Genomic DNA, 57,671 nt, shown 5'->3' on the forward strand with positions numbered 1-57,671 from the left:
ATTAAGAACTTTGGTAAAGAGGAAACTTCCCAAAAAGGAAAATTAGTTTTCAGTAAAACCACATTCAAATCTAATACATACTAAGAATGCTCAATAAAGGTTTAAGAGACGAAGAGAAAATCAGAATCGACAATGTTTTAAAAACATTGCGAACTCTTGTTTATGTTCCTTATCCGCTAAGTCATTTACAAAAATCAGATATTGAGAATCAATTAAAAGAGTTTGGACTAGATATTCAAACACTAATTGATTATTCTCTTGAAGAATTAATCAACTTATTAATCCGTCTTCATTTTGACTGGGATCAATTAGAGCAATTTGGAGATATTTTAATCGAATTCTCTAAAGAAGAAAATTATAATTTTACTGATAAAGCTTTGGCTGTTTACCAATATATACAACAAGAAAGCAAAGTTTTTTCTTTTGGAATCAACACTAAAATTGCTTCTCTTAAAAATAAATAAAGATGGATTTTACAGACTGGAAAACCGATCGAATTGAACACATTCTTCCCAATGAGTTTTATGAACTAATTGATAAGAATAGAGATCACATTGGACATACTTTTCCAGTAACTCTTGCAAATTCTGATTCACCCGAAAATGCAGAAAATTTTATCTCAGTCAGCAAAGACAGAGAAAAAAACAGTGAAGGTTATTATTTTTATGCACGAGATATTAAAACCAATAAATTGATTGGTTATTTATGTGTAAAAACAATAGATTATCGCATTTCTAAATGTGAATTAGGATATTTTATTGATAAAGATTACCAAGGAAAAGGAATTACATCAAAAATGGTTTCTGATGCACTTGAATTCTGCTTTAAAGAATTGATGATGAACAAGGTTTTCATTTGTACATCAGAAGGTAATTTGGCAAGTCAGCGAATTGCATTGAAACATAATTTTAAACAAGAAGGAATATTAAGAGACGAATTTAGAAACGGTCATGGTCAATTGCAAAATACCGTTTATTTCGGACTTCTTAAATCAGAATATATTAAATCATGAAAGATAAATTTTACGCATACATACAAAATTTACAAGACCAAATCTGTGCAGGATTAGAAACTGCTGACGGAACTGCAAAATTCCGTGAAGACTTATGGAAACGTCCTGAAGGCGGAGGCGGAAGAACACGCGTTATTGAAAATGGAGCTGTTTTTGAAAAAGGCGGTGTAAACATTTCTGCTGTTCATGGAAAACTTCCTGAAACAATGCAGAAAATGTTTGGTGTTGGCGAAGCCGATTTCTTTGCCTGCGGATTAAGTCTGGTGATTCACCCAAAAAACCCAATGGTTCCTACTGTCCACGCCAATTGGCGATATTTTGAAATGTACGACGAATCTGGAAAAGTAATCGAACAATGGTTCGGCGGCGGACAGGATTTAACGCCTTATTATTTGTTTGAAGAAGATGGCAAACATTTTCATCAAACCTGTAAAACTGCTTGCGACAAACATAACCCAGAATTTTATCCAAAATATAAAAAACAATGCGACTCGTATTTCTGGAACGCACACCGAAATGAAGCCCGCGGACTTGGCGGTTTATTCTTTGATTATTGCAAGGCAAATGAACAAATGTCAATGGAAAACTGGTACAATTTTGTAACCGAAGTGGGAAACAGTTTCCTTGAAGCTTATGTGCCAATTGTAGAAAAGAGAAAAAACTTAGAGTATACATCAGAAAACAGGAACTGGCAGGAAATCCGCCGTGGCCGTTATGTTGAGTTTAATCTGGTTCATGATAAAGGAACGTTATTCGGCTTAAAAACCAACGGAAGAATCGAAAGTATTTTAATGAGTCTGCCTCCACATGTGCAATGGGTTTACGATCATCATCCAGAAGCAGGAAGTGACGAAGAAAAATTGCTTAATATATTGCAGAACCCGATTGACTGGATTTAATTTTAATACCTAAAAATTTATTTAACACATAGAAACATAGATTTAAAGACCTATCTTAGAGGTAATTTTAGAAAATAGAATTTTTCCACATTAACACTATGGGAAATATTTTTGAGTGAAACGTCTTTTTAAATTATCTAAAAACTATGTTTCTATGTGTTTAAAACTCATTTACACCACATTCTTTATCAGCATTTTTGGATGTTTCGCCCAAAACGATTCTGTGCAGAATCCCTATTTCAAATCTTATAGTGATAAAATTACGGGCAGTATTTATTATTTAGACACTTCAAACAGTTTTCAAATTGCTTCTGGAAGTCAGGATTCAAAAATATTTGTAAATCTTATTCCAAACCGAAGAGAACAGATTGGCTTTAACTTAAACTATAAAATTATTGATGTTGGTTTTGGCTTTGCACCCAAATTTCTGAGTCAGAACAAAGGCGATTCGCATTCCAAGCATTTTAATTTCAATACCCGTTTTTATTTAAAAAAATGGATGCAGTCTTTTACTTATATCAATCAAAAAGGATTTTATATTAGTGATGACAATATTACGGCACAACTGCCCGATATGCGGACTATGAAAATTGGCGGATCGACGGCTTACGTTTTCAATGATAAATTTTCTTTCAAGACACTCGTTAGCCAAAACGAATGGCAGACCAAAAGTTCCGGAAGTTTTATTCCAACTTTCTCTTTTTATTACACCAATTTAGATTTAAATACACCCGATTCATCGCCTGGAGACATGTATGTTTTTACGCTGGCACCTTCCTATTTCTACAACTTTGTTATTAGCGATCGGGTTTTGATTGGTGCCGGAATTGCTTTGGGAGCCGGACTAAATGTTGTTGATAAAGATACCTCAGCTTTATATCAAGCTGATTTCAATTTAAAATTAGCTTACAATAATGACCGTTTTTTTGCCTTTGCTACTTTAAACACTATAAGCTTTGCCCAAGATGAAAAAGTCGATCCAAGATTGAATGATAATATCGCGACTTTAAAACTTTCTGCAGGTTACAGATTTGATCCTCCCAAAAAAGTAAAGGAAGTTTATGATAAGGTAAATGAGAAAATCGGCCTTTAAAAAACCTGCCGTCTCATAATCAATAAGTTGTGAAAATTGCTTAAATTACATGGATTTATAAAAACTAAAATTCATTATTATGGCAAATGTGAACCAGGAACAATTAAATCGTATGCATTCTGGCAAAGGATTTATCGCTGCATTAGATCAAAGCGGCGGCAGCACACCAAAAGCATTATCGCAATATGGCGTTCAAGAAAACAGCTATTCTAACGACGAAGAAATGTACACTCTTGTACACGAAATGAGAACCAGAATTATTAAAACTCCAGCTTTTGACAGCGAATATATTCTAGGTGCTATTTTGTTTGAAAATACTATGGACCGTAAAATTGATGGTCTGTGGACTGCCGATTATTTATGGGAAAAGAAAAATATAGTTCCGTTTCTAAAAGTAGATAAAGGCCTGGCTGATGTTGCCAGCGGTGTTCAATTGATGAAACCCATTCCAAATCTGGATGAACTGCTTACCAGAGCCGTAGAGCGAAATGTTTTTGGAACAAAAATGCGTTCGGTTATTAAAGAAGCAAATCCAGATGGAATCCGCGATGTTGTAGAACAACAGTTTAGGGTTGGTTTGCAGATCTTCGAAAAAGGGTTGATTCCAATTATTGAACCTGAAGTTGATATTTACAGTGCTGACAAAGAAAAATCAGAAGAAATTCTAAAAAAAGAAATTCAGAAACAGCTTAACGCCTTAGATAAAGATGTAAAAGTAATGCTGAAACTTTCTATCCCAACTGTTAATGATTTCTACAGCAGTTTAATCTCTGATCCGCATGTAGTTCGTGTTGTGGCATTGTCCGGCGGATATTCGCGAGAAGAAGCAAACGACAAACTGGCTCATAACCACGGATTAATTGCCAGTTTCTCCAGAGCTTTGTCTGAAGGGCTAAGCGCAGGTCAATCTGATTCTGATTTTAATTCCACACTTAGCGAAACTATAAAAGCTATTTACAAAGCTTCAGTTACTTAAAGATTCATTTTTCTAAATAAAAAAATCCCCGAAATCTAACATTTCGGGGATTTTTTATTTACACTTATTTTGAAGTCATCATTTCATCTGCCAGATCTAATGTCTGCAAAATGATGTTTTTATTTGTTTGCAGCGAATTCAATTTAAGCACAAACTTAAATTTATTGTCAATTAGTTTTTTAGGCGATTCCATTGTAAAATCTGAAAACTGTGATGCAATTCTATTCAGTTTGTTTAAATCGTCTTCTTTTGCATTTTGTCCAAAAGCTGTAACCGTGTGCGAAATATTAAGTTTCCCAAAGATAACATTCTTGCCCAGGTCTTTCTTTGTTTCTTTAACAAAAGCACCGCTTCCTTTACTAAAATAATCCAATGTATTACTTACCGCAACAACGTCTTTATCTTTTAGAATATAAATATCTCCATATTCTTTAGTTCCTGAAATTTGGTAATAATTTCCGTTTTGAGTCAGCACTTTTTTGCGAACGCCTAACTGCAGCAATTTATCTCCAAAAGTGGGATGAGTTGATGTAAAAACTACCGAAAACAGCGGAATTGTCTTTTTCACCTTTTCCTCTGTAATTTTTTCCTCGTAATTTTCATCATAACTATATTTTTTAGTCATTACCTCAACTTCTTTCACATTGTATAAAAAAGCACTTAAATCACCATCGAAAAGCTTTGCTGTGGCTTCTTCATCGACAATTGTAGATATTAAATCCGTGATGATTGCAATATCCTCTTTTGCAAATTTTGGATTCTGAAACATATCACTCATTAACGACGGAAACTTTTCAAGTGCTGCTTTGGTATTAATGTGATATGACATATATCCCAATGGTTTTTCAGACGGGAAATAATTAAAGATATTTTTATTGATTTTTCTATCTCCAATTTTGCTGACAGCATCTGCAATTTCTTTAGAATACTCTACAATTTCTTCGATTCTTGCATTGTCATTATCAAAATAGAAATCAAAGTTTATTCCTTTTACAAAATCCCCAAAGTTTTTCTGCATCGGCAAGTATTTATCATAACCTCCAAACAATGCCATTGGAAGACTATATGCAGAATAAAAAGTAGAAATCATACCGCCGTAATCAACCCAGGTCGAAATATCTGCGCCAATATTAATCTTAGCTGAATTTGGTGCCGTAAAACCATTTTCGAATAAATGCTTTATAATTTCACTTTGGTTTTCTGCCAGTTTTCTATCAAATTCTGCTTGCTCAGCAGTATATTCTTCGTATGGATTTCCATCATACTGATACTCTTCCTGCACAGAATCTGTAAAAACTACAGGGTCATTTTTAGATACTGAAGGCTCTGCAATTTTTGGCGGACTTGGAACTGGAATTGCCGGATCACCATATGCGGGTGCTTCAACAATAGTATCATTTTCATAATAATCTACTGCGGCAACAGAATCAATTACAGCAGTTGAAGTTGTTTCTTCATAATATTTCTTTGGAAGTCTTTTTGTTAATTCAAATATTACCAGAAATTCATCATTCCATGCCAGTGTTTTTTTAACTCCTTTTGGTGTAAAAACAGAATATTTACCCAAATCCAGAATAGCATTGTTCTCAGTTCCTGCACCTAATTTTTCACTTAAATACTGCTTTACAGCTTCTTTTCCTTTTATGGGAATCGTAAATTGGTAATACGGAACGCTGTCTAAGAAACTTCCGTGAATTGTAATTTTCTGATCTAATTTGATAATTGAAGTATATTTTCTCAAATCAAAATCAGGTTTCTTACTGATGTATTTTGTAATAATTGGATGATTGAGTACTTGATTGATATCGACTTTTTTAGAAAGCTGATTTCCGTTAAACTGTACAAAATAATCGTATTTCTCCTGATTAATCTGAGCAAAAGAAAATTGTATGGCGAATATTAGAAATAAAGAATAAAATTGTTTCATAAATTAAGGCGTTAATTGGATCGTATTATTCATTAAAGTCGATTTTTTTAATACACTGTACATACTTTGTTTTAAAAAAACGGTCTTTTTGTTTTTTGAGATTTTGCTGTTTGCATTGTTTACCGAAAGAATATCTTTATCGAAAGTATAGATTGCAATAATGCTGGCTTCTTCGAGATCTTTCTTTTTTTTAGGATCGTTCACGACTTTTTCAGGAATTGGATAAGATGCAATTCTTTCAAAGGTTTTGGCATTACTGCTAAAGTGAATTTGTTCGCGCTGATTGTTAATCGAATTTACCACTGTATTTAATGCTTTTAGATTAGCATAATTGAGTTTGATGATAAATACATAATTGTCAAAATCTGCTTTTGTGGATACATTCGAAATGCCTTCAATCTTAGAAGCTTTGATTTTAAAATCATCCAGTTTTTGGGAGATTTCCTGTTCGTTTGGGATTTTTACGCCATCGACTTCTTCAAGCCAAATAGCCGATTTGGTCTTAAACCAAGATTTTGAAAAGTCAATCATTAGTGTGTATTCACCACTTTGATCGTCGTGATGTTTGATTCTTTCTGTAATCTCAAAACAACTTGTTAAGAGCAGACAGCAGCAGAAAGCGAGAAATTTCTTCATTTTGCAAATTTAGATGGAATATTCTGAAAAACCATCATATGTCTAAATTCTTGGTTTGACAATGCAGATTATTTAATAGACCAATAATGTATAATCAGAAAAATTAATTTGTCTTCCATCAAAATCTTCTTTTACCTCGCCTATTAAACCACATGGAATATTTCCTTGAGAATAGACTTCTAAAAGATATTTGAAAAATATAGGGATTCTTTTATTTATCAAAATATAATGATCTTCCATTGCTGCTCCGAGAACATTCCACAAGACGTCATCAATAATACTTTTGTCAAGGTTATTTTTTTCTACAAATTTTTTTGCTGTAGTTTCTATATATTTCAAATTACTTTTGTTAAAGTCTGTAATTCTATTCCAATTCTGATAATCATTACGATTATTTTTATGTAGAAAGACCGTTAATCTGTTTCTTGCTTCCAATGTCAAATCTTCCCAATCTTGAGAAGATATATTTTTCTGCAATTCATCAAGTGATTTCAAGAATTGGATTTTAATTGGGAAATCTGAAATAATAAACTCTTTTCCACAATTAGAAAACCATTCAATATTATTTACTTTTTCAAAAAATGGATCATTCATCTCTTATACCTGTTGTTTTTTAAATAAGGTTTTTCTTGGTTTTTCAAATCTAATCCAAATATTACAAATCAGTCAAATTTTTAGATAATATTAACTCATTCTACAATAAGCTAAACGCCTTATTCTGTTCCTTTTTCTTTAACTTTGCGCCACTCATTAAAAATTGAGATAAACTTCAAAAAAAAAATAAAAACAACTGCAGTTTTAGAATAAGGATTTATCAATCTGTTTTCATAATTCAGGTTAAAATCTGAAATCTAAAATCTAAAATCTAAAATTATATGTTCCCATTACAAAGAGGCAGAAGATTAAGAGTAAACGAATCTATTCGTTCTTTAGTACGCGAAACCAGTTTAAGTCCATCGGATTTTATGTTTCCAATGTTTATTGCTGAAGGAGAAAATGTAAAAGTCGAAATTCCGTCAATGCCGGGAATTTTCAGAAGATCAATAGATTTAACAGTTGAAGAAGTAAAAGAACTTTATGATTTAGGAATCCGCGCCGTAAATATTTATGTAAAAGTCAGCGAAAACCTAAAAGACAATACTGGAAAAGAAGCCTGGAATTCTAACGGATTAATGCAGCAAGCTATTCGTGCCATAAAAGCCGCTTGTCCGGAAATGATCGTTATGCCAGATGTGGCATTAGACCCATACTCTATTTATGGTCATGACGGAATTATAACAAATGGTGATGTAGAAAACGACAGTACAGTTGATGCTTTAGTAAAAATGGCTGTTTCACACGCAGAAGCTGGCGCCGATTTTGTTGCACCAAGTGATATGATGGACGGACGTGTTTTACGCCTGCGCGAAGGTTTAGATGCTGCCGGTTTCCAAAATGTGGGAATCATGAGTTATTCTGCTAAATATGCTTCAGCTTTTTATGGTCCTTTTAGAGATGCTCTAGATTCGGCTCCAAAAGAAGCAGATGTTGTGGTTCCAAAAGACAAAAAAACATATCAAATGGATTATGCTAATCGTATTGAAGCGATTAAAGAAGCTTTGTCAGACGTAGAAGAAGGTGCAGATATGGTTATGGTAAAACCCGGAATTGCTTATTTGGATATTGTTCGCGAAATAAAAAACACGGTACATGTTCCTGTAACCGTTTATCAGGTTTCTGGAGAATATGCCATGATTAAAGCCGCATCTGAAAGAGGCTGGCTTGATCACGATAAAATTATGATGGAACAATTAATGTGCATTAAACGTTCTGGCGCTAATCTTATTTCAACATACTTCGCAAAAGAAGCTGCAATTTTATTGAATAAATAACATGAAAAAAATAGTATTCTTATCTGCCGTTTTAGCTTTTGCGTCTTGCAAAAAAGAAGTTTCAGAAAATACCGATTCCAAAACAGAAACCTATTCTGAAGGCGAATCGGCAAAAGCCAAAACTCCTGAAGATTTAGGAAAAGAACTTTTTGAAGGAAGAGGAAATTGTACAGCATGCCATTTACCAGATCAAAAAGTTATTGGACCTAGTATTAAAGAGATTGCCAAAATCTACAAAGACAAAAATGCTGATATTGTAACTTTCTTAAAAGGAAATGCAGATCCAATTGTCGATCCAAGTCAGTTCTCAGTTATGCAGACTAATTTTGGAATAACAAAAGCAATGTCTGATGAAGAACTAAAAGCTATTGAAACTTACATTTATAGTCATTTGAAATAATCAAATTATATTGTAAAGCTTCGGAGAAGCGATATATTTATAGCAACATAGATGTTTTACAACAGTAAGCTTCGGAGAAGCGGTATATTTATAGAAGACATATTTATAGCAAACGATAAATATCCACAACATAGAGCTCCAGCGGAGCGACATATATTAAAACGGTAGAAAAAAGATATCGCTCCGCTGGAGCTTTATGATACTGCAAATTGAATTTTGTACAAATATTTTACTCCCCTGGAGCAATTAAAAAACCGAGGATGACTCAAATTGAGACAACCTCGGTTTTTATTTTGTAACAGAATAAATTGATTACCAGATTTTAACTCGTTTTTCTGGGCTTATATACATTTTGTCTCCACTTTTAATTCCAAAAGCCTGATAAAAAGCATCAACGTTTTGGATTGGCACAACTGCTCTGTACATTCCCGGCGAGTGCGGATCTGTTTTTACCTGACTCTTAATTGCTTCATCTCTTGATTTTGTTCTCCAAACTGTTGCCCAGGAAATAAAGAATCTCTGTTCTGGAGTAAATCCATCGATTAAACCCGGATTTCCATTTTCTTTCAGGTACAACTGCAATCCATCATAAGCTGCATTGATACCGCCTAAATCTCCAATGTTTTCTCCTAATGTAAATTTACCATCTACAAAAATTCCCGGAAGCGGTTCCAGAGCACTGTATTGTGCTGCCAGTTCGCCGCCAAGAGCCGTAAATTGTTTTAAATCATCAGCAGTCCACCAGTCTACTAAATTTCCATCGGCATTGTATCTTGCTCCGGAATCATCAAAACCATGTGAAATTTCATGTCCGATAACCGCACCAATACCTCCATAATTTACAGCTTCGTCTGCCTGATAATTATAGAAAGGCGGCTGCAGAATTGCAGCAGGGAATACAATTTCGTTATAAGATGGGTTAAAATAAGCATTTACGGTTTGCGGAGACATTCCCCACTCTGTTTTATCAACCGGCTTTCCTAATTTTGCCAAACTTTGAGCATAAGACCATTTTGATACATTTTTCATATTATCAAAATAAGTTCCTCCTTCGTTTACATTTTTAAGTTCCAGAGCAGAGTAATCTTTCCATTTATCAGGATACCCAATTTTAACGGTCAGTTTTTTTAATTTTTCAATTGCTTTAGATTTTGTTTCTGCAGACATCCATGGCAGTGCATTGATTCTGTTTTCATAAGCCAGCATTACATTAGCAATCATTTTCTTTGCTTTTTCTTTTGCTTCGGCTGGAAATAATTTCTCAACATACAGCTTTCCTAAAGCTTCACCAGTTGCTCCGTTGATAACCTGAAGTGCTACTTCTTCACGCGGACGTTGTTTCAAAGCTCCTGTTAATGTTTTTCCGTAGAAATCAAAATTGGCATTTTCTATATCTGTACTTAAAGTTGATGCTGTACGGTTTAGTAAAGACCATTTCAAATACTCTTTCCAGGCTTCAACTTTTTTCTCTGTAAACGTTTTTTCCAAAGCAGTCATATAACGTGGCTGCGCAACATTTACCGTGTCCAGTTTTGTTATTCCAATTCCTGCAAAATATTTTTCCCACTGAATTGAAGGAGTATTCTTTTTTAAATCTGCAATTGCTGTTGGATTGTATTGTTTTCTGCGGTCTCTTCTTTCAACTCGATCAAGTCTTGGAGCAGACATTTCGATTTCTAAAGCTACAATCTGTTTAGCGCTTTCTTTGGCTTTTGCCGGCGATTCGCCAATATACTGTAACATTCTGGCAACGTGAACTTCGTATTTTTCACGTTTTTCTTTAGAATCTTTATCATCAGAATTGTAATAATCTTTATCAGACAATCCTAAAGTTCCCGGACTTAATGTTACCGAATTTTTATTACTGTTTTTAGCATCGGCACCAACATACACACCAAAAAAACCAAGACTGCTGCCCTGAGCCTGCATTTCGGTAAGGAAGTTTTGTAAATCGGCTGCGTTTTTAATCGCATCAATCTTTTTTAAAGTTGGCTGCAGCGGTTTTACACCCTGCTTGTTTCTTCCAATAGTATCTAAGATCGTATTAAACAAAGCAATCGCTTTTCCCTGATCTGTATTTGATTTGTATTTTGGATTTTTTGAAGCTTCTTTTAAAATCGCCAATGCATTATCATCTGTTTTTTGACGCAATTCATTAAAACTTCCCCAAGAGGTTCTGTCGCTTGGAATCTCTGTTTGATCCAGCCAGGTTCCGTTTACATATTTAAAAAAATCCTCGCTCGGACTAATTTTTGTATTCATGTACGAGACATTAATACCGGGTTCTTTTACTTCTTTAGTTTGTGCATGCATTGCTGTAAATGAAACCATTACAGAAAAAGCACAAAATAAGGGTCTGCTTAATTGTTTTTTCATTAATACATAGTTTTTGAGTGTAAACACAAACATATTGTTAATATTTGAAAGTCTATGTTAAAATTTTTGCAATAATCGCAGCGGTGATTTTAATCTCGTAAAGACGCAGAGGCGCAAAGTTTTTATTTAAGATTAATCTTTACAGACTTAAACAGACAAAACTTATAAAACTTGAACCTGGCACCTCTGCGTCTTTACGAGATTACAACACATCTAGTCTGTTAAAAAATGTTAGAACCGCAGCTTTTAAAATGCTCTTTTCGTATTTTTGCGCCAAATTATTTTTATGAAATCGCTTCTTTATAAATACCGCAAATTCTTTATTGTATTAATTGTATTTTCTGCAGTCACTATATCTTTATTTTATTCGGCATTAAAACCGCAAAAAACACTTCCAATTTACAATCCGTCTGATGTAAATCCTGAATTGGTAGACAGTACGATTCAGTATAAAAGTAAATACCATACAATTGCTGATTTTAAATTTGTAAACCAAAACGGCGATACGATTACCCAAAAAGATTATGAAGGCAAGATTTATGTTGCTGATTTCTTTTTTACAACCTGCGGTTCTATCTGCCCAAAAATGTCAACCAACCTGGCCGATGTTCAAAAGGCGGTTTTAAACAACCCAAAAGTAAAATTGCTTTCTCATACGGTTTTCCCGGAAGTAGACAGTGTTTCGGTTTTAAAAGCATATGCGATAAAATATGGCGTTGTTGACAGCAAATGGAATTTGGTTACCGGCGATAAAAAGGAAATTTACACTATGGCCAGAAAATCGTATCTGGCGGTAAAGCTGGGAAGACCAGATCAGCTTTATGATATGGTACATACAGAGAATTTTGTTTTGGTAGATCAAAAAAGACGAGTGCGCGGTTTTTATGATGGAACCAAAAAAGAAGAAATCCAGCGTTTGTTAGAAGACATAGATTTCTTATCAAAAGAGTAAAATCCCTTATTTTTAGAAAGTTTTAGCATTTTCAAAAGCGATTATTGCCTTGAGATAAATAATTATTGCCTATTTTTGCAATCTAAATTCAATCTAAATAAGCTTTGCAGAATACAATCCATACCCTGAAAAAAGGCGATAAAGCCATTATCAAAGATTTTGATATCGATTTGATTCCTTTAAAATTATTAGAAATGGGTTGTCTGCCTGGCAGCTTAGTCGAACTGCTTCAAATTGCTCCTTTTGGAGATCCTCTATATCTAGACATTAACGGTTCGCATGTTGCTATTCGTGTTGAAACTGCTCGTGAAATTGAAGTTGAACTTATCCAAAACAATTTATAATGAGCATTCAGAATATCAATGTTGCCCTTATTGGAAACCCAAATACAGGAAAAACTTCAGTATTTAATCAGTTAACAGGTTTAAATCAACAGGTTGGGAATTATCCCGGAATTACGGTCGAGAAAAAAATCGGGTTTTGTAAATTACCTCAAAACATAAAAGCGAACATTCTCGATTTACCGGGAACGTATAGTTTGAATGCAAGTTCGATGGACGAAAGTGTGGTAATTGAACTTTTACTCAACAAAAACGACAAATTATATCCGGATGTTGCCGTTGTCGTAACTGATGTTGAAAATCTAAAAAGAAATTTACTGATTTACACCCAGATAAAAGACCTTGAAATTCCAACGATTTTGGTTATCAATATGTCTGATCGTATGGCAAGCAAAGGAATTTCATTGGATATTCCGTATTTAGAAGAAAAACTAAAAACCAAAATTGCTCTGGTAAGTTCGCGCAAAGGTTTAGGAATTGAAGAATTAAAAGAACTTATTGTTTCGTATAAAACGATCACGCACGAACCTTGCTTAAACGCTTCGGTAATTGATCCTGAATATTTTGAAAAACTGCGACATGCTTTTCCAAATCAATTAATGTATAAATTGTGGCTGGTAATAACGCAGGATGTTAACTTTTCGCATTTAGACCGAAATGAAATCCGTAATACGTTTACCAAATCGCATTCAGAATTAAAACGTTTACAGCAAAAGGAAACCATCAAAAGATATCAGTTTATAAATGATGTTTTAAAAGAAGGTTTAAAAGTTGATGCATCTGCAGCTACAGATTTCAGGGCAAAACTAGACCGTGTTTTAACGCACAAGTTTTGGGGTTATGCTATTTTCCTTGGAATTTTGTTTGTCATTTTCCAATCGATTTTCAGCTGGTCAACTATTCCTATGGATTTTATTGATGCCAGTTTTGCTTCTTTAAGCAGCTGGGTTTCTGAAGAACTGCCAAGCGGTATTTTAACCGATTTGCTTTCGCAGGGAATTATTCCGGGAATTGGCGGGGTTATTATTTTTATTCCGCAGATTGCCTTTTTGTTTTTATTCATTTCCATTTTAGAAGAAAGCGGTTATATGAGCCGTGTGGTATTTTTGATGGATAAAATAATGCGCAAATTTGGTCTTTCGGGAAAAAGCGTTGTGCCTTTAATTTCGGGAACGGCTTGTGCCATTCCGGCAATTATGGCAACCCGAAATATCGAGAACTGGAAAGAACGTTTAATTACCATTTTAGTAACTCCGTTTACAACGTGTTCGGCAAGATTACCGGTTTATGCCATTATGATTTCATTGGTAATCCCAAATAAACGAGTTCTTGGATTTTTAAATCTTCAGGGATTATCCTTGATGTTATTGTATCTGTTAGGATTCGTAGCGGCGATAATTTCGGCTTATATTTTAAATAAAGTTTTAAAGCTGGATTCAAAAACGTATTTCGTTGTCGAAATGCCAAGTTATAAATTACCGCTTTTAAAGAATGTTGGAATTAATGTTGTAGAGAAAACCAAAGCTTTTGTTTTGGGCGCGGGTAAAATTATCTTAGCAATATCGGTTATTTTGTGGTTTTTAGCTTCTTTTGGTCCCGGAAAAGAATTTAATGATGCTGAGACTATTGTAAAAGAAAGATTTGCCAATACTACTTTAAATGAAACTCAATTTGAAAACGAAGTGGCTTCTCAAAAAATAGAGAATTCTTATATCGGGATTATGGGTAAAGCTATTGAACCTGTAATTTCTCCTTTGGGTTACGACTGGAAAATAGGAATTGCGATTATCAGTTCGTTTGCAGCACGTGAGGTTTTAGTTGGTACATTGGCCACGATTTACAGTGTTGGAGACAGCGATAACGAATCGACTATTAAAAGCCGAATGCAGAAAGAAGTAAATCCTGAAACGGGCGAAAAGGTATTTAACTTTGCAACTGGTATTTCGTTATTACTCTTTTATGCCTTTGCTATGCAGTGCGCCAGTACATTAGCGATTACCAAAAAAGAAACCAATTCATGGAAATGGCCTGTTATGCAGCTTGTTTTTATGACTGGACTGGCTTACATTTCGGCCCTTATTGCGTATCAATTTTTAAAGTAAAATGTCATGGTGCAAGAAATTATTGCCTTTTCTATATTGGGTATTGCCGTTGCTTTTTTGATTAGAAAGTTCTTTTGGAAATCGAAAAAGAAAAAAGACTGCGGCGACGGAAACTGTGGATGCAGTTAGGTTTTTTTTTCTAAGGTGCTAAGGTTCTAAGATACTAAGTTTCTGAGTTTCTAAGAATTCACAACTCATAACTCATAACTAATAATTCATAACTCACATCAACTCATAACTAATAATTCATAATTAACAATAACTATTTCAGACCATTAACGTCTTGTTTGTAAGTATTATCTGTTTTTATATTTAATGAATACTTATTCAAATATCAAAATTTCATATAGTATACTATTTACTATATTAATCAATCAATTCCTTTAAAAACAATACTTTAGCACTTTTAATTATTCTATTTTTACGTTATTTTTTAATAGTAAATAAAAAATTGAAAAAAAATGTCTTGCCAAATGTATGTTTTATACATCTACATTTTGTATGTTTGTCGAGTAATAAAACCGCATATCTTTCTTACAAAAACGAAAGATTAAAGTCAGTGCACACTAAAATGTGGTTTTCCGTACAAAAAAATTTATTAATAAATATTCATCACAATGGCAAAACCAATCAAAAATACTCCTGTTTTAAGAGGTAAAGAAGCCATTAACTTTTATAAATCTATTGATTCTAATAGAGATAAAAAAGTTAGTGCTGATACTTTGAATTCAATTCGAACTGACGCGAGTAAATTAAGAGAAATTTTAAAGGAAAAGTAATGCCTTTAACTGGTTTTTCATTTTCAAAATTAAATACTACAACAAACATTCTTCCTTTTGAATGTGGAGACGATGATTTGAATAGCTTCCTTAGCAATAAAGCTATTCCATATAAAAAAGAACTCTTAGCTACTACATATTTACTTGAAAGTGAAGATAAAACTATTGCTTATTTAAGTATTTACAATGATGCTTTAGCTGTTCAGGAAAAAGATTTCGCTTCAAAAAGTGCTTTCAATAGATTATTAAAAGAAATAATTTCTCATCCAAAAAGGCATTTACGACAGTTCCCCGCAATTAAAATTGGAAGACTAGCTGTCTGTGAATCAACAAAAAAAGAGAGAAAAGGAATTGGCAGAGCGTTAGTAAATTTTGTTATTAATTTAGCATTAGAACAAAACAGCAATTGTGCATGTCAATTAATAACTGTTGATGCTTATAGTCAATCATTAGATTTTTACACAAAATTAGGATTCAAGTTTCTTTCAGATAGTGATAAAGGAGATGATACGAGACAAATGTATCTTGATCTTAGACCACTAATGAATACAGCGTATGATATATCTGCATAGAAAAAGAAAAAAGACTGCGGCGACGGAAACTGTGGATGCAGTTAGGTTTTTTTTTCTAAGGTGCTAAGCTACTAAGGTTCTGAGACTCTAAGCTTCTAAGAATTCACAACTCACAATTATCAATTATCAATTAATAACTCATAATTAAAAAAACTGCTTCACAGTAATTCTGTGGAGCTTTTTTTTTAGAAAATATCTTAAAAAATAAAAAATGTCTTTTTTTAATACTTATAAAACTTCTATGGGACATTAAACAAATTGATTCAAAATATTTTTGTGCACTTTAATTAAACATTTAGATACACTTAAATATGAGAAAAATTGCACTATTACTATTATTAAATTGTGGATTCATTGGAGCACAAACAAAAACAGTAGTGACTCAATATGGAGAAAAAGTAACTATTAGTCCTAATGTAAACAATGGATTAACTGCCACTAATGGCTTTATACAATTAGGGGGTGCGCTTACGCAAAAATCTGTTTTAACAACAACCTCAGCTTTTACTTTAGCTTTAGCAGGTCTGCAGACAGGTGTGGGATCTGACAATATACTGGTTACAAATCCTGCTAACGGAGTAATAAGAACAATTTCTGCTCTAGCATTTACGCCTTATTACTGGGGTGTAAAAGGAAACGTAGGAACAAATCCTTCTACCGATTTTCTTGGAACTACAGATGGGGCTGACTTATTATTTAAAACAGATAATACAGAACGAATCCGTATTGGCGGCATTACTGGTTTTACTGGTATCGGATTACAGAAATATCCTGAATATAGCGCTACACCAAAATATATGCTCGATGTTGTAGACGATGTGCATATTGCCAGCAAAAGAGTAGGTTTTACATCAGGAAGATTAATATTTGAAAATGCGCAAGTTGACTGGGGAGGAACTCAAGGCAGTGGGATATATATGCTTGATGGCCAAGATAACGGATTAAGAAGAGAATGGTTTTTTGGTAAACCATACAATTCAGGGATCGATGGTAGCGGCAAAAAAAGTGCTTTTGTTTTAAAATCTATGCAAACTGATGTACTGAATTATGGACTAGCAGATAGTGGTTCTGGAACTTACCATTTGTATGTAGATGCTCTTAACAACCGAATTGGTATTGGAACAATTAATCCAGGCGCTGCGCTAGAAGTTGCCGCTACAGCTGACCCGCTTAAACTTACAGGTTTACAAGCAGGAGCAACAACTGAAAAGGTATTAACAGTAGACAATAACGGTGTTGTACATAAAACTTTATCTTTTAGCAAAGGAATTGTTCAATGCGACACAACAGGTATACTGACTATTAACGATCCCAACATAACTGCAACATCAGTTGTGATGCTCACTTACTTAAATCCTACAAATAATGGTAATAATTCTTCATTAATGGAAATAGGAACTCGTGTTCCTGGTGTTAGTTTTTCTATTAAAACCCTTCCATTAACTTCTTTTTCTGTTCAGTATTTAATCGTAAACTAAAAAACTTTCTCTACTAATATTAAAAATTTCAAAAAATATAAAAATGAAAAAAATTATAATCATGCTATTGCTAAGTATTGGCTTTACTGCAATGGCTCAAGAGAAACCTGTTGTAACTAAGAACGGGCAAATCGTAAACATTAAGGGTGTTATGTTACATCAATTTTATATTGAAAGTACAGGACATTCTGATTATTTCTCCACAACATTTAATAATGTTCCCGGGCTGGCTGATTATTCGTATACTGCTCCACAAGACGGTACATTACTGCTTCAAACTGAATTATACAGTATACTGGTTGGTCCATCAACAACTTCAACTGCCGCGGCTACCAGAAACCACATGATGGTTCTTATAGATGGAAATCCGGTTTCATATGGAGCAGCTTCTGTTGCAACACCAAACTCCAGTTTATTTACCAGAACAGTGCTAAACTGGGCAACACCAGTAAATATAGTTACCAAATTTAAAGTAACAAAAGGCACAACTTATACTATAACAGTACAAGCCAGAACAATGGAAGGTCAAGCATCAGGAGTTTATGGAGGTTATGTTGGAACGTATGAATCAAATGGTCTTACTGCTCCGTCGTCTATGACGGGAACATTAATTCCTGACTAGTATAATTTTGTGCAGAACGGTATCTTTAGAGAAAATAAAATGTCTTTTTTTAATGCTAAAAAAACTTTTACGGCCTGTTTATCTGTTTTACACAATTTATTTTTGCAAGATAAAATTTATCTAAAATGACAAACTTCGAAAAACAAGAAATAGTAAGAGACAACAGGGTTGCCAGATTACTGTGGTTTTCAATAGGATTTTTATGTGCTTTTGGAATAATGTCCCTTTTAAAAGGTTAGTTACAGGATTATATCCAAATAAACGTTTGAAAACAAAAACGGTCTCAAAATATGAAACCGTTTTTTTTATTTATAAAAGAACAAAGCTTATTTTAATCCTTCCCACTCTGCATAAAACTGAGCGAGAAATAATTCCATAAAATGATGGCGTTCTTCGGCGATTTGTTTTCCTTTTTCAGTATTCATTTTGTCTTTTAAAAGTAAAAGCTTCTCGTAGAAATGATTAATTGTTGGAGCATTATTTTTTTTATACTCCTCTTTGGTCATATTAGTTACCGGAGCAATTTCTGGGTTGTACAGGGTTCTGTTTTTAAATCCGCCATAATTAAACGCTCTTGCAATTCCAATTGCACCTATTGCATCTAAGCGATCGGCATCCTGAACAACATCTAATTCGACAGATGAGAATTTCTTTTCAAAATTTCCGCCTTTATAAGAGATATTTTCAATGATATTAACCACATCCTGTATAATATCTTCTGAAACGTTTTCTGACTCTAAAAACAAACGTGCTGTTTTCGGCCCAATGGTTTCATCTCCGTTATGAAATTTACTGTCAGCAATATCATGCAGCAATGCACCTAACTCAACAATAGTAAGATCGCAATTGGTATCATTTGCGATTAAAAGTGCATTTTTGTAAACACGTTCGATATGAAACCAGTCATGTCCGCCTTCGGCATCGTTTAATTTCTCTTTTACAAAAGCGATTGTTTTAATTATAAGTTCAGAATTATTCATAAATATTTTGTTTTGTCGTGAAATGGCGCGCTGATTTTACTGATGCAGCAGATTTACACTGGTATTTTTTATAGTTTAAATAAAAAATGTTGATTGTTAAAGCTTTTAAACTTCAACAATCAACAATGTTTTCTATATCAATTGCAAAAATCAATTTCAATGGCAATGGCAATTTCAATATCAATAGCAATGGCAAAAATCAATTTCAATGGCAATATCAAAAATCAATTTCAATTTTAAATCTAAAATCTACAATCTAAAATCTACAATCTAAAATCTACAATCTAAAATCTACAATCTAGCAGGTTCAACCCATTTAAAGATATGTGACTCTTGTGGAATTACAATTCTTTCTGAAATTTTAGCCATACGGGCAGGTAATTTCATTAAGTAATCACGTGCTTTTTCGGCTTCGTCTGTTAAGTTCGAGATTTTATCAATTTCCCATTTGTTGATTAACTTCTGCATAATCTCAACATAATCAGTCGCTGTGTAAACTCCAATACGCTGCGCAGAATCAGAAAACTGTTCAAAAGCAGAACTGATCTTTTGACCCGATTCTCTTAAAAAGTGAGCCGGCATAACGATTTTCTGTTTCATCATGTATTGAAAAGCCAGCATCATTTCGCTAGGATCAACCTGGAAAATTCTGGTTACAAATTCACTGTAAGCATGGTGATGACGCATTTCGTCACCTGCAATCATTTTACACATTTTAGACAGCTTGTTATCTCCAAATTTTTTCGCAATCTGCGATACTCTGTTGTGAGAAACATAAGTTGCTAATTCCTGAAAACTAGTGTATACAAAGTTTTTGTATGGGTCAGTTCCAGTTCCAATATCAAAACCGTCGTTGATTAAATGCTGTGTTGTCATTTCGATTTCACGCATATTAACACGACCAGACAAATACAAGTATTTATTTAAAAGATCTCCGTGGCGGTTTTCTTCGCCGGTCCATTGTCTAATCCATTTAGACCATCCATTACCGCCGTTTTCCACCTGATCTACTCCTTCTACATCCATTAACCAAGACTCATATGTTGGCAAAGCTTCTTCGGTAATTGTATCACCTACAAGAGTTACCCAGAAATCGTATGGAAGTTCTTTCGCAATTTCGCGTAGTTCCTTAACCTCCTCAAAGAAGTTTTCTCCTTCAGAATTAGGCAGGAAATCTGACGGCTGCCAAATTTTTTCCACCGGAATTAAATACTGTTCAACGAAGCTGTCCACGTTTTTTTCCAAAAACTGCATCACTTCTAATCGAATGTTTTTTATAGACATTACTTATTTTAAATTTGGGTTGTACGTTTCAGCTCGGACTAAAACTTAAACCTGTTTATACTCATTTACTCCTTCTTTTACTGCTTTTTCAGTAATTTCCATTAATTCTTCAAACTTATAGTCTTTTACAGCCAGAGCTTTGTGAGCTGTAAAGGTTAGATGGTTTCCTAAACCTACCGGAAACATTCCGTAACGAACCATCTTCCATGAATTATTAATGCTGACAGGTACAACATACGCTGATGGCGCATATTTACATAAGATTTTTAAACCGCTTTGGGCAAATTCTTTTGGTTTGCCCGTTTTACTGCGGGTTCCTTCCGGAAAAATTACTGCAGATCTAGTGTTTTTTTCTATATATTCAGACAAGCCTTTGATTACGGGAATCGCTTGTTTAGGGTCTTTACGGTCAATTAAAACAGAACCTCCGTGGCGTAAATTAAAAGATACACTTGGGATTCCGCTTCCTAACTCCTTCTTACTTACAAATTTACAATGAAAACGTCTAAAATACCAAATCATTGCCACGATATCGTACATACTTTGGTGATTGGCAACAAAAATAATTGGAACACCGGCAGGAATAGTCTCTACGCCTGTAACTTTATAAGTAGTTCCAACAAGGTTGGTGCATCTTAAAAGACAGAAATTTAAATAATCGACACTTTTTTTGTGTGCCTGATATCCAAAAAGATTAAGGCAGATCCACTGTATTGGGTGAAAAATTGCCAGACAAAATCCAAAACATAAATAATAAATTACCGATATTGGATATGAAATTATCTTTTGCATGCTTGAAAAAATTTAACGCCAAAAGTAGTAAATATATTTTTAGCGGTATAAAATTTGAAAACAATAACCGTTTTTATGGTTTAATTGTACCTTTGCCCTTGAAATTGCAACTTTTTTCTGAATTAAATGAACTTCACATACCCTAAAAATGAACGCTTAAAGAGCAAAACAACGATTGGATTACTGTTTTCTGAAGGGAAATCTGTTTCAAAATATCCGCTTCGTTTGGTTTACCGTCAAGCGGAAGAAGCATATCAGGGAAATACTAAAGTGGGCGTTTCAGTTTCTAAGAAATACTTTAAAAAAGCAGTTGACAGAAATTATTTCAAAAGAGTTTTAAGAGAAACTTACAGGCTTAACAAACATTTGCTTTTGGATAATCTGGATCAGCCATATTCTTTCATGATTTTTTATCAGTCGAAAGACCGATTGTCTTATGAAGAAATTAATACTAAAACAATTCAGCTGTTTGAGAAATTTGTACTGCAGATTAACAAACCTGCAGATTCTGAAAAAGAGAACTAAGCCCTGACTCTCAAAAGGTAAGATAATTAATCAGATTAGATAAAAAAATCGTAGTTTTAGCTTTAAATTGAAATTTTATGCGAAATATTTTCTTTTTGTCTGTTTTCTTTCTGATTTTTTCCGGATGCAGTAAATCTAATGAACCGCAGAATGAATCGATGATGATTTCTGCTGTAAAATTACCTGCAAAAGCAAATGTAAATGCAAATGTAAATGCAGACTCTGATTCTTATGATCACAATCCTAATTTGTCTACGCCAAAAATTGAACAGAAAATCATTAAAGAAGCCACTTTACGATTTGAAACCGATGATTTAGAAAATACTTTCAATCAAATTCAAAAAGCGGTTACGGCAGGCAAAGCCACAATTATAAACGATTCTGAAGGAAAAGATTATGGAACCGTTTTTAGAAACCTTACGGTAAAAGTACCAAGCCAGAATTTTGACCATTTTATAAATGATATTTCAAAAGGTGTATCGTATTTTGAAATTAAAAATATTTCTGCACAGGATGTTACAGAGCAGTTTATAGATTTAACTTCAAGATTAAATACTAAGAAAAAACTTGAAGAACGTTATCTTCAAATTTTGCAGAAAGCGGTTAAAGTGAGTGAGATTTTAGAAATTGAAAAACAAATTTCAGTTATTCGCGAGGAAATAGAAGCCAAAGAAGGCCAATTAAAATATTTGCAGAGCCGTGTTTCTGAAAGCACTGTTACCATAGAATTTTACAAAACAACCGCCGAAAAAGAAGGTGTAAAAATATCCTACGGTTCAAAAATCTGGACAGCAGTAAAATCAGGATTCTTTAGTTTATCTGATTTCTTAATTTCGCTGATCAGCGTTTGGCCGTTTATTATTATATTTTGTGTATTAGCCTATTTTATTAGAAAAAGATTTAAAAGAAAAAAACAACAATTATGAATCGTTATTTCAAAAAGAAATTCATTATACCAGCTGTTGCCGCAGGTTTTTTATTTATTGGAACCAGTTTCAAAGAGGACTTTTTTGAGATTGCCAAGCAAATTGAAATCTTCACAACCTTATTCAAAGCCGTAAACACGAATTATGTAGACGAAACCAATCCGGGTGATTTGATGGACAAAGCCATTAAAAGCATGCTGGGAAGTTTAGATCCGTATACGGTTTATTTTAACGAACAGGATGTTGTAAATTTTAAAATCAACAATACGGGAGAATATACGGGAATTGGCGCCATGATTGCCCGCAAAAAAGACCGATTGATTGTTCGTGAACCTTATAAAAATTATCCGGCAGACAAAGCGGGATTAAAAGCAGGTGACGAAATTATACAAATTGGCGATGTTCTAATTGCTGATTTTAAAGATGATGCTTCGCAGTTGCTGAAAGGAACGAAAAACACAAAAATTACCATAAAATACCTGCGTCAGGGAAAAACGTATACGACAGAATTGGTTTTGGACGAAGTCGATATTAAATCGGTTCCGTTTTATGGAAAAATCGATGACAAAACCGGATATATCGTTCTGGCGCATTTTAGCAGAAAGGCTTCTGCCGAAGTTAAAGATGCATTGGAAAAATTAAAAGCCGACGGTGCCACTCAAATTGTTCTGGATTTAAGAGGTAATCCGGGCGGACTTTTAAATGAAGCTATTGATATTTGTAATTTGTTTGTTCCTAAAAATGAAGTTATTGTAACGACAAAATCAAGAATTGAAAAACACAATAACACTTATAAAACAACAAAAGAACCAATTGATACTCAGATTCCACTAGCTATTTTGGTAAATGGAAGAAGTGCATCGGCATCTGAAATCGTATCGGGAGCTTTACAGGATCTAGACCGTGCTGTTGTTTTAGGAAGCAGAAGTTTTGGTAAAGGACTAGTACAGCGTTCTGTCGATTTGACTTACGGAACTCAGTTGAAGGTTACGATTTCCCGTTACTACACTCCATCTGGACGATGCATACAGGCACTTGATTATGCGCACAAAGATAAAAACGGCGTTGCCCAAAAAACAGATGCCAAAAATTTTAATGCTTTTAAAACCCGAAAAGGAAGAACGGTTTATGACGGCGGCGGGGTTTTACCCGACATTGAACTTGAAGAAGCCAAAATGAGCCCAATTACGACCGCTCTGTTGAAAAATGACGGGATATTTGACTACGCAACATCTTATTACTATAAAAACCCAAATCTGGGCGAAAAAATACCGGTTGTTACTGATGCTGATTATTCGGCTTTCAAACAATACTTAAAAGCGAACAAAATTAGTTTTGATACCGAAACTGAAGTTGCTTTAAAAAATACTTTGGCAGCAGCCAAAAATGAAAAAATTGACGAGACTATTGCTCCCGAATATCAACAATTATTAGCCGCATTAGAGAAAAGTGAGAATACGCTCCTTGATAAAAACCAAAAAGAAATTAGAGGTTTAATTCAGGAAGAGCTTATTAAAAGATACCAATACCAGGAAGGTTTGTATCAGTTTTACATTAAGAACAATTCAGAAATTAAGAGAGCAGTAAACGTATTGAATAATCAAACTGAATATAAAACGATTTTAAAAATGTAGAAAATGAAACTTTTCCGGGTCCTTTTTTTGTTTATTATTTACAATTTAGCGGCACAGCAAAAACCAATCGAAACCGTATATTTTGATTTCGACAAATATGATCTTACTGAATCGCAGAGCAAAGTTGTAAATAATTTTATAAAATCGATAGACACGGCAAAAGTTGAATCTATACAAATTTACGGTTACTGTGATGACCGCGGTACTGATGATTATAATTTTCGTTTGTCTCACGACCGGGTTAATACGATACAAAATTTATTAGTTTCATCAGGGTTTAAGGAAAGTAAAATTGTTATTCTTGAAGGAAAAGGCCGTGTTGTAGTAAGACCTGATACAGTCGAAAATCTTTATGAAACCCGATTACGCAACAGACGCGTTGATTTGATTGTGGTAAAACGCAACAGTTTTGGAAAAGATATTTACTCTTCTTTTAAAGACAAATTAAAGGTTGGCGACAAAATATATCTTGAAAGCATTTTGTTTGATATGGGAAGTTCCAGACTCACTAATCATTCTAAAAAGGAACTGGATAAAATTGCGCTGACTCTTCAAAAGCAAAAAAACCTACAATTTGAAATACGCGGGCACGTTTGCTGCACTCCAGAAATTTACAGTGACGGAATTGATAAAGACACCAAAGAAAGAAGACTTTCATGGAACCGTGCAAAAACTGTTTTTAATTACCTGAGTTCTAAAAAAGTTTCAAAAAACAGAATGCGGTATCAAGGCTGTGGGAATAAATTTCCTTTAAGAATGGGTGATAATTACGATCGGCGGGTTGAATTTTTGATTACAAAGATTTAGACCATCATTCAATTTTATTTGGATTTTAAAATTCTATTTTGTCTTAACCAATACTTTAAACAATAGTTATTACTTGTTTGTATATAAATGTTTTATATATAAAAAATAAATCTAAATTAAAAAGCACAAAATTACTTGTTGCAACATTGTTGCTAAATATAAAACTCTTAAAAATTAAAAATCCCGATCGTAAAATGCGATCGGGATTTTTGATTTTTCTAGTAAACAGCACATCATTTTTTCTTCATGATGATTTCCATGCTTTTATATTCTGTTCCGTTTTTAGTGTCGAACATTTCCATTTTTCGAGTTGTGGGATCGACAATAGTATAAACTTCTCTGTAAGGTGTTTTCTTTCCGTTTAACGGGTTAACCATTTCGCCTTTTAATTCCATGCTTTTGGTTTTCTCATCGTATTTTCCCATTGCCACCATCATTCCGGTTCCCATATTGTCTACAAAGGTTGTCGTGTATTCCTGACTGGCATTGTTGTAGGCCAAAGTACTTTTGCCTTCAAATGGCTGTCCCATCATGGTTCCTTTATAATCGGCTTCCTGATAGCGTCCGCCCAAAATCATTCTAATAACTGCTACAGAAGCTGCTTTTTCTGATTTTCCGTTTGGTTCAGACCAAAATATCATATCGCAGTTCCAGGTTCCCACTTCATCTGCCATCATTTTGTGCGGATTTCCCGGAGTTGCATAAGCCTGCCAGGCTTTCATTTGTGCCGCCGAGTCTAAGACTGGTTCTGCTTCAGCTTGTTCTGTTTTTACTGTATCTGAGTCTTTTTCTGTTACTGTTTCTGTCTTTATTTCTTTTTTACAAGAAACAAAACACATTGCAAACAGTACTAATGCTGTGGTTAATTTTTTCATAAGTCTTTGTTTTTATGTTTGTTATAAAAACAAAAGTAAGAAATATATTAATTTGAATTGTTTCAGGCTTGAAGTTTCAGGTTTCAGGTTGCTGCAGTTCGAAAACCTGATACAGATTTTTATCGCTTGTCTATTTTTACTGATTTTATAATTGCTTCAAGATCGAGCATTAGGTCGCGTTCCTGATTTGAGGGAGAATAACAAAATCCTTCAATAACGAGGATTCGGTTATAAAGAGGATCAACAATCGCGTAATTAATAAAAGGACCGGCCATAAAATCATTTTTAAGCTCCCATGTACCTTTGGTCTCAAAAGCTTCTTTATCGTCTAAATGAGTGGCAGAGAAATAAGGCGCATAAGCTTCGCCAGTAATCATTGGTGTGTTTGGTTCACGGCCTTTAATGTAACGGCCTACAGAATCCCTCATTTTGATAATATTGCCCACTACATTGCCTTTTGTTTTAAAATTATGCAATGGAATTTGATATATCAATAAACTGGTATTGCCGCTAATAATATCTTTTTTAAGCCAGATAAAGTTTTTCTTGTGCAAGACATATTCATATCCTGTTGGAATTTGAATATCGATGTGAAATTTGTTTTTTATAACAGCAGGATTTAAAAGCGATTTGCTGTTATCTTCCTGAATTTTTTTGATTTCGGCATCGCGGATCATTTTGATAATCTGTGCTGAATTCAATTCGATACTGCAGATAATATCGTCTATAGATTTTCCATAAATGCGAAATGTGTTGTGAGGTAAAGCTTTACTGTGGGTAATTTCAAACTTTTCGTTTGCTGTTTTTTTTACTACAATAATGCTTCGGCTGTCGGTTACAAATCCTTCCAGAAGTTTGGCAGGATATTGATTAATTGTAAAGAGTGGTTCTTCCTGAGTTAAACCTAAAACAGGAGAAGCGAATTTATTCCGGATGGTATCACCAACTTCTCCATACCATAATTGATCGTCGATAATTATGGAAATGGTATTTGTTTTTCCAGAAACGGGCTGCGACTGCTTGTCTGATTTTAAACAAGAAATCAACAGAAACGGAAGTATTAGAAATAAAAAATGGGTTTTATTCATTTTTTTGATTTAATGAAATAAAACCCAAATTTAAATAAGATTTTTTTATTATCCGTTTATTTTAAGTTTCATTCCCGGTTTAATATCTTCATCTTTAATACCATTCCATTTTTTAATATCTGAAATTGTTACTCCAGGATATTTTTTAGAAATACTGTATAAAGAATCACCTTTTTTTACGTAATAATCTTCGGTTGCACTTTTAGCCGATGGAGCTTTTTTCTTGAAAGCATCTACAGAGTTTGAAGCAATAGCTGTTGCAACTGGTTCTTGAATTTCTGTAACTATTTTAGAAACTACTAATGTTTTTCCTAAACCAATATTATTAGACGTAAGATCATTTAACTCTTTTAAGTCCGCAATAGTCGTACCGAATTTTTTAGCAATGCTTCCTAAATTGTCTCCGGCAGCAACAACATACTCCACAGTTTGAATTGAAACTTTATCTTTATCATCGTTAGAAGCAATTGCTTCTTCTGTATTTTTCTCGATTGCAGGTATAGATTTAGGTTCTTTAACCACTTTTGCCGAGGCATCTATATCTGATTTAATTTTTAAGGTTCTTCCTAATGCTATTGCATTTGTTTTAAGATTATTCCATTTTTTTAAATCTGAAATATTCACATTATACTTATCTGCAATTGTACCTAAGTTATCCCCTTTTCTAACTTTATAAAACTGAATGTCTTTTGAAGATTCTACAGCTTCTCTAACTGGTTTTCCTTTTGGAGCAATTTTAGCTGCCAAACGGGTTGGAATTGTTTTAACCAGAGATTCATGTTCTACATAAGCATAAATTTTATCTTCGTTTGAAACAAATGCTGCAATTTTATCTTTTGGCAGACGAAGGAAATTCATTTCACCATGATAAGCCGGCACTATATTCAGTTTATAAGATGGATTTAAAAGCTGCAGCTGCGATTGCGGCATATCTAATAAATCTGCTAACTGTTTAAATGAGATTTGATTTTTGATGGCAACAGTATCTGTTTCAAAGTTTTTAACCACTGCTCTTTCCGGATTTATTCCGTGTTCTTTGTGGTATTCGAAAAGGTACATAGTAGCATAAAATGCCGGAACGTATCCTTGTGTTTCTTTTGGAAGGTGATTACGAATATCCCAGTATCCTGTTTTACCTCCAGAACGGCGAATTGCTTTTGTAACGTTTCCTGGTCCTGAGTTGTAAGATGCTAAAACTAATTCCCAGTCGTTAAAAACGCTGAACATTCTGGTCATATAATCTGAGCATGCAGCAGTAGCTTTAAGAGGATCGCTTCTTTCATCGATATAGGAATCAATTTTTAAAGCGTATTGTTTTCCGGTTCCGTACATAAACTGCCAAAGTCCCGTGGCGCCCATTTTAGAAACTGCTTTAGGATTTAAAGCAGATTCTACAACGGCTAAATATTTTATTTCCAATGGGATTTTTTCTTTAGCGAAAGTTTCCTCGAATATTGGAAAGTAGTATTCTGATAAAGCCATTAATCGAGAAAACGATTTTTTACGATTCTTAAGGAATGACTTTATTATATTTTCTAATCCTTGATTGTATTCTATCTCAAAAGGAGATTTAGCATTCATTGCTGCCAAGCGCTGTTTTAAAAGTTCTGTTGGCAATTCTTCGTCTACTGTCACATCCTTATTAATGGTTTGAATATCTTTTGTCAAATCATCATAGATGTCTAAGCTTACTAACTCATTCATCCAAAGACTGTCTACTCTTGAAGCAAGATCGTCTTTTTTGAATGTGCTTTTAATAGAATCTAAATAGGACAACTTTACTTCTGGCTTTATTTCTTTTGAATGTTCTGCAGTTTCCTGCGCAAACATCGACATTGAAAACAAAGCTGTAACCACTAAGGAGATTTTCTTTACAATCATATAACATTTTTTTAAAATTCTATAATTCAAACAATTACAGGACTTGTATTTTTGCAAACTTAAAGAGTTTATGCATTAAAAATATGCAAAAAAATGTTAATTGTGATATTTTAGTCTAAAATTGCAGCAATTCCAGGTAAAACTTTTCCTTCTAACATTTCCAGCATAGCCCCGCCGCCAGTAGATACATAGCTCATTTTATCTTCAAATCCGAACTGTTTTACTGCTGCAACAGAATCACCTCCTCCTACTAGAGAAAATGCTCCATTTTTAGTTGCTTCTGCAATAAAATCACCTAAAGCGATAGTTCCTTTTGAGAAAGTTTCCATTTCAAAAACTCCTAATGGACCATTCCAAAGAATTGTTTTTGACTCTAAAATAACTTTTTTGAAGTTTTCTAAAGATTTTGGACCTGCATCAAGACCCTGCCATCCATCAGGAATTGCAGTTACGTCTACAATTTGTGTATTTGCTGTATTTGAAAAATCGTCAGCCGCTACAACATCAACAGGAATGTGCACCTGTACGTTTTTCTCTTTTGCCAATCTCAAAATTTCAAGTGCTAAATCTAGTTTGTCGTCTTCGCAGATTGACTCACCAATTTTTCCGCCTTGTGCTTTAATGAACGTAAAAGTCATTCCACCACCAATAATCATGTGGTCTACTTTGTCTAATATATTCTCGATAACTGTAATTTTTGAAGAAACTTTAGATCCTCCTAAAACTGCAGTAACAGGTTTTTCGCTGTTTTTAAGTACTTTGTTTAAACTGTCAATTTCTTTTGCCAATAAAGTTCCGAAACATTTGTCGTTTGGAAAAAACTGTGCAATAATTGTTGTTGAAGCGTGTGCTCTGTGTGCTGTTCCGAAAGCATCATTCACATAGATATCTCCCAGTGAAGCTAATTCTTTAGCAAAAGCAACATCTCCTGCTTCTTCTTCAGCATGAAAACGTAAATTTTCTAATAATAAAACTTCTCCACGCTGCAGGTTTTTAGCCGCTGTCTGAGCTGGTTCTCCAACGCAGTTTTCAGCAAACTTAACCTGAACACCTAAAATTTCAGAAGCTGTTTTTAAAATATGTTTCAAAGAGTATTTTTCTTCAGCACCTTTTGGTCTTCCTAAATGTGACATTAAAATTACACTTCCGCCCTGAGCTAAAATAGCATCGATAGTTGGTTTTGCAGCTTCAATACGTGTTGTATCTGTTACATTAAAATTTTCATCTAACGGCACATTAAAATCAACACGGATAATTGCCTTTTTATTTTTAAAGTCGAAATCGTTTAGAGTTTTCATTTGATAATTTTTTAGTTTTTTTGAAAGAAAAACAAATATAGAACATTTCGGCTTGTGTTAAATTCGAAAAAAACGAAAAATAGTGCATCATTACAACGAAAACGATGTAAACACTGAAAAAAAACAAAAATTTAGGAAATAAAGAAAAAAATCGATCTTCTTTAAAATATAAAAACTTACTGTATTTGATCTACAGTAAGTTTTTAATTGTAATTATTAATCGTGAACCGGACTTTGCGTACAAGGACAGTTACTAATCGATTGTAAGAAATCAAATCCAATAGTTACGACATGCGTACCTGTATTGTAGGCTCCCAAATCGTTAAACATAACCTGATATGAATATCCAAAATAGAATTTAGATTTCATGAAACCAGCCATTGGCCCAACTGATAAAGGCTTTGGAAACTGGTCGTTTAGGAAACGATACGAAACTCCAATCCAATAGTAATCTTCGTATCGATTGTATCTTCTGTATTTAAAGTTAAAATCGGTAGTAGAACGTTTATCACTCGCAAAATACTGGTAGTAAATAGATGGTTCGTATTCGATACGTCTGTTTTCAGCATCTTTGAAAATCATACCTGTATAAACCTGATAGTTTGAAAGCAGGTCTGGCTCAACTCCACGGTATTTGTTTGTATTTTTCTTTAAAACGTTATTAGCATTAAAACTGATATAAAAGTTTTTGTTACGATACAAAGCACTAATATCAAAGTTATTATTTGTTGTATAACGATTGTCTGTTACAGACGGATCCAGAATTGGGTGTTCGATTGTGTTGTTGAACTCATCGATATCAATTCTAAATGTATTAAAGTTATACGAAAGACCAAATGACAAATACTGCTCACCGTAATAATCTAAAATAAGGTGGTGTGCAAAAGAGACTTTGGCACCAGTTTGTTTAGTATATCCATTTTTATCATTGTACATAGAGATACCAACACCTGAACGGTCCAGGATTCTAAAATCAGCATAAAGAGACTGGTTTTGAGGTGCATCTTTAATTCCGACCCATTGTGTTAATCCATTGGCTCTAATACGAAGGTTATCTCCAATACCTGCATAAGCAGGAGAAAGTACAAAAGGGTTATCAGCTAAATACTGAGTAAACACTGGTAGGTTTAACTCTTGGCTGTAACTTGTTGTTACAGCCATGAGTACTAAGGATAAAATAAACTTTTTCATTGTAATAATTTTTTTAGATAACATCATAGGGGCTATTATTTTGTTATCTGTATAAAGTGAAATGTCCAACAAACTCTCTTCCATCATTCTCGTCATTTAGTTTAAGAACATACCAGTAATCACCTGAAGGTAATTCCTCGCCATTGTATCTACCATCCCATTTTTGACCGTAAGTGTATTTCGCAATTACACGACCGTATCTGTCGAAGATAGAGAACTTAAGGTGGTTATAAATATTTGTACATCCAGGACCCCAAGTATCGTTAACTCCGTCACCGTTTGGTGTAAAGTAGTTGTCAAGACAAACGTCTACGTATTCGATGTAGTAATCTTTCGTATCTGTACATCCGTTTTTGTCTCTAACTGTAATTGTATAAGTACCTGTTTTGTAAATTTTGAATTTAGTTTCTGAACTAAAGTTTACACCGTCAATACTGTATACATATTCACCTCCACCGCCTACAGCTGAAGCTGTAATTACGTTCCAAACACCTTTTTCTTCGGCTAATGTTAATTGTAATGGAGCAACAGCAATAATTTCAAACTCAGCAGTATCAGCAGAACATCCGTTTGTATGTCTCACTCTAATGAAGTGCTTACCTGGTGCTATATCAGCAAAGATGTTATTTTGCTGGTACGCTCCAACACCATCCAGACTGTAATCAATTTCATTATGATCTGCATAACCTGGATCAACTTCAACTCTGTTCGCTGCATGATTATTAACACAGTCATAGCTTACCTGGATTGTTGGATTTAATGTTACAGCGTCTGGTAAGATAACATCGATCATGTTTTCACAACCTACTGCATCTTTATAATATACTGTATGTTTACCACCAGATAACCCATTAAACTCAAATTCTGTTTGACCAACTATACCAGCAGTAAACGGACCATTTTCATTATCCAAACTTACGCTGTATGGTGCAGTACCTCCTTTAATCTCGATTGCAAAAGCACCGTCTTTGTCACCAGAACAAATTTCAGGAATTATAGAGCCTGCAATTTCAGAAGCTCTAAGCAATTCTGGTTGTGTAATTGTAATAGTTTCAACAATACTACATCCATTATCATCCTTCACTACTATCTGATATTCTCCTGGTTCTAATTTAGTAAACACGAAGATAGAATCAAATTTATCAAGATCCGGAGAAATTGCATATTGTATTTTTCCAGTTCCACCAGAAGCAATTACTTCTATTTGACCATTGTTTGCTCCAAAACAAGTTACATTTTGCGGATTAAACTTGGCATCAATAGGCGTTGCTGGTTCAGCAATAGTAACTACGTCACTAGTGAAATTACAATCACCACTCACCACACGTACTCTGTAAGTTCCAACTAACAAGTCATCAAATCTACCGTCTGCCTGATCTGGTCTAACAATTCCACCAGAAGTGTTAAGTAATGAGTAAACATAGTTACCAATTCCTCCAATCGCTTCTGCAAGAATAGATGCTGTAGCTTCTCCTTTACATTTCACTATCGCACTAGAAGTGTTAATATCAAGATTAAGCGGAATCAATGCTGGAATCTCAACTTCTTTTACAAATGAAGTACATCCATTAGTATCTGAAATGTAATACTTGTATTTTCCAACTGGTACATCAAATACTGCAGGAGAAGTTGATGTAAACGAACCTAACACTGTAGTTCCGTCTAAGCTGTATGTATAAGAACCTGTTCCTCCTGTAGCACTCAATGTAATTTGTGATAAAGTCAAACATGTTTGATTTCTTGTCACTTTTACATCTCCTTCTACTCTTGTTGGGTTGCTGATTGTAATTTCAGTTGAAGCCGCTTGACAGCTGTATCCATCTGTTACAGTAACAACATATCTTCCCGCTTTTAATCCTGTAAATACTGGATCAATTTGTGGTCCTACGATACTAACTGGATCATCAGAAACTACTGTTAATGTGTATAAGTAGTTACTTCCTTGTCCGCCTGTTGGCTGTGCAACTGTGATAACTCCACTATCATCACCATAACAAGCAAGTACAGATACATTTGCCGAAGCAGATACCGTAATTGGAGCTGGAATAACTAGTGTTTCGCTTGCGCTTACAGTACAATCCTTACCATCTTTCACATTAACTGTGTAAGTACCTGCAGATAATCCGCTGAATGTAGATTGAGTAGAGTAATCTACAACAACCGTAGTTCCATTCATTAACTGATACTGATAATCTGTATCCCATCCTCCTGTTGCTGCAGCCGAAATCTCACCATCACTGTTTCCAGTTACGCAAGTAATATTCGATTTGTTAAGCGTTACGTTTAACGGTGCATTAGGCTGTTCGATAGAGAATACCGTTGTTACAGTACAGTATGGTCTTCCAACTAATGTTGCCTGTACAGTGTACTGACCTGCAGTTAGGTTTGAAATAGTAACCGGACCTGCATTTGTTGATCTTCCTGAACTAGGAACAGGACCAGTAATTACATAATCAAATATTCCTGCATCATTTGTTGGATCTAACTGGTTGTCGACAAAAGTAAGATCAACAATTCCGTCTGCAGTACCGTAACAGATTTTTCCGTTCACAGCTGCGGCTTTAATTTCAAAAGTATTCGCATTGTTTACGTAATGTATCTTCTGAATAGAGCATCCTGTTGCAGGATTTGTAACTGTAATTACATAGTTTCCAATTGTTAATCCAGTGAATACTCCACTTGTATTAGATTGGTTATAAGTATTACCGTCAGTTCCAGCAATGTTATAATTTAAAAGAGCTGGTGTTCCACCTGTACTTGTTACCGTAACTGTAATATCTTCATTAGAGATACAAGTCATTGGTGCATTTACAGTGACATTTACAGCATCTAAACTGATAAATGGATTAATTCTGATCGTTCCTGTTGAAGAACCCATACATCCTTTATCGTCGTATACATTGATAGTATAAGTACCTCCTGTATAGTCAGATTCAGTATATACATTTTCTGCACCTCTTTGAACTGAAATACCATTTTTAAAGAACTCATAAGTAACATAGTTTCCAGAACCTCCTGTAACTGTGTTAACAGTGATTGTTGCATATCTAGAAGTATTAGTTCCAGAAGCACAATTATACTGAGCGATAACTGGAGCACCTACAGTAATTACTTGTGGTTGAGTAACTCTGAAATCTTCAGAATCAACGCAGCCTCTTCCTGAAGTTACTGTTACTGTATAATCACCCGCCTCAAGATTAGCAAATACATTATTTGTCTGAGCTGGTCTATTTACTGCCGCACCTGTCGCTGAAGTTCCAGTTAATGTGTACGTGTAAACAGGATTATCATTTACTCCTGGTGCATTTGGTGCTAGAGTTGCTGTAATTGTTCCGTCTGAACCACCTCTACAAGAAACGTGAGTTCCTGTTAAAGCAAATCCTGTAATAACAGTTGCAGGAGCAATTTCTACTGTAGCATTGAATACACATCCAGTAACAACGTCTCTCACACGGATAATGTGTGTACCAGGCGTAACATTATTAAATACTGCTGGTGTTGTTGTTACTATAACACCTCCATCTAGAGTATATCTGTAATTTGATGTTCCAGAACCTCCAGTAGCAGTAGCTCTAATTACACCGTTGTTTAATGTACAACTTGGTAATGCAGTCACTAATGCCTCAAGCTGTAACGCTGGAGAAATAGTTACTAAAGCTGGAACTGTTACTGTACATGCGTTAGCATCTCTTACTGTTACATCGTAAGTTCCTGCAGCATTTACTGTGAACGTTGGGCTAGTTTGGAAACCATTTCCAATACTATATTCGTAAGGTCCTACACCACTTCCAACTGTTACCGTGAATGTATATTCACCCGCTGCTGTTGGACACTGACTTGCTACACTAGCTGTTAATGCTGATGGTAACGCGTCAGTTGCAATTGTAATTGGAATGAAAGTTTCACAACCTTTAGAATCGATCACATAAGCTCTCCAGCTTGTATTTGTCGCAGGATTCAATACAGCGTTATTACTGTTTGTATAATCCGTAGATGCTGGAACTGCAGTTCCTGGCATAAATGCATACATATAATTTGGAGTTCCTCCGCCAGCAGTTACGCTCACTTTAGCACCTGTATTACAATTTGCATTTACGTTTGTTGTTTGAGTTAAAGTTAATACCGGTGGCTGCGTCACTGCTACAGAAGCAGAAGTTCTACACTGTGTTGTATTATCTACCACTTCAACTGTATAATTACCAACAGGTAAGTTTGTTAACGTAACTACTTTTCCTGTTTGAGTAAGTGTTCCTGTTGTTGGACCTCCAATCAATGTTGCTGTATAAGCACCATTAAAGTTGTCCACATCAAATTTCACAGATCCGTTTGAACCACCATTACAGCTTACGTCGTTTATTAATTGACCTGCGATCGTAATGTTTACTAATGGATCTACTGTATAAGCAGCTTTATCTGTACATCCGTTAGCGTCTGTTACCTGGAAAATGTAAGTACCAGCCGTTAAACCTGTAAATATACCATTAGAAGCACCTGTAACATTTCCTACTGCACTTGCAGGAGAAATTATTTCATAGTGTAATGTTCCAACTCCATTAGAAACTGTTACAGTAACTGTACTAGTAGTACTTGCCGCTGGAGCACAATAAATTGGTGTTCCTGTAACAGTATTAATTACCGGCGGATCTAACGCTGGAATAGTAACTGATACTGGCACTGTCATAACACATCCGTTGGCATCTCTAACATGAGCAATAACTGTTCCTGCTGTTAAAGTTGTGTATGTGTTAGTAGAACTATAATCTGTTCCTCCATTGAAACTATATTGGTAAGGAGATGTTCCTGTTCCTGCTGTCACATTGATTGTAACAACTGCTGCCTGAGCCGCATTTCCTGCTCCACAAGTTAATCCCTGAGTCAATACCGCTGTCGCTGCAAGAGCTGTTGGTTCTGTAATTGTAACATTTAATGTTGCTGAATCACAGTCTTTAGCATCTTTTACAACAATCGTGTAAGCACCCGCTGTTAATCCTGTAAAGATATTTGAACTCTGGAATGCTCCTCCATTGATGCTGTATTGGTATGGTAAAATACCATTTGCAGCTGTAACGATGATGCTTCCGTCGCTTCCTCCTGTACATTTAACATTTGACTGTGTAAATGTAGCTGTTGGTGTTGTTGTCGGTGTAACTACAACTGGGATAGAAACTGCCTGACATCCCTGACTGTCTGATACTTTGAAAGTATAAGTTCCATCTGCTGTCGTTGTATAAGGCGATGTTGCAGGAACATAGATTCCTCCGTTGAAACTAACCTCAAAACCATTATAAGTATTTGTTCCCTGAGTAGCAAGTAAAGTAATTTCTGCTGCTCCTGAACATTTTAAATCTTTTGTTAAAGTAGCTTGTAACAACAATTCCTGGTTCAATGTATAAGGTGTAGATGCGATACAGCCGTTTCCGTCTTTAATATAGAATGTGTAGTTTCCTGGCGCATTCAATACAAAGTTTGGACTTGACTGATAACCGTTTCCAATACTAAACATTGGCGTACCAACATAAGTTCCTGTAATTGTAATATTTACCGGACCTCCTTCATAGCAGTATGGTGCTGTTGATGGTGTAATAATCGGTAAAGCATCTTCAGCTATTGTAATGTCTAATTTGGCAACACATCCATTTGCATCAATTACATAAGCATCCCACGCTGTGTTAACTCCTGGATCTAAAACCGCACTAGCAAAAATATCGTAATCTGCTGCATTTGGAGCAACTCCGTCTTGAACAAACTGATATCTGTAGTTTGGCGTTCCTCCTGCAGCTGCAACTTCTACTTTTGCTCCGAAGTTACAGTTTGCATTTACGTTTGTTACTTCAGTTAAAGTTAATACAGCTGGCTGAGTAACGGTAACTGTAGCAAATGCTGTACAGTTTGTTGTATTATCTGTAACAGTTACTGTATAGTTTCCAGGAACTAATCCTGTAACATTTACTGTATTTCCTGTCTGAGTTAATGTTCCTGTACCTGCTGTTAATGCAGCTGTGTAAGCTGTTCCGAAGTTCGCAACCGTAAAGCGTACTGCTCCGTTTGCATTTCCGTTACAATTTACATTGTTAACCAATTGACCTGCAATTGTAATGTTTGTTACAGGGTCAACTGTATAAGATTCCTGATAAGTACAGCCGTTTGCGTCTGTTACTTGGAATAAATATGTCTCTGGAGTTAATCCGGCAAATGTTGCTGAAGTTTGTTTCGCTACAACAATTGGAGATAAAATCTCGTATTGAAGCGTACCAACTCCATTCTGTACATTACTGATCGTAACGGTACTTGTTGTACTTGCCGCTGGAGCACAATAAATTGGGGTTCCGTTGATATCCATGTCTGTAGGTGCGTTCAACGCTGGAATAGTAACCGATACTGGCACTGTCATAACACATCCGTTAGCATCTCTAACATGAGCAGTAACTGTTCCTGCTGTTAAAGTAGTGTATGTGTTTGTAGAACTGTAATCTGTTCCTCCATTGAAACTGTATTGGTAAGGAGCTGTTCCTGTTCCTGCTGTCACATTGATTGTAACAACTGCTGCCTGAGCCGCATTTCCTGCTCCACAAGTTAATCCTTGAGTCAATACAGCTGTCGCTGCAAGTGCTGATGGTTCTGTAATTGTAACATTTAATGTTGCTGAATCACAGTCTTTAGCATCTTTTACAACAATCGTGTAAGCACCAGCCGTTAATCCTGTAAAGATATTTGAACTCTGGAAGGCTCCTCCGTTGATGCTGTATTGGTATGGTAAAATACCATTTGCAGCTGTAACGATGATGCTTCCGTCGCTTCCTCCTGTACATTTAACATCTGACTGTGTAAATGTAGCTGTTGGTGTTGTTGTCGGTGTAACTACAACTGGGATAGAAACTGCCCCACATCCCTGGCTGTCTGATACTCTGAAAGTATAAGTTCCATCTGCTGTTGTTGTATAAGGCGATGTTGCCGGAACATAGATTCCTCCGTTGAAACTAACCTCAAAACCATTATAAGTATTTGTTCCCTGAGTAGCAAGTAAAGTAATTTCTGCTGCTCCTGAACATTTTAAATCTTTTGTTAAAGTTGCTTGTAACAACAATTCCTGGTTCAATGTATAAGTTGTAGATGCGATACAGCCGTTTCCGTCTTTAATATAGAATGTGTAGTTTCCTGGCGCATTCAATACAAAGTTTGGACTTGACTGATAACCGTTTCCAATACTAAACATTGGCGTACCAACATAAGTTCCTGTAATTGTAATATTTACTGGACCTCCTTCGTAGCAGTATGGTGCTGCTGACGGAGTAATTGTTGGTAAAGCATCTGCTGCTATTGTAATATCCAATTTAGTAAAACATCCATTTGCATCAATTACATAAGCATCCCACTGTGTGTTAACTGCTGGATCTAAAACTGCACTAGCAAAAATATCATAATCTGCTGCATTTGGAGCAACTCCGTCTTGAACAAACTGATATCTGTAGTTTGGTGTTCCACCCGCAGCAACAACTTCTACTTTTGCTCCGAAGTTACAGTTTGCATTTACGTTTGTTACTTCAGTTAAAGTTAATACAGCTGGCTGAGTAACGGTAACTGTAGCAAATGCTGTACAGTTTGTTGTATTATCTGTAACAGTTACTGTATAGTTTCCAGGAACTAATCCTGTAACATTTACTGTATTTCCTGTCTGAGTTAATGTTCCTGTACCTGCTGTTAATGCAGCTGTGTAAGCTGTTCCGAAGTTCGCAACCGTAAAGCGTACTGCTCCGTTTGCATTTCCGTTACAATTTACATTGTTAACCAATTGACCTGCAATTGTAATGTTTGTTACAGGGTCAACTGTATAAGATTCCTGATAAGTACAGCCGTTTGCGTCTGTTACTTGGAATAAATATGTCTCTGGAGTTAATCCGGCAAATGTTGCTGAAGTTTGTTTCGCTACAACAATTGGAGATAAAATCTCGTATTGAAGCGTACCAACTCCATTCTGTACATTACTGATCGTAACGGTACTTGTTGTACTTGCCGCTGGAGCACAATAAATTGGTGTTCCATCGATATCCATGTCTGTCGGTGCGTTCAACGCTGGAACGTTAACTCCATTCGTTAAAGTAAATGGACAATTATGAGCATCTTTCACTAAAACATCAAATGTTGTTCCTGCAAAAGTTTCAAAAGTATTGTCACTTGTATAAGTTGTTCCTCCATCGAAACTGTACTGATAAGGTGCAGTACCATTAGAAGCCGTAACTGTAACGATTGCTTTTGTTGGCGCATTTCCTGTACCACAAGCTAATGGTGCAGTGATTGTTGACGATGCTGTTAAAGCTGTCGGCTGTCCAATAGTTATTGGTGTACTAGAATAAGTACAAGATTTAGCATCTCTCACTGTAATAATGTAAGAAGTACCTGCACTTAATCCTGTAAATACATTAGAAGATTGGAAAATTCCAGTTCCTAATTGATACATATAAGGACCAACACCTGAAGTTACATTTACCGTAATTGTACCGTCAGCACCACCATTACAAGTTACATCTGTTTGAGCAGTTGTAAACACAGCCGCCGGAAGTGGATCCAATCTAAATGTTGTTGTCGCCTGACAAGCTGCTGGCAGCTTAGCATCACTTACTCTAAATGTGTAGTTTCCTAGTGCACTTGTTTGAAGTACATTTGAAGCCATAGTTACATAAGTTCCTCCATTTAGAGAATATTCGTAAGTATAAGCTGTATTATAACCTCCTGTTGCTGTTAATGTAATTTCAGCATTTGGAGTAGCTGTACAATCTAATTCTCTTGTCAATTCAGCATTCAAGAATAGTTGTGGTTTTACTTCAAAAGTAGTAGTCGCAGTACAACCGTTACCATCCTTAATAACCAAAGTATAAACTTTTGCTTCATTGAATGTAAATGTTGGACTTGTTTGGAAAGTACTTCCGTTTACACTATAAGTTGGTGCTCCAACAATTGCAGAATCAACTGTACCTACAATTGTGAATGTGAATGGAGTACCATCGTAACAGAACGCTGCTGGTGCTGTAATCGTAGGATCATCATCTTTGTCTAACGTTACCGTTGCAAATTTAATACAGCCATACGCATCTTTTACATAGGCAGTATAAGTACCTGCATCTCTATTAAATGTGTTTGCACTTGCCCATCCAGCAGTCAACGCCGTTGGAGCAGGATCGGTTGATGGCAATAATAAGTAAGTATATGGCGCTGTACCATCTTTAGCAATAGCGGTAATTACACCTGAATTCGGATTACAGTTTGCGTTTTTAGAAACAGAAGCTGTTATAGACAAATCTATTGCAGATTCTGTAATGTTAAATGTATTTGTAGCAATACTACATCCAGCATTTGTAGCACCAGCTGTTTCTCTAATTACTACAACGTAGTTACCAAAACCTAGTGCTCCAAAATTGTTGATCACAAGATTACCATTTGCTGGAATTGTACCTGTTCCAGTAATTCCAGTACTCACCATTGTGAAAGAATCGTAGATTTCATAGCTGATTGGTGTCGCACTTGGATATGTACTGTTCACAATAAAGCTCACATTACCATTATTGCTTCCTTTACAAGTAATGTTATTAGATGTCAATCCATTAACAGTTAATGTAGAATTTGTAGGAATAGCTACGGTAGATGTTTCATAGTAATAACAACCTGTTCCTGCATCATGTACTATAAAAGTATATTTAACACCTGGTATTAAGTTTGGTATCGTTGTTTTTTTACTTCCTGGATTAGTTCCCGGAGGAGTTCCTACAACGTCTTCATCATACCACGGTAAAGTGGTTGGAGAAGTATAAGTCATTCCTGGACCTGTGTACACAGCAAAATGGAATGGACCGTTACCAACAATACTACCTAAAGATGTAGTATTAATTGCCACCTCTGCTGATCCTAATGTTGAACAGACAGTAGGTGAAGGTGTAACTGTAATATCCAAATCATCAGGAGGAGAAGCTACTAATACGTTTTGCTCAATATTAGAACATCCGTTTGCATCAGTAACAATAATTTGATATAATCCAAAATCTACAACTTCGAAAACGGCTGTTGCACCTGTTTGATTTGAAAATTTCTCATCATAACCATTAACGCCCGTTACGTGATAAGTATAATTAGGTGTTCCACCTGTTACAGTATTAATTGTGATAGACCCTAAAGAAACTCCACCAGCCACACATGTAATTGGAGTAACAGTACGAGTTACTACAATAGGATTCGGCTGATTGATAATAATAGTTTCAGTATCAAAACATCCTCTAGCATCAGTTACAGTAATTGTATAAGTACCCGCTGCTAAACCAGAAGTTTGTGTTCCATAATCTTTTCCTGTAGTTGTGTTTAATACATTGATTACAAATGGAGCTAATCCTTTTGTAGCATCGTATGTCACAGAAATTGCTGCAGTTTCCTCACCGTTGCAATTAATTGCCTGCGTTTGTGTAACACCTGTAATTTCTGGTGTCACCGTAGGAGTTATAATTACAGCTGAAGATGTAGCAGTACAACCTCTTGAATCTGTTACGGTAAATGTATAAGTTCCATCTGTAGTTGTTGTAAATACATTTCCAGCAAATGTTCCTGTATTTGGTGAGCTTGTGTATGTGTATGTCCCATCTCCGCCTGCTGCAGTTAAGGTAACTTGAGCTGCTGCAGGAGCAGAACATGTAATGTCTTTATCTAAAACCGCAGATAATGTTAATGGATTGTTTACAATTACTACGTTACTGTCTGCAGTACAGCCGTTGCCGTCTTTAATTCTAACAGTATAGCTTCCTGGCGTAGTAATAACAAATGTATTGCCTGATTGATATGAAGCACCATTATTTATACTATAGCTTAATGGAGCTACTAAACCAGTACCTGGAGTTGCTGTAATTGTGTAACTTCCTACACCAAAACATTGTCCAGTTGCACTAGCTGTTACTGAAGGGACAGCATCATTTGTAATTGAAATATCTAATTTGAATGAACAATTATTAGCATCTAAGATATAAACATCCCAATTTGGAGTTGCTGGATCTAAGTTTGCTTTATTGTTATTTGAATATGTTCCTGCCGGATCACCATCTGGAACAAATGAATATCTGTAAACTGGTGTTCCACCTGCAGCCGTAACTGTAACTTCTGACGTAGTTACAAAACAGTTTCCATTTACAGCCGCATAAGTAGCTGTTAAAGCAGCCGCAGGCTGATTAATTGTTATAGAAGCATTATCAGAACATCCTGTAGTTTCATCTGTTACAACAATTGCATAAGTACCAGCTGTAAGACCTGCTAAATTAACAGTAGCAGCAGTATTTCCTGTTATAGGAGTTCCGCCGTTAACCGTATAGCTGTAAGAAGAAGTTGCAGCAAAACCAGCAACATCTAATCTAATAGATCCTGTATTTCCTCCATTACAAAGAACATCACTTGTTTTCTTAGCAATTAATGTAATTGGAGTCGCAGGGTTAATAGTAAACGCTTCTGTATAATAACATCCGTTTGCATCGGTAACTTTGAACATATATGTTCCTGGTGCTAACCCTGCAAAGCTGTTTGATGTCTGTTTAGCAATAATTACCGGAGATGGAGCAATTGTTTCGTATTGTAATGCACCTACTCCGTTAGTTGCTGTTAATGTAACTGTCGTAGTTGCAGCATTACAAGTAACCGCTGCTGCCGCGAAAGTTAAATCTGTAGGCGGGTTTAATCTTAATAATGTTCCAGTTCCAGAAACTGTACATCCTTTTGCATCACGAACTTCGTATGAATAATTCTGGTCCGCTCCGTTATCGTTTAATGTCAAGACATTATTTGAACCAAATCCGTTTGAGTTGAAACTGTATTGGTAAGGAGCTGTTCCTGTTCCTGCCGTAACATTTACAGTAACTGTTCCTGCTGCTTTTCCGTTTGATGTGTTACATGTGAATCCAACAACCGCTGTAGCAGCTGCCAATGTTAATGGCTGTGAAATGGTAACTGCAATCGAACCTGTACATCCTTTACCATCTTTTACATAGAATGTATAAGATCCAGCAGCCAATCCTGTAAATACAGGGTTTACTGTAAATCCTGTTGTTGCATTGTTGCTGTAAGTGTAGTTTCCAGATCCGCCTGCACCTGTTAAGGTTACAGAACCGTCTGCATTTCCGTTACATGTTGCTGCAACTGGAGATGCTGTTACTGTAGGGTTTGAAATTGGGTCAACAGTAGCGGTCGCTGTTTTAGAACATCCGTTAGCATCTGTAACCACAAATGTATAAGTATCAGCATTTGCTGCTGTAACTGAATATGTAAAGTTAGCCGCAGTTATTGGAGCACTTGGAGCACTCGCTGCAGCTGAACCTTTCTGAACTGTATAAGTAAATGGTGCTCTTCCGCCTCCAATTGTTACTGTAATAACAGCATTTGGAGTACCAGTACAATCTAATTCTTTTGTAACCTGAGCCCCAGTTGTTAACTGTGGATAAACAACTGTTGCTGCCGGAGCTGATGCAATACAGCCGTTTTTATCCTTAACAGAAACCGTGTAAGATCCAGCCGCTACTGTGAAAGTAGAAAATGATTGGAAGTTTGTTCCATCAATGCTGTATGTTAATGGTGCTAATCCTGTTGCTGCAGCTGTAATGGTAAATGTTGAACCAGAAGCTGTACATTGATTATTAACCGTAACAGCTGTAATTTGAGGTAATGCATCTACAATTACTGTAACTGTTGATTTTACTGTACATCCGTTCGCATCTTTAACATAAACATCCCATACAAGATCTGCTCCTGAATTAGTATCTACTGTTAAAATGTTGCTTCCGTCATATGCCGAACTTGGAACAGTTGATGGGTTTTTCGCGAAAGCGTAAGTATAATTAGGGGTTCCGCCTGAAGCAGTAACTGTAATTTGTGAATTATCATTGTTACAGCTCACATTTGATGCCACAGCTGAAGAAACTGTTAAAGCTGCTGCCGGCTGAGTAAAAGTAATATCCGCAGAACTTGTACATCCTGTAGAACTGTCTGTAACTTGAACTGTATAAGTTCCTGCTGCAGCATTTGTCAATGTCAATACATTGCCAGATTTTGAAACTGTACCTGTATTTGGTGTAATAGTATAAGTATAAGCACCTGCAGTAGCGACTCCTGAAACTGTGTAAGTTCCAGATCCTGTGTTGCCGCCTCTACAAAGTACATCGCTTACTTTGTTTGGTGTTACTACAATTGGAGTAGCAGAGTTAATAGTAAACGCTTCAGTATAGTAACATCCGTTTGCATCGGTAACTTTGAACATATATGTTCCTGGAGCTAATCCAGCAAAACTGTTTGATGTCTGTTTAGCAATAATTACCGGAGATGGAGCAATTGTTTCGTATTGTAATGCACCTACTCCGTTAGTTGCTGTTAATGTAACTGTCGTAGTTGCAGCATTACAAGTAACCGCTGCTGCCGCGAAAGTTAAATCTGTAGGCGGGTTTAATCTTAATAATGTTCCAGTTCCAGAAACTGTACATCCTTTTGCATCACGAACTTCGTATGAATAATTCTGGTCCGCTCCGTTATCGTTTAATGTCAAGACATTATTTGAACCAAATCCGTTTGAGTTGAAACTGTATTGGTAAGGAGCTGTTCCTGTTCCTGCCGTAACATTTACAGTAACTGTTCCTGCTGCTTTTCCGTTTGATGTGTTACATGTGAATCCAACAACTGCTGTAGCAGCTGCCAATGTTAATGGCTGTGAAATGGTAACTGCTACTGAACCTGTACATCCTTTACCATCTTTTACATAGAATGTATAAGATCCAGCAGCCAACCCTGTAAATACAGGGTTTACTGTAAATCCTGTTGTTGCATTGTTGCTGTAAGTGTAGTTTCCAGATCCGCCTGCACCTGTTAAGGTTACAGAACCGTCTGCATTTCCGTTACATGTTGCCGCAACTGGAGATGCTGTTACTGTAGGGTTTGAAATTGGGTCAACAGTAGCGGTCGCTGTTTTAGAACATCCGTTAGCATCTGTAACCACAAATGTATAAGTGTCAGCATTTGCTGCTGTAACTGAATATGTAAAGTTGGCCGCAGTTATTGGAGCACTTGGAGCACTCGCTGCTGCTGAACCTTTCTGAATTGTATAAGTAAATGGTGCTCTTCCGCCTCCAATTGTTACTGTAATAACAGCATTTGGAGTACCAGTACAATCTAATTCTTTTGTAACCTGAGCCCCAGTTGTTAACTGTGGATAAACAACTGTTGCTGCCGGAGCTGATGCAATACAGCCGTTTTTATCCTTAACAGAAACCGTGTAAGATCCAGCCGCTACTGTGAAAGTAGAAGATGATTGGAAGTTTGTTCCATCAATGCTGTACGTTAATGGTGCCAGTCCTGTTGCTGCAGCTGTAATGGTAAATGTTGAACCAGAAGCTGTACATTGATTATTAACCGTAACAGCTGTAATTTGAGGTAATGCATCTACAATTACTGTAACTGTAGATTTTACTGTACATCCGTTCGCATCTTTAACATAAACATCCCATACAAGATCTGCTCCTGAATTAGTGTCTACTGTTAAAATGTTGCTTCCGTCATATGCCGAACTTGGAACAGTTGATGGGTTTTTCGCGAAAGCGTAAGTATAATTAGGGGTTCCGCCTGAAGCAGTAACTGTAATTTGTGAATTATCATTGTTACAGCTCACATTTGATGCCACAGCTGAAGAAACTGTTAAAGCTGCTGCCGGCTGAGTAAAAGTAATATCCGCAGAACTTGTACATCCTGTAGAACTGTCTGTAACTTGAACTGTATAAGTTCCTGCTGCAGCATTTGTCAATGTCAATACATTGCCAGATTTTGAAACTGTACCTGTATTTGGTGTAATAGTATAAGTATAAGCACCTGCAGTCGCAACTCCTGAAACTGTGTAAGTTCCAGATCCTGTGTTGCCGCCTCTACAAAGTACATCGCTTACTTTGTTTGGTGTTACTACAATCGGAGTAGCAGAGTTAATAGTAAACGCTTCATTATAGTAGCATCCGTTTGCGTCTGTAACTCTAAAATTATAAACTCCAGGAGCTAATCCAGCAAAAACGCCTGTTGAATTTGTAGCTGCTGAACCTGCAGGAGATGTAATAGCAAACGTTAATGGAGCAACTCCGTTAGTTGCCGTTGCTGTTACAGTTGTAGTTGCAGCATTACAAGTAACCGCTGCTGCGCTGAAACTTAAATCAGTCGGTGGGTTTAATCTATTTATTGTGATAGTTTGAACTGGTGTTTTACAACCTTGAGCATCTGATACTACGTAAGAGATTGTCTGGTTAGTACCATTATCTGTTACTGATAAAGTACGTGTACTGCTAAATGTTGTACCACCGTCAAAGCTATATTGATATGGCGATGTACCAGTAGTAGGAACTGCAATTGTAACTGTTGCTGCTTGTTTTACATTTGAAGCATCACATGTAAATGTTGTAGCAGAAGCTGTTGCAGTTAAAGTTGTAGGTTGTGTAATAACAACTGTTCCCACAGCAGATTTACAACCTTTGTCGTCCATAACTTGGTAAGAATAACTTCCTGCTGCTAATCCAGTGTAATTAGATTGCGTTACAAAAGTTGTTGGTACTGGTGTAGTTGAACTGCTGTAGAATAAGTAAGTGTAATTTCCAGCACCTCCAGCACCTGATAATTGTACTGATCCTGTAGAAGCACCATTACATGTTGCATCTACTTTCTGAGCAGTTACTGTAGGATTCGTAATTGTATTTACAATTGCGTTTAGTACAACTACGCAGCCTTTTGAATCTGTAATTTCGAAATAATAAGTGTCGGCTGTATTTGCTCCTGTGTATACAAAAGAACTTCCTGTTACAGCAGTACTAGACCCGTATGTACCAGCTCCTTTTCTAACTTTATAGGTAAATGCACTTGTTCCTCCAGTAATGGTAACTGTAATTGAAGCATTTGGAGTTGTAGTACAATTTAATTCTGAAGTAATTTTTGCTTCCCCGCCAAGTTGTGGTGCAATAACAATATTACTAATTGTTGCTGTACAGTTATTACTGTCAGTTACAACAATATTATGTGTTCCAGGACCAACATTCGTAAATGTATTAGAATTCTGAGCTGGTGCTCCGTCTAAACTATAATTTAATGTTCCTGTTCCTGATGCTGTAACGACAAGAGTAGCCTGATTTGTTGTATCATAACATAGATCAGATGTTGCTGCCAATGTTGCTGTAGGAGCCGTTGGTGCGACAACTGTTACTGATGTTGATGCAGTAGATAAACAGCTGTTTGAATCTCTTACCACAACAGTATAAGTTCCTGTTGGAATATTTGTAAAAATAGTACTCGTTTGGAAAGCAGCCACAATAGCAGCGCCATTCATCAATTGGAATTGATATGCTGGAGTTCCACCTGTTGCACCTGCTGTAATTGTTGCTCCTGTAGTACAAGTTGCTTGTTTTGTTACATTAGCCGATGGTGTAATAGCCGTTGGTGCTTTAATAACTTGCGTTAATGGGAAAACACAGCTTGAAGTACTATTATCAAAACGCACTCTAATATTGTACGTTTTGCTTGTTAGTCCTGTAGCAGTTACTGGAGAAACTTTAGAGTTAATCCATGTTGCACCATTATCTAATGAATAATCAAATCCGTATGGAAGGTTAAAGTTTTCTGCTGCAATAGTAACTTCTCCATTATTAGATCCAACACAAGTTAAATCTTTAAATCCAGTGATTGAAGCTGAGAAAGCTTTATTACTATCAATAACGATTGGGAAATTTTTCTGTGCAATACATGATTCTGGAATCTGACGTACCCAGATATCATCTATAAGAACATCATTTCCGTTAAATTCATTACTATAAGATCTAATAACAAAACTTAAATTGTTATATGCTCCTGGATTAAGAGATAACTCTTTATATTCCCATTTTTCTGTTTTTGGTACAACCCAAGGATTAGAAGTATCTGTTGTTGCTACAATTGTTTCTGGACCGCCAACTCCATTTAAGTTATTAACTAATTGAATTGTCAGCTTTGGATCTGCATGTGTAGTTGATGTTTTTACAATCAAGTTTTCTGCCCATAATGAAATAATTACAGGTTGGTTTACAATAACGTCTTTGATTGGTTTACTATATAAAATACCTCCAATACCTGCAGAACCACCAACATTTACACATAAAAATCTTCCTAAAGGATGTGCTGGAAGTGTATGATCTTTTGCAAAAATCCAAGAATTCCCAAAGTTAGTTTTAATAGAACTAGCTACAGCATATTTACCATCATTAATTTGATAATCGTTAAAATCACCACAAGGATATCCAACAGGGTGAGGTGTAGACTCATCTTCAAAACAATAGGCCGGGTTAATACCTGGAGTAGTTGTGTAACCGCCTTTACCAAAATCTTCTTGTAGTAAGTTACTATAAGTTGATACTGTAGTTACATTATATTTTACAGAAACAGTATGATTTCCTGATGGTACGTTAGTAAATACATTATTTGAGATTGGAGTATTGGCAACTCCGTCAAGATAATATTCATAAGAATAATTAGAAGAAGTTCCATTGGTAACCGTAACTGTACTAGTTGCAGTACCATTACAATTAAATACAGGATCTTCTACTTTAATAGTCGGATCAGAAGGTCTAGGATCTAAAATAATGTTATAAGGAATTGTATAAGTACATCCTAAAGCATCTTTAATTACTAAGATATAAGTACCCGGTAAAACATTTTTCTCATTAGAAGTCTGCCAAGTAGCACCACCATCAAAACTATATTGATAAGCAGGTGTTCCTCCTTGAGCATTATTGATTCTTAATTTTCCACCTTGATTAACACCACTGCCATCTGGAAGTGTACAACCCGCTAAAGCCGCAACTCCGGCAGAGGCTGTAAGAGCCGCACTTGGTCCAGTTATAGTAACATTTTCAGTTGGTCCAAAACAGTCTTGTGTAGCCGAATTTGGCCAGTTTGTAATTGGATATGTAATACTGTATTTTACTTTAACCTTATAATTACCTGGTGATAAATTAGAAAATATAGGGCTGGCTTGATAAGTACCTCCATCGTTTATACTATAAGCCATAGTATATCCATTAGCATTTGTCAGGTTGATTCTAATTTCTGAACTTCCGTCATAACAATTACTGTTAGTATGAGTAACGGTGTAAACAGGTGCAGGCAATGAAGCCACTTTTACTGTAATTGTTTTTTCGCAAAGTTTAGAATCACGCACACGAATTACATAATCTCTCGCAGTTGGAGTTAAAATGATAATAGCATTCTGATCAGTATTATCATTTTCAGATGAAGCCTGAGGAGTAGTTGAGCCATCAACAAAGAATGAATAACCGCCGCTTCCTCCGCTTGCTGTAATTTTATATTTTCCTTCACTGCAGGCAGTAAGAGGTGTTATTGCATTTGCAGTAACATTAATTTCTGATGCAGGGTTATTAATATATTTTCCTGTAGATCCTGAACATTCTTTTGTGTTTCCGTTCATTGTATAAACTTCAACAGTATAATATTTACCCGGAGCAGGAGTGAAAGTATAAACGTTTGCTGTAATAGGTCCAACCTGCTGAATTAAGTTGGCTCCATCATAAAGTGCAAAATAATAATTAGAAAAACCAGCAGTAGCACTTACAGTTATACTTCCGTTATCTCCATAACAATTTGGCTGTTCATTAGGGTTTTCTACTTTAGGATCCATTGTTAAAGAAAGAATCTCTATTCTACCCGATTTATAAACGCAAGTATTTGGAACATTTCTAAGTCTGTAGTTAATTACATAAGTTCCTGCCTGCCAAATATCAAAAACATTACTGTTCTGCCAATTTGTTGTTGTGTTAGCACCAACATTCGTTAGGCTGTATTCGTAACCAGTAAGTAACTGCGCAGTAATGTTACCTTTATTATAACAAATAATATTTTTATGAGTTTCTGTAATCGAAACTTCCGTTTTATAAACATTAAAATAATAACGGTTCTGGCAACCATTTACGTTTATAGTAACACGATAATATCCTGCTTCATTGGCTGTAAATAGTGATCCATTTGGTCCGGCCGAAACCCAAGTACAACTTGTTCTTTCATCGGCACAAAGTTCAGATAAATCTGTTGGTCTGGCACATGTAGTTTTTTCCCAGACAATAGTCGCTCCGCTTAAATTCAGGTTAATTGATCTTGAATCATTAGAACCACACAGGTAAATTTTAGGTAATGGCTTACCATCAATTGGACATCCTGTTATTGTTCCATCAGGATTTCTATTATCCGCATAAGTAATAATTGGATTTGATCGCACACCGCCGCCATCTACAACAGTAATAATTTCCTGTAAATCGACACAAGGCGGATTGGCTGTATTATAAACATAATAAGTACCTGGCTGCGTCACAGTAAGGGTCTGACTAGTTCCAATTACTGGTGAACCGGAAGAATTTGTAGACCAGGAATAACTTTTATAACCTCCAGATGCAGAAATCGTCATACTAGATGTACAGATTTCTGTTCTTCTATTTTTACAAGCATCTAATCCAACCAAAAAATTAGTCGATTGAGGCACTATATTACATCCCGTTGTAGAAGAGTAACTACTGTCACCGTAATTGGTATTTGAACCTCCAAGATCACCTACATAAGTTGTTCTTGCTGTATTCTGAATCAAATTAGAACAAGCATCTGTTAATTTAGAACAATCATCTACAACTTTTACCTTAAAACGAATTGTATATTCCGGTGATCTTGTTGGAACAGCGGTAACATAACTATTCGGTATTGTAAATGTTATAGTTCTTGTTGTTGGATTGTATTGAACATAAGAGTTTCCTGCCGCTGTTGTTGGAATAGTCATTCCCGGCGGAAGCTGCATAATGTCTGATGGAAAATTAAAATCTGTATTTATAGGAAGCTGATCTGTAATCGTAAATGATTTCGCATTATCATTTCCTTCATTTTTAAATTTCAATTCATATCGAAGTTCTTCTCCTAGTGTAACATTTTTATTACTTGCATCAACATTATTAATATCTTTTACCCCTTTTGTCAAAACGATTTTTGGTGCAATAATGTCTACCGAAAAAGCAGTAAAATAATAAATAAATACGTCAGTTGTTGTACCCAAGGTAATGGTTGCCTGAGTATCATTATTTTTAATAACATTAGACGAAGGATCAATATCAATTACACCCGTATCAAAACCTAGTGTATTTCTGCTTTTCGGAGTTCTATCAAGATAAATAGAACCTAAGCTGTTGATTGTACTGTTAAAAAAGTTATTAGCATTGCCCACTCTAGGTCTGGTAGGAGGCGTAATAGTTGTTCCGTTTATTTGAAGATAATCTCCGGTATAACCTAAATCTCCCTCAAGAGCAGCAAATGCAAAACGTGCCTGAACTGGACCTGTAGGAATAGTAGTAAAACCTGTAATTACAGTATTATTTGGCCCTCCTCCCTGCTGTCTTGCAGTAAATCCATTAAAAGTAGAAATCGCTTTTGTTGGTAAGCTTGAATCCTCATAAACAATAAAAAGAGACCAGCCAGCAGACAAACCAGTTCCTCCATTCGATCCTTCACTTGAAATTACGTTAGCAACGGTGTAAGTACCATTAGGATTTGTTGCACTCAATAAATTGGTAACATCGGCAAAACAGGCATAAGCCTGAGTATTATCAGGATTAATACCACCAGCACGAGTTGTAATATCATGAATAATCGTTCCAGTAATATCTTGATAGTTACTGTTGGATGTATTAGGAACCTTAAATTTTACTTTCTCAATGTTATTTCTGTTTGTACCGTTTAAAGTAGCAGCCCAATACAATGCCGCATAGGCAACTCTATAACAAGGAGTTCCCGGAGCTCTATTATTAGGTACCGTAAGATTGGCGCTACTTGAACTAAAAATACCCGGTGTTGCTCCGTTGTCGATATTGATATAACGCATATCAAAATTACCGTTCAGACCAGTTCCGTCATAATCACTATTCGGACTTGCAGTAACTTGACCAAATCTATTAGTTTCTCTTCTGTTAAGAATGTTATTTCCAATAACAAGAATATCTCCTTTGAGCTGTGCATTATACTCTCTATCGAATGTCTTTAGATTTTGGGACATTACAATATCGCATTGCAAAAACAACAAAAATAAAATTGCAATTTTTAGAATAGTAGGTTTTTTCATGGTATTTACTTTATTGGGCTTTGGTCTTATTATCTAAGGGGCATTAGAGAGTAAGATTTGAGCGCTTTAAACTCTTTTAATAACTAACTTCTTAAATTAAGAAGGATTTGACTTTTATATTTTAATCAAAACTTATATTAATTCTCAACTTTTACAATTGCCATTTTCCCGTTATATGGCTTAGATCCTTTTGCTTCAAGTGCTTTTGTAGCCTCTTGTAAACCGTCGAATTTCTCGTAATAGATATAATACTTACTTGTTGTTACATTGTAAAAGAAATTAATATCTGTAAGTCCTGCTGCTACAGCTTTCGTTAAGAACTGATCCCTTTTCTCTACACTATTATGAACTGCAAGTATCATATAAAAACCACTTTCAGAATTTTTAATATTCTTGATAATCTGCATATTTGACTGATCTTCTCCAAAATCAAAATCACTTGCTGTTAGTGGTGTACTGCTTACTTTTGTTGTTTCCTTAATACGTTTAAGAGCGGCAACGTCCTGAGCATATCTTCCTTCATCATTTTCATAAGCTGCACGTTTAATTCTACGTTTTTTCTCAATCTCAGTTTCCGTTTTAATTCGTTCTAAATCGGCTAACAATGCTGCACCTTCCATTTCCATTTTCAATTGAGCTGCTTTTAACTGATTTATCTTTTCCAGATAAGCTTTATTTAAAGCGTCATTCTTATTAGGAACTTTTTTAAGCCTTTCGTTATATAAATTCGTCAGTTTGGCAATTTCATCTTTTTGAATTCGGCTGGCATCTGCAAGCTGTGCTTTTAAAGCTTCCAGCTGGCTGTTTTCAGCAGCAACACTCTTGAATGGTTTCGGCTCTCTATAAATTCCTTTTTCGCTTAAGTCATTCTCTTCTTTTAAGTCGTTAAGGTCTTTTTGCTTGTTTGCTACAGTTGCCTTAAATTGATCTAATAAATCATTCTGAGTTTTACTTGTACCTTCAATAGACTGAGTTAGATTTTCAATTGCTTTTGCTGTTTCATCTTTTGCCGCTGCTGCTCTTGCTGCTGCTTCTGCATCTGCTTTTGCTTTTTCTGCTGCCAATCTTGCCTGACGTTCTTCTTCTTCTTTTAATTGTCTTGTTTCTTCCTCAGCTCTTAATCTTTCCGTTGCTTCTGCATCGGCTTTTGCCTTAGCATCTGCTAATAATTTAGCTTGAGCAGCTTCCATATCAGCTTTTGCTTTTGCATCTGCTGCTAATTTTGCTTGTACAGCTTCTGCATCTGCTTTTGCTTTTGCTTCTGCTACCTGTTTAGCCTGAAGGGCTTCTGCATCTGCTTTTGCTTTTGCATCGGCTGCTAACTTAGCCTGAAGAGCTTCTGCGTCTGCTTTTGCCTTAGCATCGGCTGCTAATTTTGCTTGCAATGCTTCTGCATCGGCCTTAGCTTTTGCATCGGCTGCCTGTTTAGCCTGAAGAGCTTCTGCGTCTGCTTTTGCCTTAGCATCGGCTGCTAATTTTGCTTGAAGTGCTTCTGCATCGGCCTTAGCCTTTGCATCTGCAGCTAACTTAGCCTGACGTGCCTCATCATCTGCTTTTGCTTTTGCTTCTGCTGCTTGTCTTGCCTGAAGGGCTTCTGCATCAGCTTTTGCCTTAGCATCGGCTGCTAATTTTGCTTGCAATGCTTCTGCGTCTGCCTTAGCTTTTGCATCAGCAGCTAATTTAGCCTGACGAGCTTCTTCATCTGCTTTCGCTTTCGCTTCTGCCGCTTGTTTTGCCTGAAGAGCTTCTGCATCAGCTTTTGCCTTAGCATCGGCTGCTAATTTTGCTTGCAATGCTTCTGCGTCTGCCTTAGCTTTTGCATCAGCAGCTAATTTAGCCTGACGAGCTTCTTCATCTGCTTTCGCTTTCGCTTCTGCCGCTTGTTTTGCCTGAAGAGCTTCTGCATCAGCTTTTGCCTTAGCATCGGCCTCTAATTTCGCCTGACGAGCTTCTTCCTCTTCTCTTAATTTTTTCGCTTCTGCATCGGCTTTGGCTTTCGCTGTAGCTTCTGCATCGGCTTTCACTCTTGCATCTGCTAATAATTTAGCTTGAGCCGCTTCCATATCAGCTTTTGCTTTTGCATCGGCTGCTAATTTAGCTTGTAAAGCTTCGGCATCTGCCTTAGCTTTTGCTTCTGCAGCTAATTTAGCCTGACGAGCTTCTTCATCGGCTTTTGCTTTAGCCTCAGCCGCTTGTTTTGCCTGAAGAGCTTCAGCATCTGCTTTAGCTTTTGCATCGGCTGCTAATTTCGCTTGTAAAGCTTCTTCCTCTGCTTTTACTTTTGCTTCAGCTGCTTGTTTTATTTTCAATGCTTCTGCATCGGCCTTAGCTTTTGCATCGGCTGCTAATTTTGCTTGTAATGCTTCAGCATCTGCTTTTGCTTTAGCATCAGCTGCTAACTTAGCCTGACGTGCTTCTTCCTCTGCTTTTACTTTTGCTTCAGCTGCTTGTTTAGCCTGAAGTGCTTCTGCATCTGCCTTAGCTTTTGCATCTGCTGCTAATTTTGCTTGTAAAGCTTCAGCGTCTGCTTTGGCTTTTGCTTCAGCATCTAATTTCGCCTGAGCCTCTGCTGCCGCTTTGGCTTTTGCTTCTTCTGCTTGTTTTATTTTCAATGCTTCTGCATCAGCTTTGGCTTTTGCTTCAGCTGCAATAATTGCTTGTCTTGCTTCTGCATCCGCTTTTGCTTTCGCTTCTGCTGCTAATTTTTCTTTTAGAGCAGCCTCTTCTGCAGCTTTTGCCTTAGCATCTGCTGCCAATTTTGCTTTGTTTGCTGCATCAATTGAAGCTTTAGTTTTAGCTTCTGCAGCTGTTTTGGCTTTTGCATCAGCCGCTAATCTTGCTTGTAATGCATCTGAATCAGCTTTTGCTTTTGCGTCTGCCGCAAGAATTGATTCCATGTCAGCCGCCTCTGCTTTGGCTTTTGCATCTGCTTTACGTTTGGCTTCTGCTGCATCTGCTTTTGCTTTTGCATCAGCAACTAATTTAGCTCTTGCAGCTTCTGCATCGGCCTTAGCTTTTTCTGCCGCAGCTAAACGAGCTTGTCTTGCTGCTTCTGCATCGGCTCTTGTTTTCTCTGCCGCCGCTAGTCTTGCTTTTGTTGCTGCTTCAGCGTCTGCTTTTGCTTTTTCTGCAGCTAATTGTGCTTGTGTTCTTTGTTGAACAGATGTCGTTGTAACTGCTTTTACTTTTGCTGCATCTGCATCAGCTTTTGCTTTTGCTTCTGCTTCTAATTTTATTCTTCTTGCTTCTGCATCGGCCTTAGCTTTATCAGCTGCTAATTGTGCAGGTGTCTGCTGAGGCGCTGCTGGTGTTGCAACAGCTGCTTTCGCTTTTGCTTCTGCATCAGCCTTGGCTTTAGCTTCTGCTTCTAATTTTAATCTTCTTGCTTCAGCATCAGCTTTGGCTTTGTCTGCTGCCAATTGTGCCTGTGTTTTCTGTGTTGCTGCAACTGGCGTTGTTGTTGCTGCTTTTGCTTTAGCTGCTGCAGCCGCATCAGCTTTAGCTTTATTGTCTGCCGCTAATTTTAATCTTCTTGTTTCAGCGTCTGCTTTAGCTTTATCTGCAGCTAATTGTGCTTTTGCTTTTTGTTCAGCAACAACATTGGCACGTGCTGCTGCCGCTGCATCGGCTTTTGCTTTTGCATCTGCCGCTAATTTTATTTTAAGAGCTTCGGCATCAGCTTTAGCTTTATTGTCTGCTTCTAGTTTTGCTTTCGCAGCGGCCTCAGCATCAGCTTTAGCTTTTTCTGCGGCTGCAAGTCTTACTTGTTTTGCTTCAGCATCGGCTTTTGCTTTTGCTTCTGCTGCAAGTCTGTTCTTTTCAGCGATATCAGCTCTATTAACCTGCGTTGCTGCTGATTTTGGTTTTGCTGGCACCGGTTTTGGTCTTGACGGATCGATTATAGAACCTTCATCGTCGTCTCCGTAATAGTAATTTCTGTTTTTAAATCTGTAAGCAATTGCAAATTCATGAGAACCTCCCATATTTGTAAAATTGCCCATTCCTCTTTCATAATTGTATTCGATAGCAATGCTAGGAGAAATATTAATACCTAAACCTGCTGAAACTCCGTATAGAGTATTGTAACCTGCCTGTGCCCAGACTCCTTGTTTAAGAGCCAGCATAGCAAGCCCTGAAATAACCGTTTTATCTTTTTTAAGTTCTGTTCTAATTATTCCAGAAAATTTACTTCTGTCAAAAAAGCCATAAGTATCAATATAACCTGTATACATGGCGTGTAATTGAATCGCTCTTTCCGGATCTTCTTTTACCATTCCTGACCCAAAATTGTAAAGGATTAAATTGTTAACCGATAATCCAAAATCAAGAAATGTCGTTCCGTAATTAATACCAGGATTAACAGTAAGCAGCGTATTTGATGGATAATCTCCATTTAAAATATCTATATCGTCTGTTACAATTTTTCCTTTATCAAGTCCGCTTTGGTAAGCTCCAACGTTTAAACCAAAAGTCAAGTTACTGTCTTCTTGTAAAACGATGTTATGTGCAAAATTGACAACACCGCCAAAAACGGTCATTAATCCATAATTCTGTTGAAATAATCCTACTGCAAATGCTTCATTTTCTCTAAATCTCCCTGAGTAATTTGCCAAATAGGTCTGCGGAGCATTTTCAAACTGCACCCATTGTCTTTTATTATAAAAGCTTGCATAAGGGTTTGATTCACGTACAAAACTAAAAGTCGGGTTAATTAAATATCTATTGAACTTTAATGAATTTCTAATAGGCATTGAAAACGAAACAACTCCATTCTCATTTTTTTCCTGAGAATAGAGTAAACATGAAAAACCGCAGAATAAAGTTATGAATAGTAATATTTTCTTCATTATTTAATCACGGTTATTGATCCTTTTTTTTCACCTGTGTCGGATTTAATGACATAGTAATATACTGGATTTACATTTTTAAAATCTATTGCTGTTTGAGGCCAGTCGCCTTGATAGTTAACTACATCGAGAACCTTTTCTCCATTTGAACTGAGAATTATTACATTGGTGTTTGCATTTTTATATTCATCAGGAATATTCCAATAAGGGTTTAAACCGCTTAATTTTATAATATTTTGAATAACCGAAGATGGTTTTGATGGTCCGGTTACTTTAAAATTAAATTCTTTTGATGATACACATCCTGAAACCTGAGAAATTGTTACTTTGTAATTACCTGG

At 35.9% G+C, this 57,671-nt stretch carries 35 protein-coding genes (2 of these 35 only partly in view); 20 read left to right on the plus strand and 15 right to left on the minus strand.

The window, feature by feature from the left end; genetic code table 11:
• From PQ462_RS23640 to PQ462_RS23665, 6 genes are all read left to right on the plus strand, one after another.
• A protein-coding gene (locus tag PQ462_RS23640) for a hypothetical protein (RefSeq protein WP_274251844.1) crosses the window boundary here: on the plus strand, positions 1 to 84 show its end. Its footprint begins 594 nt before the window's first position; 84 of the gene's 678 nt are visible here — the last part of the coding sequence; the start codon falls outside the window, past its left edge; it ends in the stop codon at positions 82 to 84.
• A gap of 2 nt (positions 85 to 86) precedes the next feature.
• Positions 87 to 464, plus strand: coding sequence for a hypothetical protein (locus PQ462_RS23645; RefSeq protein WP_274251845.1), 378 nt, complete (start codon positions 87 to 89; stop codon positions 462 to 464).
• A 2-nt stretch (positions 465 to 466) separates the two neighbouring features.
• Positions 467 to 1,012, plus strand: coding sequence for a GNAT family N-acetyltransferase (locus PQ462_RS23650; RefSeq protein WP_274251846.1), 546 nt, complete (start codon positions 467 to 469; stop codon positions 1,010 to 1,012).
• Complete coding sequence (hemF, locus tag PQ462_RS23655) at positions 1,009 to 1,911, plus strand: oxygen-dependent coproporphyrinogen oxidase (RefSeq protein ID WP_274251847.1); 903 nt, start codon at positions 1,009 to 1,011, stop codon at positions 1,909 to 1,911. The genes PQ462_RS23650 and hemF overlap by 4 nt, the downstream gene beginning before the upstream one ends.
• A 154-nt stretch (positions 1,912 to 2,065) precedes the next feature.
• The gene (locus PQ462_RS23660; protein WP_274251848.1) at positions 2,066 to 3,004 is read left to right on the plus strand and encodes a DUF4421 family protein; all 939 of its coding nucleotides are present in this window, start codon (positions 2,066 to 2,068) and stop codon (positions 3,002 to 3,004) included.
• Positions 3,005 to 3,092: 88 nt separating this feature from the next.
• On the plus strand, positions 3,093 to 3,980 hold the full coding sequence (locus PQ462_RS23665) for a fructose bisphosphate aldolase (protein ID WP_274253738.1): 888 nt from the start codon (positions 3,093 to 3,095) through the stop codon (positions 3,978 to 3,980).
• A gap of 64 nt (positions 3,981 to 4,044) precedes the next feature.
• Here the strand turns inward: PQ462_RS23665 and PQ462_RS23670 are convergent, their stop codons facing one another.
• The 3 genes from PQ462_RS23670 to PQ462_RS23680 all read right to left on the minus strand — a co-directional run bounded on the left by PQ462_RS23670 (position 4,045) and on the right by PQ462_RS23680 (position 7,137).
• Positions 4,045 to 5,907: a hypothetical protein gene (locus tag PQ462_RS23670; RefSeq protein ID WP_274251849.1), complete on the minus strand. Its 1,863-nt coding sequence runs from the start codon at positions 5,905 to 5,907 to the stop codon at positions 4,045 to 4,047.
• Between the two features lie 3 nt (positions 5,908 to 5,910).
• Complete coding sequence (locus PQ462_RS23675) at positions 5,911 to 6,543, minus strand: hypothetical protein (RefSeq protein ID WP_274251850.1); 633 nt, start codon at positions 6,541 to 6,543, stop codon at positions 5,911 to 5,913.
• 72 nt (positions 6,544 to 6,615) lie between these two features.
• Positions 6,616 to 7,137 (minus strand): hypothetical protein, encoded by a 522-nt coding sequence (locus tag PQ462_RS23680; protein ID WP_274251851.1) that lies wholly within the window; start codon positions 7,135 to 7,137, stop codon positions 6,616 to 6,618.
• 281 nt (positions 7,138 to 7,418) lie between these two features.
• Here PQ462_RS23680 and hemB point away from each other — a divergent pair, with 281 nt between their 5' ends.
• Positions 7,419 to 8,414, plus strand: a complete 996-nt coding sequence (gene hemB / locus PQ462_RS23685) for a porphobilinogen synthase (RefSeq protein WP_012023044.1) — start codon at positions 7,419 to 7,421, stop codon at positions 8,412 to 8,414.
• 1 nt (position 8,415) lies between these two features.
• On the plus strand, positions 8,416 to 8,814 hold the full coding sequence (locus PQ462_RS23690; protein WP_073410241.1) for a c-type cytochrome: 399 nt from the start codon (positions 8,416 to 8,418) through the stop codon (positions 8,812 to 8,814).
• Positions 8,815 to 9,126: 312 nt separating this feature from the next.
• Here the strand turns inward: PQ462_RS23690 and PQ462_RS23695 are convergent, their stop codons facing one another.
• Positions 9,127 to 11,190, minus strand: a complete 2,064-nt coding sequence (locus tag PQ462_RS23695; RefSeq protein ID WP_274251852.1) for a M13 family metallopeptidase — start codon at positions 11,188 to 11,190, stop codon at positions 9,127 to 9,129.
• Between the two features lie 286 nt (positions 11,191 to 11,476).
• Between PQ462_RS23695 and PQ462_RS23700 the strand changes: the two genes are divergently transcribed.
• The 8 genes from PQ462_RS23700 (at position 11,477) to PQ462_RS23735 (ending at position 18,036) form a co-directional block, all read left to right on the plus strand.
• Entirely contained in the window at positions 11,477 to 12,142 is a 666-nt protein-coding gene (locus tag PQ462_RS23700; protein ID WP_274251853.1) for an SCO family protein, read from the plus strand.
• Positions 12,143 to 12,246: 104 nt separating this feature from the next.
• The gene (locus PQ462_RS23705; protein ID WP_012023048.1) at positions 12,247 to 12,486 is read left to right on the plus strand and encodes a FeoA family protein; all 240 of its coding nucleotides are present in this window, start codon (positions 12,247 to 12,249) and stop codon (positions 12,484 to 12,486) included.
• Entirely contained in the window at positions 12,486 to 14,585 is a 2,100-nt protein-coding gene (gene feoB / locus PQ462_RS23710; protein WP_274251854.1) for a ferrous iron transport protein B, read from the plus strand. The genes PQ462_RS23705 and feoB overlap by 1 nt, the downstream gene beginning before the upstream one ends.
• Before the next feature lie 6 nt (positions 14,586 to 14,591).
• Positions 14,592 to 14,714: a FeoB-associated Cys-rich membrane protein gene (locus tag PQ462_RS23715; protein WP_073099451.1), complete on the plus strand. Its 123-nt coding sequence runs from the start codon at positions 14,592 to 14,594 to the stop codon at positions 14,712 to 14,714.
• A 488-nt stretch (positions 14,715 to 15,202) separates the two neighbouring features.
• Positions 15,203 to 15,364 carry a hypothetical protein gene (locus PQ462_RS23720; protein ID WP_159436627.1) on the plus strand — a complete coding sequence of 54 codons (162 nt, stop codon included), beginning with the start codon at positions 15,203 to 15,205 and terminating at the stop codon, positions 15,362 to 15,364.
• Entirely contained in the window at positions 15,364 to 15,936 is a 573-nt protein-coding gene (locus PQ462_RS23725) for a GNAT family N-acetyltransferase (RefSeq protein ID WP_274251855.1), read from the plus strand. Before PQ462_RS23720 ends, PQ462_RS23725 begins: the two co-directional genes overlap by 1 nt.
• A 311-nt stretch (positions 15,937 to 16,247) precedes the next feature.
• Positions 16,248 to 17,414 (plus strand): hypothetical protein, encoded by a 1,167-nt coding sequence (locus PQ462_RS23730; RefSeq protein WP_274251856.1) that lies wholly within the window; start codon positions 16,248 to 16,250, stop codon positions 17,412 to 17,414.
• A 43-nt stretch (positions 17,415 to 17,457) separates the two neighbouring features.
• Entirely contained in the window at positions 17,458 to 18,036 is a 579-nt protein-coding gene (locus PQ462_RS23735) for a hypothetical protein (RefSeq protein ID WP_274251857.1), read from the plus strand.
• Between the two features lie 326 nt (positions 18,037 to 18,362).
• Here PQ462_RS23735 and PQ462_RS23740 read toward each other — a convergent pair whose 3' ends face one another.
• The 3 genes from PQ462_RS23740 to PQ462_RS23750 form a co-directional block, all read right to left on the minus strand.
• A complete protein-coding gene (locus tag PQ462_RS23740; RefSeq protein ID WP_274251858.1) occupies positions 18,363 to 19,016 on the minus strand; it encodes an HD domain-containing protein in 654 nt (217 codons plus the stop codon).
• A 291-nt stretch (positions 19,017 to 19,307) separates the two neighbouring features.
• Entirely contained in the window at positions 19,308 to 20,300 is a 993-nt protein-coding gene (locus PQ462_RS23745; RefSeq protein ID WP_012023054.1) for an acyl-ACP desaturase, read from the minus strand.
• Between the two features lie 45 nt (positions 20,301 to 20,345).
• A complete protein-coding gene (locus PQ462_RS23750; RefSeq protein WP_274251859.1) occupies positions 20,346 to 21,092 on the minus strand; it encodes a lysophospholipid acyltransferase family protein in 747 nt (248 codons plus the stop codon).
• Between the two features lie 126 nt (positions 21,093 to 21,218).
• On the opposite strand from PQ462_RS23750, the gene rnpA reads away from it, so the two are divergent.
• The 4 genes from rnpA (at position 21,219) to PQ462_RS23770 (ending at position 24,984) form a co-directional block, all read left to right on the plus strand.
• Complete coding sequence (gene rnpA, locus PQ462_RS23755; RefSeq protein ID WP_274251860.1) at positions 21,219 to 21,617, plus strand: ribonuclease P protein component; 399 nt, start codon at positions 21,219 to 21,221, stop codon at positions 21,615 to 21,617.
• A gap of 77 nt (positions 21,618 to 21,694) precedes the next feature.
• Complete coding sequence (locus PQ462_RS23760) at positions 21,695 to 22,543, plus strand: DUF4349 domain-containing protein (protein WP_274251861.1); 849 nt, start codon at positions 21,695 to 21,697, stop codon at positions 22,541 to 22,543.
• Positions 22,540 to 24,177 carry a S41 family peptidase gene (locus tag PQ462_RS23765; RefSeq protein ID WP_274251862.1) on the plus strand — a complete coding sequence of 546 codons (1,638 nt, stop codon included), beginning with the start codon at positions 22,540 to 22,542 and terminating at the stop codon, positions 24,175 to 24,177. Before PQ462_RS23760 ends, PQ462_RS23765 begins: the two co-directional genes overlap by 4 nt.
• 3 nt (positions 24,178 to 24,180) lie before the next feature.
• Positions 24,181 to 24,984: an OmpA family protein gene (locus tag PQ462_RS23770; protein ID WP_274251863.1), complete on the plus strand. Its 804-nt coding sequence runs from the start codon at positions 24,181 to 24,183 to the stop codon at positions 24,982 to 24,984.
• Positions 24,985 to 25,217: 233 nt separating this feature from the next.
• Here the strand turns inward: PQ462_RS23770 and PQ462_RS23775 are convergent, their stop codons facing one another.
• The 8 genes from PQ462_RS23775 to sprC all read right to left on the minus strand — a co-directional run.
• On the minus strand, positions 25,218 to 25,859 hold the full coding sequence (locus PQ462_RS23775; protein WP_274251864.1) for a DUF1579 domain-containing protein: 642 nt from the start codon (positions 25,857 to 25,859) through the stop codon (positions 25,218 to 25,220).
• A 119-nt stretch (positions 25,860 to 25,978) separates the two neighbouring features.
• A complete protein-coding gene (locus tag PQ462_RS23780) occupies positions 25,979 to 26,947 on the minus strand; it encodes a DUF4837 family protein (RefSeq protein ID WP_274251865.1) in 969 nt (322 codons plus the stop codon).
• A gap of 48 nt (positions 26,948 to 26,995) precedes the next feature.
• Entirely contained in the window at positions 26,996 to 28,828 is a 1,833-nt protein-coding gene (locus tag PQ462_RS23785; RefSeq protein WP_274251866.1) for a lytic transglycosylase, read from the minus strand.
• Between the two features lie 110 nt (positions 28,829 to 28,938).
• On the minus strand, positions 28,939 to 30,126 hold the full coding sequence (locus tag PQ462_RS23790; RefSeq protein ID WP_274251867.1) for a phosphoglycerate kinase: 1,188 nt from the start codon (positions 30,124 to 30,126) through the stop codon (positions 28,939 to 28,941).
• A gap of 216 nt (positions 30,127 to 30,342) precedes the next feature.
• The gene (locus tag PQ462_RS23795; RefSeq protein ID WP_044048232.1) at positions 30,343 to 31,317 is read right to left on the minus strand and encodes a PorP/SprF family type IX secretion system membrane protein; all 975 of its coding nucleotides are present in this window, start codon (positions 31,315 to 31,317) and stop codon (positions 30,343 to 30,345) included.
• Positions 31,318 to 31,360: 43 nt separating this feature from the next.
• Positions 31,361 to 52,483, minus strand: a complete 21,123-nt coding sequence (locus PQ462_RS23800; protein WP_274251868.1) for a T9SS type B sorting domain-containing protein — start codon at positions 52,481 to 52,483, stop codon at positions 31,361 to 31,363.
• 137 nt (positions 52,484 to 52,620) lie between these two features.
• A complete protein-coding gene (locus tag PQ462_RS23805) occupies positions 52,621 to 57,330 on the minus strand; it encodes a PorP/SprF family type IX secretion system membrane protein (RefSeq protein WP_274251869.1) in 4,710 nt (1,569 codons plus the stop codon).
• Positions 57,330 to 57,671, minus strand: the end of a protein-coding gene (gene sprC, locus PQ462_RS23810; RefSeq protein WP_274251870.1) for a gliding motility protein SprC. 1,128 nt of this gene lie beyond the right edge of the window; the window shows 342 of its 1,470 coding nt (coding positions 1,129-1,470); its start codon lies off the right edge, out of view; its stop codon occupies positions 57,330 to 57,332. Before sprC ends, PQ462_RS23805 begins: the two co-directional genes overlap by 1 nt.

Origin of the sequence: Flavobacterium sp. KACC 22758, assembly GCF_028736135.1 — a bacterium.
Classification (GTDB): domain Bacteria; phylum Bacteroidota; class Bacteroidia; order Flavobacteriales; family Flavobacteriaceae; genus Flavobacterium; species Flavobacterium johnsoniae.

Coding starts and splice junctions, on each gene's coding strand:
- PQ462_RS23645 (WP_274251845.1), top strand. CDS start 87: ATGCTCAATAAAGGTTTAAGAGACGAAGAGAAAATCAGAATCGACAAT.
- PQ462_RS23650 (WP_274251846.1), top strand. CDS start 467: ATGGATTTTACAGACTGGAAAACCGATCGAATTGAACACATTCTTCCC.
- hemF (WP_274251847.1), top strand. CDS start 1,009: ATGAAAGATAAATTTTACGCATACATACAAAATTTACAAGACCAAATC.
- PQ462_RS23660 (WP_274251848.1), top strand. CDS start 2,066: ATGTGTTTAAAACTCATTTACACCACATTCTTTATCAGCATTTTTGGA.
- PQ462_RS23670 (WP_274251849.1), bottom strand. CDS start 5,907: ATGAAACAATTTTATTCTTTATTTCTAATATTCGCCATACAATTTTCT.
- PQ462_RS23675 (WP_274251850.1), bottom strand. CDS start 6,543: ATGAAGAAATTTCTCGCTTTCTGCTGCTGTCTGCTCTTAACAAGTTGT.
- PQ462_RS23680 (WP_274251851.1), bottom strand. CDS start 7,137: ATGAATGATCCATTTTTTGAAAAAGTAAATAATATTGAATGGTTTTCT.
- hemB (WP_012023044.1), top strand. CDS start 7,419: ATGTTCCCATTACAAAGAGGCAGAAGATTAAGAGTAAACGAATCTATT.
- PQ462_RS23690 (WP_073410241.1), top strand. CDS start 8,416: ATGAAAAAAATAGTATTCTTATCTGCCGTTTTAGCTTTTGCGTCTTGC.
- PQ462_RS23695 (WP_274251852.1), bottom strand. CDS start 11,190: ATGAAAAAACAATTAAGCAGACCCTTATTTTGTGCTTTTTCTGTAATG.
- PQ462_RS23700 (WP_274251853.1), top strand. CDS start 11,477: ATGAAATCGCTTCTTTATAAATACCGCAAATTCTTTATTGTATTAATT.
- feoB (WP_274251854.1), top strand. CDS start 12,486: ATGAGCATTCAGAATATCAATGTTGCCCTTATTGGAAACCCAAATACA.
- PQ462_RS23715 (WP_073099451.1), top strand. CDS start 14,592: ATGGTGCAAGAAATTATTGCCTTTTCTATATTGGGTATTGCCGTTGCT.
- PQ462_RS23720 (WP_159436627.1), top strand. CDS start 15,203: ATGGCAAAACCAATCAAAAATACTCCTGTTTTAAGAGGTAAAGAAGCC.
- PQ462_RS23725 (WP_274251855.1), top strand. CDS start 15,364: ATGCCTTTAACTGGTTTTTCATTTTCAAAATTAAATACTACAACAAAC.
- PQ462_RS23730 (WP_274251856.1), top strand. CDS start 16,248: ATGAGAAAAATTGCACTATTACTATTATTAAATTGTGGATTCATTGGA.
- PQ462_RS23735 (WP_274251857.1), top strand. CDS start 17,458: ATGAAAAAAATTATAATCATGCTATTGCTAAGTATTGGCTTTACTGCA.
- PQ462_RS23740 (WP_274251858.1), bottom strand. CDS start 19,016: ATGAATAATTCTGAACTTATAATTAAAACAATCGCTTTTGTAAAAGAG.
- PQ462_RS23745 (WP_012023054.1), bottom strand. CDS start 20,300: ATGTCTATAAAAAACATTCGATTAGAAGTGATGCAGTTTTTGGAAAAA.
- PQ462_RS23750 (WP_274251859.1), bottom strand. CDS start 21,092: ATGCAAAAGATAATTTCATATCCAATATCGGTAATTTATTATTTATGT.
- rnpA (WP_274251860.1), top strand. CDS start 21,219: ATGAACTTCACATACCCTAAAAATGAACGCTTAAAGAGCAAAACAACG.
- PQ462_RS23760 (WP_274251861.1), top strand. CDS start 21,695: ATGCGAAATATTTTCTTTTTGTCTGTTTTCTTTCTGATTTTTTCCGGA.
- PQ462_RS23765 (WP_274251862.1), top strand. CDS start 22,540: ATGAATCGTTATTTCAAAAAGAAATTCATTATACCAGCTGTTGCCGCA.
- PQ462_RS23770 (WP_274251863.1), top strand. CDS start 24,181: ATGAAACTTTTCCGGGTCCTTTTTTTGTTTATTATTTACAATTTAGCG.
- PQ462_RS23775 (WP_274251864.1), bottom strand. CDS start 25,859: ATGAAAAAATTAACCACAGCATTAGTACTGTTTGCAATGTGTTTTGTT.
- PQ462_RS23780 (WP_274251865.1), bottom strand. CDS start 26,947: ATGAATAAAACCCATTTTTTATTTCTAATACTTCCGTTTCTGTTGATT.
- PQ462_RS23785 (WP_274251866.1), bottom strand. CDS start 28,828: ATGATTGTAAAGAAAATCTCCTTAGTGGTTACAGCTTTGTTTTCAATG.
- PQ462_RS23790 (WP_274251867.1), bottom strand. CDS start 30,126: ATGAAAACTCTAAACGATTTCGACTTTAAAAATAAAAAGGCAATTATC.
- PQ462_RS23795 (WP_044048232.1), bottom strand. CDS start 31,317: ATGAAAAAGTTTATTTTATCCTTAGTACTCATGGCTGTAACAACAAGT.
- PQ462_RS23800 (WP_274251868.1), bottom strand. CDS start 52,483: ATGAAAAAACCTACTATTCTAAAAATTGCAATTTTATTTTTGTTGTTT.
- PQ462_RS23805 (WP_274251869.1), bottom strand. CDS start 57,330: ATGAAGAAAATATTACTATTCATAACTTTATTCTGCGGTTTTTCATGT.